This is a genomic window from Advenella incenata, assembly GCF_004217095.1.
Taxonomy (GTDB): domain Bacteria; phylum Pseudomonadota; class Gammaproteobacteria; order Burkholderiales; family Burkholderiaceae_B; genus Advenella; species Advenella incenata.
In genome coordinates this window covers 2,424,944-2,482,614 of the sequence record NZ_SHKO01000001.1, presented here as the reverse complement: position 1 = coordinate 2,482,614, position 57,671 = coordinate 2,424,944, and the positions used below count along the sequence as shown (strand labels likewise).

Annotated in this window: 50 protein-coding genes (1 of these 50 cut by a window edge); 26 read left to right on the top strand and 24 right to left on the bottom strand. The window is 54.4% G+C overall.

From position 1 onward, the window contains the following. Positions 1-111: 111 nt before the first annotated feature. Both EV681_RS22540 and EV681_RS11205 read right to left on the bottom strand, forming a co-directional pair. Complete coding sequence (locus EV681_RS22540; protein WP_165393008.1) at positions 112-249, bottom strand: hypothetical protein; 138 nt, start codon at positions 247-249, stop codon at positions 112-114. Positions 250-684: 435 nt separating this feature from the next. Further along, positions 685-966 carry a hypothetical protein gene (locus tag EV681_RS11205; RefSeq protein ID WP_128394020.1) on the bottom strand — a complete coding sequence of 94 codons (282 nt, stop codon included), beginning with the start codon at positions 964-966 and terminating at the stop codon, positions 685-687. A 320-nt stretch (positions 967-1,286) separates the two neighbouring features. On the opposite strand from EV681_RS11205, the gene EV681_RS11200 reads away from it, so the two are divergent. The 8 genes from EV681_RS11200 to EV681_RS11165 all read left to right on the top strand — a co-directional run bounded on the left by EV681_RS11200 (position 1,287) and on the right by EV681_RS11165 (position 10,169). Continuing rightward, positions 1,287-2,372 carry a metallophosphoesterase gene (locus EV681_RS11200; protein WP_130303957.1) on the top strand — a complete coding sequence of 362 codons (1,086 nt, stop codon included), beginning with the start codon at positions 1,287-1,289 and terminating at the stop codon, positions 2,370-2,372. A 249-nt stretch (positions 2,373-2,621) separates the two neighbouring features. Next, positions 2,622-3,653, top strand: a complete 1,032-nt coding sequence (locus tag EV681_RS11195; protein WP_130303956.1) for a TRAP transporter substrate-binding protein — start codon at positions 2,622-2,624, stop codon at positions 3,651-3,653. Positions 3,654-3,694: 41 nt separating this feature from the next. Next, on the top strand, positions 3,695-5,533 hold the full coding sequence (locus EV681_RS11190; protein ID WP_130304075.1) for a TRAP transporter large permease: 1,839 nt from the start codon (positions 3,695-3,697) through the stop codon (positions 5,531-5,533). 41 nt (positions 5,534-5,574) lie between these two features. Further along, a complete protein-coding gene (locus EV681_RS11185) occupies positions 5,575-6,348 on the top strand; it encodes an SDR family NAD(P)-dependent oxidoreductase (protein ID WP_130303955.1) in 774 nt (257 codons plus the stop codon). 59 nt (positions 6,349-6,407) lie between these two features. After that, positions 6,408-7,574: an acetyl-CoA acetyltransferase gene (locus EV681_RS11180; protein ID WP_130303954.1), complete on the top strand. Its 1,167-nt coding sequence runs from the start codon at positions 6,408-6,410 to the stop codon at positions 7,572-7,574. A gap of 29 nt (positions 7,575-7,603) precedes the next feature. Further along, positions 7,604-9,214, top strand: a complete 1,611-nt coding sequence (locus EV681_RS11175) for an acyl-CoA synthetase (protein ID WP_130303953.1) — start codon at positions 7,604-7,606, stop codon at positions 9,212-9,214. Next, a complete protein-coding gene (locus EV681_RS11170; protein WP_165393007.1) occupies positions 9,198-9,743 on the top strand; it encodes a PPC domain-containing DNA-binding protein in 546 nt (181 codons plus the stop codon). The genes EV681_RS11175 and EV681_RS11170 overlap by 17 nt, the downstream gene beginning before the upstream one ends. Before the next feature lie 33 nt (positions 9,744-9,776). Then, a complete protein-coding gene (locus EV681_RS11165; RefSeq protein ID WP_128394027.1) occupies positions 9,777-10,169 on the top strand; it encodes a PPC domain-containing DNA-binding protein in 393 nt (130 codons plus the stop codon). 277 nt (positions 10,170-10,446) lie between these two features. On the opposite strand, the gene EV681_RS11160 is transcribed toward EV681_RS11165, so the two are convergent. After that, complete coding sequence (locus EV681_RS11160; protein ID WP_130303951.1) at positions 10,447-11,964, bottom strand: UxaA family hydrolase; 1,518 nt, start codon at positions 11,962-11,964, stop codon at positions 10,447-10,449. A gap of 40 nt (positions 11,965-12,004) precedes the next feature. Continuing rightward, the gene (locus tag EV681_RS11155; protein ID WP_128394029.1) at positions 12,005-12,913 is read right to left on the bottom strand and encodes a FadR/GntR family transcriptional regulator; all 909 of its coding nucleotides are present in this window, start codon (positions 12,911-12,913) and stop codon (positions 12,005-12,007) included. A gap of 145 nt (positions 12,914-13,058) precedes the next feature. Between EV681_RS11155 and EV681_RS11150 the strand changes: the two genes are divergently transcribed. The 4 genes from EV681_RS11150 to EV681_RS11135 all read left to right on the top strand — a co-directional run bounded on the left by EV681_RS11150 (position 13,059) and on the right by EV681_RS11135 (position 16,205). Further along, positions 13,059-13,742: an amino acid ABC transporter permease gene (locus tag EV681_RS11150; RefSeq protein WP_128394030.1), complete on the top strand. Its 684-nt coding sequence runs from the start codon at positions 13,059-13,061 to the stop codon at positions 13,740-13,742. Positions 13,743-13,758: 16 nt separating this feature from the next. Next, positions 13,759-14,406, top strand: a complete 648-nt coding sequence (locus EV681_RS11145) for an amino acid ABC transporter permease (protein ID WP_128394031.1) — start codon at positions 13,759-13,761, stop codon at positions 14,404-14,406. Positions 14,407-14,433: 27 nt separating this feature from the next. Further along, a complete protein-coding gene (locus EV681_RS11140) occupies positions 14,434-15,282 on the top strand; it encodes an amino acid ABC transporter ATP-binding protein (RefSeq protein ID WP_242612198.1) in 849 nt (282 codons plus the stop codon). A gap of 116 nt (positions 15,283-15,398) precedes the next feature. Then, positions 15,399-16,205, top strand: a complete 807-nt coding sequence (locus EV681_RS11135; protein ID WP_128394032.1) for a transporter substrate-binding domain-containing protein — start codon at positions 15,399-15,401, stop codon at positions 16,203-16,205. Between the two features lie 30 nt (positions 16,206-16,235). On the opposite strand, the gene EV681_RS11130 is transcribed toward EV681_RS11135, so the two are convergent. The 3 genes from EV681_RS11130 to EV681_RS11120 form a co-directional block, all read right to left on the bottom strand. Continuing rightward, positions 16,236-17,171 carry a LysR family transcriptional regulator gene (locus EV681_RS11130; protein WP_130303949.1) on the bottom strand — a complete coding sequence of 312 codons (936 nt, stop codon included), beginning with the start codon at positions 17,169-17,171 and terminating at the stop codon, positions 16,236-16,238. Between the two features lie 73 nt (positions 17,172-17,244). Next, the gene (locus EV681_RS11125; protein WP_128394034.1) at positions 17,245-18,030 is read right to left on the bottom strand and encodes an NRDE family protein; all 786 of its coding nucleotides are present in this window, start codon (positions 18,028-18,030) and stop codon (positions 17,245-17,247) included. Positions 18,031-18,071: 41 nt separating this feature from the next. Next, positions 18,072-18,716 carry a PIN domain-containing protein gene (locus tag EV681_RS11120; protein WP_130303948.1) on the bottom strand — a complete coding sequence of 215 codons (645 nt, stop codon included), beginning with the start codon at positions 18,714-18,716 and terminating at the stop codon, positions 18,072-18,074. Between the two features lie 184 nt (positions 18,717-18,900). Between EV681_RS11120 and clpB the strand changes: the two genes are divergently transcribed. The 5 genes from clpB to EV681_RS11090 all read left to right on the top strand — a co-directional run bounded on the left by clpB (position 18,901) and on the right by EV681_RS11090 (position 24,647). Further along, on the top strand, positions 18,901-21,498 hold the full coding sequence (gene clpB, locus EV681_RS11115) for an ATP-dependent chaperone ClpB (protein ID WP_128394036.1): 2,598 nt from the start codon (positions 18,901-18,903) through the stop codon (positions 21,496-21,498). A gap of 288 nt (positions 21,499-21,786) precedes the next feature. Beyond that, complete coding sequence (locus tag EV681_RS11110; protein WP_014750808.1) at positions 21,787-21,996, top strand: cold-shock protein; 210 nt, start codon at positions 21,787-21,789, stop codon at positions 21,994-21,996. A gap of 438 nt (positions 21,997-22,434) precedes the next feature. Continuing rightward, positions 22,435-23,292 (top strand): energy transducer TonB, encoded by an 858-nt coding sequence (locus EV681_RS22535; protein ID WP_165393006.1) that lies wholly within the window; start codon positions 22,435-22,437, stop codon positions 23,290-23,292. A gap of 15 nt (positions 23,293-23,307) precedes the next feature. After that, the gene (locus EV681_RS11095) at positions 23,308-24,099 is read left to right on the top strand and encodes a MotA/TolQ/ExbB proton channel family protein (protein ID WP_128394039.1); all 792 of its coding nucleotides are present in this window, start codon (positions 23,308-23,310) and stop codon (positions 24,097-24,099) included. 17 nt (positions 24,100-24,116) lie between these two features. Continuing rightward, positions 24,117-24,647: an ExbD/TolR family protein gene (locus EV681_RS11090; RefSeq protein WP_130303946.1), complete on the top strand. Its 531-nt coding sequence runs from the start codon at positions 24,117-24,119 to the stop codon at positions 24,645-24,647. 241 nt (positions 24,648-24,888) lie between these two features. Here EV681_RS11090 and EV681_RS11085 read toward each other — a convergent pair whose 3' ends face one another. Together EV681_RS11085 and glnE are read right to left on the bottom strand one after the other, a co-directional pair. Further along, positions 24,889-25,560: an epoxyqueuosine reductase QueH gene (locus EV681_RS11085; protein WP_128394041.1), complete on the bottom strand. Its 672-nt coding sequence runs from the start codon at positions 25,558-25,560 to the stop codon at positions 24,889-24,891. A gap of 88 nt (positions 25,561-25,648) precedes the next feature. Further along, positions 25,649-28,456: a bifunctional [glutamate--ammonia ligase]-adenylyl-L-tyrosine phosphorylase/[glutamate--ammonia-ligase] adenylyltransferase gene (gene glnE, locus EV681_RS11080; RefSeq protein WP_130303945.1), complete on the bottom strand. Its 2,808-nt coding sequence runs from the start codon at positions 28,454-28,456 to the stop codon at positions 25,649-25,651. A 92-nt stretch (positions 28,457-28,548) separates the two neighbouring features. On the opposite strand from glnE, the gene EV681_RS11075 reads away from it, so the two are divergent. The 3 genes from EV681_RS11075 to EV681_RS11065 all read left to right on the top strand — a co-directional run bounded on the left by EV681_RS11075 (position 28,549) and on the right by EV681_RS11065 (position 35,599). After that, entirely contained in the window at positions 28,549-32,262 is a 3,714-nt protein-coding gene (locus EV681_RS11075; protein ID WP_130303944.1) for a YhdP family phospholipid transporter, read from the top strand. Between the two features lie 29 nt (positions 32,263-32,291). After that, the gene (locus EV681_RS11070) at positions 32,292-33,665 is read left to right on the top strand and encodes an L-serine ammonia-lyase (RefSeq protein WP_130303943.1); all 1,374 of its coding nucleotides are present in this window, start codon (positions 32,292-32,294) and stop codon (positions 33,663-33,665) included. Positions 33,666-33,913: 248 nt separating this feature from the next. Continuing rightward, positions 33,914-35,599 carry an ArnT family glycosyltransferase gene (locus EV681_RS11065; protein ID WP_130303942.1) on the top strand — a complete coding sequence of 562 codons (1,686 nt, stop codon included), beginning with the start codon at positions 33,914-33,916 and terminating at the stop codon, positions 35,597-35,599. Between the two features lie 55 nt (positions 35,600-35,654). Here EV681_RS11065 and ureG read toward each other — a convergent pair whose 3' ends face one another. The 13 genes from ureG to urtA all read right to left on the bottom strand — a co-directional run bounded on the left by ureG (position 35,655) and on the right by urtA (position 47,478). Beyond that, complete coding sequence (ureG, locus tag EV681_RS11060) at positions 35,655-36,284, bottom strand: urease accessory protein UreG (protein ID WP_130304074.1); 630 nt, start codon at positions 36,282-36,284, stop codon at positions 35,655-35,657. A 114-nt stretch (positions 36,285-36,398) separates the two neighbouring features. Continuing rightward, on the bottom strand, positions 36,399-37,118 hold the full coding sequence (locus tag EV681_RS11055; RefSeq protein ID WP_242612197.1) for an urease accessory protein UreF: 720 nt from the start codon (positions 37,116-37,118) through the stop codon (positions 36,399-36,401). Between the two features lie 9 nt (positions 37,119-37,127). After that, complete coding sequence (gene ureE / locus EV681_RS11050; RefSeq protein ID WP_130303941.1) at positions 37,128-37,817, bottom strand: urease accessory protein UreE; 690 nt, start codon at positions 37,815-37,817, stop codon at positions 37,128-37,130. A gap of 26 nt (positions 37,818-37,843) precedes the next feature. Further along, positions 37,844-39,559: an urease subunit alpha gene (gene ureC / locus EV681_RS11045; RefSeq protein WP_130303940.1), complete on the bottom strand. Its 1,716-nt coding sequence runs from the start codon at positions 39,557-39,559 to the stop codon at positions 37,844-37,846. Beyond that, positions 39,556-39,864 (bottom strand): urease subunit beta, encoded by a 309-nt coding sequence (locus EV681_RS11040; RefSeq protein WP_130303939.1) that lies wholly within the window; start codon positions 39,862-39,864, stop codon positions 39,556-39,558. The genes ureC and EV681_RS11040 overlap by 4 nt, the downstream gene beginning before the upstream one ends. Positions 39,865-39,873: 9 nt before the next feature. After that, entirely contained in the window at positions 39,874-40,491 is a 618-nt protein-coding gene (locus tag EV681_RS11035; protein ID WP_130303938.1) for a HupE/UreJ family protein, read from the bottom strand. Between the two features lie 59 nt (positions 40,492-40,550). After that, entirely contained in the window at positions 40,551-40,853 is a 303-nt protein-coding gene (locus EV681_RS11030) for an urease subunit gamma (RefSeq protein WP_130303937.1), read from the bottom strand. Positions 40,854-40,908: 55 nt separating this feature from the next. Then, complete coding sequence (locus tag EV681_RS11025; protein ID WP_242612196.1) at positions 40,909-41,769, bottom strand: urease accessory protein UreD; 861 nt, start codon at positions 41,767-41,769, stop codon at positions 40,909-40,911. A gap of 6 nt (positions 41,770-41,775) precedes the next feature. After that, positions 41,776-42,471 (bottom strand): urea ABC transporter ATP-binding subunit UrtE, encoded by a 696-nt coding sequence (gene urtE / locus EV681_RS11020; RefSeq protein ID WP_130303936.1) that lies wholly within the window; start codon positions 42,469-42,471, stop codon positions 41,776-41,778. Positions 42,472-42,487: 16 nt separating this feature from the next. Continuing rightward, entirely contained in the window at positions 42,488-43,336 is an 849-nt protein-coding gene (gene urtD / locus EV681_RS11015; RefSeq protein ID WP_128394053.1) for an urea ABC transporter ATP-binding protein UrtD, read from the bottom strand. Then, positions 43,333-44,481 (bottom strand): urea ABC transporter permease subunit UrtC, encoded by a 1,149-nt coding sequence (gene urtC / locus EV681_RS11010; protein WP_130303935.1) that lies wholly within the window; start codon positions 44,479-44,481, stop codon positions 43,333-43,335. The genes urtD and urtC overlap by 4 nt, the downstream gene beginning before the upstream one ends. A 5-nt stretch (positions 44,482-44,486) precedes the next feature. Then, positions 44,487-46,133 (bottom strand): urea ABC transporter permease subunit UrtB, encoded by a 1,647-nt coding sequence (gene urtB, locus EV681_RS11005; RefSeq protein WP_130303934.1) that lies wholly within the window; start codon positions 46,131-46,133, stop codon positions 44,487-44,489. 67 nt (positions 46,134-46,200) lie between these two features. After that, positions 46,201-47,478, bottom strand: coding sequence for an urea ABC transporter substrate-binding protein (urtA, locus tag EV681_RS11000; protein WP_130303933.1), 1,278 nt, complete (start codon positions 47,476-47,478; stop codon positions 46,201-46,203). A gap of 481 nt (positions 47,479-47,959) precedes the next feature. Here urtA and EV681_RS10995 point away from each other — a divergent pair, with 481 nt between their 5' ends. Next, a complete protein-coding gene (locus tag EV681_RS10995; RefSeq protein WP_130303932.1) occupies positions 47,960-48,694 on the top strand; it encodes a c-type cytochrome in 735 nt (244 codons plus the stop codon). Continuing rightward, on the top strand, positions 48,694-49,719 hold the full coding sequence (locus EV681_RS10990) for a c-type cytochrome (protein WP_242612195.1): 1,026 nt from the start codon (positions 48,694-48,696) through the stop codon (positions 49,717-49,719). Before EV681_RS10995 ends, EV681_RS10990 begins: the two co-directional genes overlap by 1 nt. A 195-nt stretch (positions 49,720-49,914) precedes the next feature. Here the strand turns inward: EV681_RS10990 and EV681_RS10985 are convergent, their stop codons facing one another. Then, positions 49,915-50,400: a hypothetical protein gene (locus EV681_RS10985; protein ID WP_130303931.1), complete on the bottom strand. Its 486-nt coding sequence runs from the start codon at positions 50,398-50,400 to the stop codon at positions 49,915-49,917. Positions 50,401-50,661: 261 nt separating this feature from the next. On the opposite strand from EV681_RS10985, the gene tig reads away from it, so the two are divergent. The 4 genes from tig (at position 50,662) to lon (ending at position 56,684) form a co-directional block, all read left to right on the top strand. Next, positions 50,662-51,972 (top strand): trigger factor, encoded by a 1,311-nt coding sequence (gene tig / locus EV681_RS10980; RefSeq protein ID WP_128394059.1) that lies wholly within the window; start codon positions 50,662-50,664, stop codon positions 51,970-51,972. Further along, positions 51,972-52,628, top strand: coding sequence for an ATP-dependent Clp endopeptidase proteolytic subunit ClpP (gene clpP / locus EV681_RS10975; RefSeq protein ID WP_128394060.1), 657 nt, complete (start codon positions 51,972-51,974; stop codon positions 52,626-52,628). The genes tig and clpP overlap by 1 nt, the downstream gene beginning before the upstream one ends. A gap of 89 nt (positions 52,629-52,717) precedes the next feature. Beyond that, on the top strand, positions 52,718-54,025 hold the full coding sequence (clpX, locus tag EV681_RS10970; protein WP_128394061.1) for an ATP-dependent Clp protease ATP-binding subunit ClpX: 1,308 nt from the start codon (positions 52,718-52,720) through the stop codon (positions 54,023-54,025). A 190-nt stretch (positions 54,026-54,215) separates the two neighbouring features. After that, positions 54,216-56,684: an endopeptidase La gene (lon, locus tag EV681_RS10965; protein WP_128394062.1), complete on the top strand. Its 2,469-nt coding sequence runs from the start codon at positions 54,216-54,218 to the stop codon at positions 56,682-56,684. A gap of 202 nt (positions 56,685-56,886) precedes the next feature. On the opposite strand, the gene EV681_RS10960 is transcribed toward lon, so the two are convergent. Continuing rightward, on the bottom strand, positions 56,887-57,671 hold the 3' portion of the coding sequence (locus EV681_RS10960; protein ID WP_130303930.1) for a hypothetical protein. The gene runs 10 nt beyond the window's last position; 785 of the gene's 795 nt are visible here — the last part of the coding sequence; its start codon lies beyond the right edge, outside the window; the stop codon is at positions 56,887-56,889.

The window sequence follows — 57,671 nt, the reverse complement described above, 5'->3', positions numbered from 1 at the left end:
CCCCGAGCATTTCATTGTCATGGAACCGATGCCGGTTGGGAGCGATTGCGGTGCACTTTCTTGGCCCGTGCCACAAGCTATTGGTCGTGCCACCAGGCCAGTGCCATCCAGCTAACGCGGCAGGCTGGATGCGCACGGACTGCCGCTATTACCAGCGGTGATGGCCCCGGCCGCGATATCCACGGTCTCGATAGCCACGGTCTCGATGGTCATAATGGGAAGAACGGTCAGAATAGCCGTCCCGGTCATACCAACGTCCGCTTCGACCGTGATCGTGAACGATACAGCCCGACAGCAGGATGAGTGATAAAAAAATTGCGGTTGTGCTTAGCAGTTTCATTTTTGTACCCCCGAACACAGGTTATTACCGCTTTGATCATAAATCCAAGTGGCGGGCAAGGGCATTTCTAAACCGTTAACGGCATTTCAACCTGTTACCTGCTGACGCTGCCAAGCGTTTGCATGCTTCAGGGTGTTTGCTGGAATTGGCTGCTATTGCGGTTGTGACCGGGCGAACGCGCATACCTGTGACCATTTCACAGGTATGTGGTGAAGATCGCTAGATTTATAGCGCTGAATTTACTGCCCAGGGACCGTTGCATAAAGGTTTATTACTGACGATCTGTGGCTCAGTTTTGCCAATCGGGGCTATCACTCGGCGGCTGATCACTCCGGACCTGCCACTCAGGATCTATTACGGTTATTCCAGTCGCTGTTATTGCGGTCACCGCTATTTCGGTCGCGATTATGCCAGTCGCGAGTGGCTTTGTCGCTGCTATTCCAGTTGCCGTCGCGGCGGCTATCGGTACCCTGTCCATAATTACCGTCTGTTCTGTTGTACCGAGAATCGTCCTGCCCGGATGCAGAGCGGTCATGATGACGGTATCGGTCGTCTGAACCATGCATGGCGCACCCGGTGATGGCGGCCAGAGAAAGAATTACAGCACCTGTTGTGATGGCTTTCATTGACTTTCCTTGTTGATGGAGATGGAGTTTTCAGTTAAACACAGGAAAGAGGACCGCTGCAGTTCGCATGGGTTACACCCGGTATCGGGATGTTACCCGGAGCGCAGGCAGTGTCGGCTTTGTTCTAGCGCTGTCGATAAGCGATATGAAATCGGTAAAATAGGCAGGTCGGGGAGGAGGGGGTCAACACCGCGAACTGCAAATTTTTGGCATGTCCAGCCTCGCTCCCAGTTGGGTCATGCCCATTGGCCACCGGGAATATGCGCAATCGGATGTAGATTTCGGCAAGCACCCTCTTATTTACAGGCAGTAAAACCACAATGAACTTGCTTCAAACCTACCAACCTATCGTGACGCTCCCGTCTACGTCCCTGGATATTATTGGCGACGTTCATGGTGAATATGATGCGCTTCGGCAAATGCTGCTTCACCTGGGTTATGACAGCCTTGGCCGCCATGCGTCGGGGCGCACACTGGTCTTTATTGGCGACTTGTGTGATCGCGGACCCGACAGCCCGGCGGTGGTCAGGCTGGTGCAGGGCATGGTCAATGCCGGGTATGCCATTTGTGTTTTGGGCAATCATGAACTGAATATCCTGCGAGGGTTGCGCAAGGACGGCAACAGCTGGTTCTGGGATGAATCGGCTGATGGTGACGAGAAATTCGGCAAAATGCACGTCCTTCCCAAGGCCGAGCGGCAGCCAATGTTGGACTTTTTTGCGAGCCTGCCCATTGTTGCCTGCAACAGCCAATTGCGGGTGGTGCATGCGGCCTGGCATACGCCTTCTGTCAACGATATCGGCTCGCAGGCTCTGACATCCATTGTTAAATACTTCGATGATCGTGAAAGGCAAACCAACGATGTTATCCGCAGCGATAGCCAGTTTCAGTATTATGTTGCGGAGCAGAAGCAATGGCGCGTGCATATTCCTGATGCGGCGCAACCCGTTCCTTTCCTGGGGGCAACGGCTTATATGCGCGAACTCCGGCAAATGGCCAATCCAATTCGGGTATTGACTTCCGGCGTGGAAACGGCAGATAGCGAAACCTTTTTCAGCGGGGGAGAATGGCGTTTCGTGCAACGGGCGCGCTGGTGGGACACCTATACGGAAGCGGTGCCCGTCTTGATCGGGCACTACTGGCGCAACCCGCAGGACAAACCGGTGAGTGCGCTGTCTCGTGGTCGCGACCTGTTTGCAGGCGTGGCGCCCTACGACTGGCACGGCGCACGCGGTAATGTGTTTTGTGTGGATTATTGTGCCGGCGCTCGGTTCCTGGAACGATCAGGCGTGATGGCGCAGGGACAAACGCGACTTGCCGCCATGCGCTGGCCCGAACGCACGCTCATGTTTGATTCGGGCGAGCAGGTTGCCAGCGGCAATTTCGGCAGGGTGGCTCGGGAGTAACCGGCAAAAAGCTTCCTATTTACCTTGGAGCAATTCGGGCATACCCCTGTTGAAAATTCATCAAAATAAATGCAATATCTGTACTATAAAAGATGTGATCACACAACAGACAAGATGGCGAGGCCCGCTTATGAGGTAAGCGGGGTAACCCACATGTGTGCCGCAACTACGTAAAAAATTGAATACAAGTAATTTAAGACAACAAGTATTTTGAGATAACAAGCGTATTTAGTCCTGGAGGAGGGAATAATGGCTGCTGTAAAACGTAGGAGTTTTCTGAAGTCGATATCTGCTGTCACAGCGGCATCGGCTTTCGGATTGAGCTATTCAGATGTGATTCTGGCGCGTCGCGCCGATTTTCGGCTCAAATTTGCCAATAACCTGCCGGTGTCTCACCCCATGAATATCCGCGCCAAGGAGATGGTTGAGGCCATCAAGAAAGAAACAGATGGCGCAGTAGATATTCGTGTATATCCAAGCAGCCAGCTGGGAAATGATACCGATACGCTCTCTCAGATCCGTGCCGGGGCTGTAGACTTTTTCACGCTGTCCCCCATTATCATGGGTACCCTTATTTCCAAAACGCAGATTTCCGGTATCGGCTTTGGCTTTAAGGACTACGACCAGGTCTGGAAGGCTATGGACGGTGAGTTGGGCGTCGCCGTGCGCGAAGAAATCGAGAAAGGGTCAAACCTGACCGCTTTCGATAAGATCTGGGACAATGGTTTCCGGATTATTACTACCAGCTCCAAACCGGTCAAAACGCCTGACGATCTGACCAGTGTGAAACTGCGTGTGCCGCCAAGCCCGCTGTGGACGTCCATGTTCAAAAGCCTGGGTGCGTCGCCAACCACCATCAATTTTGCCGAAACCTATTCTGCCTTGCAGACCCATATCGCCGACGGTCAGGAAAATCCAATTACGCTCATAGAGACAGCCAAGCTGTATGAGGTACAGAAATATGCCTCGCTTACCAATCACATGTGGGATGGATTCTGGTTCCTGGCCAATCGGGACAATCTGGCCAAAGTGCCCAAGGATATTCAGGAAGTGATTCGCAAGCACGTGATGGAAGCGAGCCTTAAAGAGCGGGACGATCTTGCCAAATTGAGCCTGACCGTTAAACAGACGCTGGAAGGCAAGGGTATGGCCTTTAATGAAGTAGATACCAACGCTTTCCGTGGCAAATTAAAAGATGCCGGTTTTTACGAACAATGGAAGAAATCCTTTGGTGATCCGCTTTGGTCAAAACTGGAGCAATTTACTGGGGCGCTGTCTTGAGTGTAAGCATTGCCAGTCAATCGGCTGGCGTCAATACCCATATGCTTTCCAGAAGTGTCATCGCCGTCAAGACCGCAGTGATGCGGTTGGTCGGTTTGCTGGCCGTCGCAATGCTGGTGTTCGAATCGGCATTGCTTTTTACCGGCGTGGTGTTCCGCTATTTCCTGCATAAACCCATCATCTGGTCGGACGAACTGGCGCAGTCTGTCTTTATCTGGTTGTGCATGTTTGGCGCTGCGCTGGCGCTGGACCGGCACGAACATATGCGGCTGACTGCCGTGGTGGCACGCTTTTCCAGGCGCGCTCAGAACTGGTTTGAAACGCTGGGGCTGGTGATTATTCTGTTGTTTGCCGCGTATTTGATCGGGCCGGGGTTTCATCATGCCGGCGGCCAGATGGTGGTGACCTCACCTGCGCTTAACATTCCCGATGGTTATCGGGCACTGGCGATTCCGGTGGGCATGTGCCTGTTTGCCTTTATTGCCCTGAGTCATTTGCTGGCGCACTCACGCTGGCAGGACATTCTGTCTGCGGCGGCCGTTGTCGCGGTGGTGGGCTATGCGCTCTGGTATTTTGCCGATTTTATGTATGACATCGGTAATCTTAACCTGATCGTATTCTTTGTGCTGGTGCTGGGCGCGTGTGTCATGAGTGGCGTGCCGATTGCCTTTTGTTTCGGCATTGCCACGCTGGCCTATATCGTCAATATTGCCGAAGTGCCGCCGTCCATTGTCGTGACGCGCATTGATGAAGGCGCCTCGCATCTCGTGTTGCTGGCCGTGCCGCTGTTCGTGGTATTGGGCGTATTACTGCAAATCAGTGGCATGGCGCGCAAGTTGATTGATTTTATGTCGTCTGTCTTGGGCCATATCCGAGGCGGACTCAATTATGTATTGCTGGGCGCCATGTTCCTGGTCTCGGGTATTTCCGGCTCCAAGGTGGCCGACATGGCCGCGGTTGCACCGGCATTATTCCCGGAAATGAAACGCAAGGGCGCCGACGAGAATGACCTGGCGGCGCTGTTATCGGCCACTGGGGCGATGACCGAAACCATTCCGCCCAGCCTGGTGCTGATAACGATTGGCGCCGTATGCGGTGTATCCATCAGTGCACTTTTTATCGGCGGGCTGGTGCCTGCGCTGGTATGCACGCTGGCCATTGCCTTTGTGTGTTATCTGAAATCGCGCAAAGCCGCGCAGGACACCCGTGAACGCGCCAATGCTGCCGAGATTGGCCGCACTTTTGTGTGGGCGTTGCCAGTGTTGATCCTGCCGATCATTATCCGCGTGTGCGTGGTCGAAGGCGTTGCCACGGCAACCGAGGTGGCCTCTATTGGTATTGTATATGTCATTATTTATGCAATTATTGTGCAACTGGCCATTGGTGGTGTAGACAAATCACGCATTTATCCAATGCTGATCGAGGCCACGTCGCTCTCGGGCGCCATCCTGCTGATTATTGGGGTTGCCACTGCGATGGCCTGGGCGTTGACCCAATCAGGATTTTCCACCACGCTCGTTGAGTTCATGACGCATATTCCAGGTGGGGTATTCGGCTTCATGACGGTGAGTATTGTGCTTTTCGTTTTGCTGGGCAGCATCCTGGAAGGCATTCCCGCCATTGTACTGTTCGGCCCGTTGATCTTCCCGGCCGCTCAAGCCATGCACATTCACGAGGTGCATTACGCGATTGTGATCATTCTTGCCATGGGTATTGGGCTCTTTGCTCCGCCGCTGGGCGTGGGATTTTATTCAGCCAGCGCGATCAGCAAGGTCAACCCGGACAAGGTCATTCCGAAGATGTGGCTGTATCTGGCTGTTCTGCTGGTAACGACATTTGTCATTGCGTTTGTACCCTGGTTTTCCATCGGGTTCCTCTGATGAATCCGCGTTGATCCTTTGTTTCACATAGGTGGTGCAGTATGAGTGATGGTTCATTAAGTAATGCGCGCGTTGCGGTGGTCACCGGTGGTGGTAATGGTATCGGCCGGGCAATTGTCGAGGCTTTTGCGCACGCCGGCTATCGGACCATGATCGCCGACGTCAATGGGGCGGATTCGCAGGCACTGGAGACATCGCTCAACGAGCAATCGCTACAGGCACGTTATCTTAGGCTGGACGTGGCTGATGCCGACAGCATTGCACAGTTTTTTACCACTGTAGAACGCGATTATGGTCGCTGCGATGTTCTGGTGAACAATGCCGGCATTGCCAAAACCGTGGCCTATCTGGATTATCCGAAGGACCATTGGGATAAGGTCATGCAAGTGAACGTAACCGGACCCTTTCTGATGTCGCAGCATGCAGGACGGCTGATGCAAAAAAGACAGTCTGGGCGAATCATTAATATTGCATCTGTGAGCGGCGAGCGTGCCAGCTGGGGTCGGGCAGCCTATGGGACATCGAAGGCCGCTGTTTTCGGACTGACGCGCCAGATGGCCCTGGAGCTGGCCGAATTCGGTATCACGACCAACGGGATTGCGCCAGGTCCGGTCGATACGCCGCTTACCCAGCAACTGCATACACAGGCTACCCGGGACGAGTTCATTGGGTCAATCCCCATGGGGCGCTACGGTACACCGCAGGAAATTGCCCAGGTGTGCTTGTTCTTGGCGTCCGAGGCTGCATCGTATATCAACGGTCATGTGATTCCCGTAGATGGCGGTTTTCTGGCTGCAGGCATTACCGGACATTGACTGTTTATTTCAGTTGTCATGGTTTCAATAGTTGTCATAGTTTAAGGGAGTCGATTGCAATGCGTGTGTCAATGACGGGCTGGGCCCATTCGAAATTCGGAAAAATGGATGGCGTTGATCCGGAACAGATGATCGGCGACGTGGCGCTGCAGGCGATTGCCCACGCCGGACTGGCGCATAGTGATATAGATTCGCTGCACGTTGGCCATTACAACGGTGGATTTCTGTATCAGGATTTTCCGTCCTCTCTGTTATTCAACGCGATTCCGGCGTTGCGATTCATTCCGGCCGTACGGCTGGAAAATGCCTGCGCTACCGGTTCGGCAGCGTTGCATTCTGCGCTCAACGCGGTTGCCAGCGGACGCAGTCGCTATGCGCTGGTGCTTGGTTTTGAGAAAATGTCGGAACTATCTACTCCGGAAATTGGTGATGTTTTGCTCAAATGCTCCTATGCCAGGGAAGAGGCGGCGGTCGCCGGTGGTTTTGCTGGTCTGTTTGGCAATGTCATCGCCAAAACCTATTTCGATCGCTTCGGAGACCAGTCTGACGCGCTGGCGATGATTGCCGCCAAGAACCACCATAACGGCATGTCCAATCCATATGCGCATATGCGAAAAGATTTCGGCTTCGAGTTCTGTCGCATGGAATCGGAAAAAAATCCTTTCGTGGCCGGCCCGCTCAAGCGCACCGATTGCTCACTGGTCTCTGACGGCGCGGCCGCCATCATTATCTGCAGGGATGATGATGTTTGCAATAGCGACAATCACGTGCGTTTTCTTGCAGCGTCACAGGTCAATGATTATCTGCCCATGAGCCGTCGCGACCCTATTGCCTTCGAAGGCGCGACGCGCGCCTGGCAGCGGGCGCTGGCCGACAGTAGCCTGAGCCTGGACGAATTGTCGTTCGTGGAAACCCATGATTGCTTTACCATTGCCGAGCTGATTGAATACGAGGCCATGGGCCTGGCGCGCCCGGGCGAAGGCGCACGCGTCATTCTGGACGGCATCAGCGCCCGAGACGGACGCTTGCCCGTGAATCCTTCGGGAGGCCTGAAGTCCAAAGGGCACCCAATTGGGGCGACCGGCGTGTCCATGCACGTCATGGCCGCCATGCAGCTGAGCGGGCAGGCAGCAGACATGCAATTGCCGGTAGCAGATAGGGCCGGTGTCTTTAACATGGGTGGCTCTGCAGTCGCCAATTATGTAAGTATTCTTGAGCGCGTCTAAAGCGCGCGTGATAGACCTGTAATCGCGCAATGAGCGCAGATATCGGGCTAATCGGAAATGATGTCATGCTCAAGCCGGTAAAAAATATTGGTAACTTTCTGACCGATGTCAGTTTACGTTTTGCGGACCTGCCTGGACTAATTCATGGTGACCGTACCTATAGCTGGGGTGAACTAAATGCCCGGGTCGATTCGCTTGCCCGTGCCTTAAGCAAACTTGGCATTGGCAAGGGCGACCGCATTCTGATTCATTCTTCCAATAATGTGCAGTTGTTCGAAAGCTGCTGGGCAACCTTCAAGCTCGGTGCTATCTGGGTGCCCACCAACGTGCGAATTACAGAGTCGGAGATCGCCTATCTTGCCTCGGCGAGCACGGCTTCGATCGTCATCTATGATGATGGGTACGCGGGTCACGCCAACAGTTGCTGCCACGCTGCGGACTCTGTCAGGCACGTGATCGCCATAGGCGAGCCGCAGCAGGACGAGCACAACTACGAAGCGTTGCTGGCGCTGCATAGAAGCGATGGACGCTTCGAAGCGGTCGATGTGGATTATGAAGACCCCTTATGGTTCTTTTTTACCTCCGGTACTACCGGGTTTCCCAAGGCTGGCGTGCTGTCGCACGGGCAAATGGCGTTTGTGATTACCAATCATCTGGCTGATCTGCTGCCGGGTATTGACCAGCATTCGCGCTCCCTGGTGGTGGCGCCGCTATCGCACGGCGCTGGAATACATGCCATTGCCAATACAGCCCGTGGCGCCGCCAGTATCTTGCCTGCTTCGGCGCGGCTCGATTGTGCCGAAGCATGGCAACTGGTACAGCAATATCGCGTTGACAACATGTTCACTGTGCCCACGATTGTAAAACGGCTGACTGAAGACCCAGCGGTGGATCAGTTTGATCATTCGTCATTGAAATACGTGATTTATGCAGGTGCCCCGATGTATCGCCAAGACCAGAAACACGCATTGCGAAAATTGGGCAAGGTGCTGGTGCAATATTACGGGCTGGGCGAAGTGACAGGCAATATCACGGTGCTGCCTGCGCATATGCACCAGCAAGATGATACTGCCGATGACGCCAGGATTGGCACCTGCGGTTACGCCAGAACAGGCATGGAAATAGCGATCCTGGATGAAGATGGCCAGCGCTGCAATGCTGGCATGATAGGTGAAATATGCGTGCGCGGCCCGGCGGTATGCATGGGGTATGACAATAATGCTGCGGCCAATGAAAAAGCATTCCGTTATGGCTGGTTTCACACTGGTGATCTGGGCTATCTGGATGAGCAGGGCTTCCTGTACATTACCGGACGCCAGTCAGACATGTATATTTCCGGTGGCTCCAATGTGTATCCGAGGGAAGTTGAAGAGGCTTTGCTGGCGCACACCGCGGTTTCTGAAGTGGCCGTGTTTGGCGTGCCAGATGAAAAATGGGGAGAGACAGGTGTCGCGGTAGTGGTTTGCAAAAACGGTTGCAGGACCGATGCCGTGGCATTAAACCGTCACCTGAATGGCAAAGTGGCGCGCTACAAGTATCCGTCGAGATATTACTTCTGGGATTCCATGCCAAAATCGGGCTATGGGAAAATCGTCAAAAAAGACTTGCGACGCATGGTGCAAGATGATGCAACGGCTTAACTCAAGAGTGCTCTCTCTGGCTCGCCTTGGCCAAAGCAACTGGATGCTTGATGTGCCCGACGGCGCCTCGATCTGGGAGCGGGTATCGGCCGCCTTCGCGCAGCACGACATTCAAAGTGCGCATCTGGATTTGATGGGCGGGCATCTTCGTTCGGCCATTTTTTATACCGGATATCCTGATCCGGCCGGCAAGCGTATTGCGCAATATGGCGCGCCAAACCACACCGGCAATGCAACATTGATCTCGGCCATGGGCATATACGGAAAGGACAGGGAAGGCAAGCCCCTGTTGCATTGTCATGGTTGTCTTGTGACCGGCAATGGCCAGACGCAGGGCGGTCATCTGGACACGCAGCAATGCATCGTGGGGCAGACCGGGATACGCATTTATGTGACGGCGACAAACGAAATCGAATTTGTCGCCAGACTGGATGCTACCTCTGGTATGTATGTATTTCATCCGCAATTAGCAGAACATATTGATGACACTGCCCAGCGTGCTGCAGTGTCCGCTGCGCACGAGCGCTGAGGTTTTAGCCCTGAACGGCAAAGGAACAGATGTATGGAATCCAGTATCAGGCACTGTCGGGTAGGGCGTGTGGTCAATGCGCGGTTTTTCTGCAATGACGATCTTATCACCGGCATGGAAGACATCTGCCGCGAACACGATATTGCTCAGGGCGTGATCAAAGGCGGGCTTGGCAGTCTGTTCAAGTCCAGCCTGCAAATCATGACCGACGAAGGCGTGCCGCGCAATATCAATGTGGAAGGATTCGCGGTGGAAATTCTGAGCATGAACGGTCACGTGCGCCGTGATCGTGAAGGAAAAACCGAAGTGGAACTCTATGGCATTGTGGCCAACAATGCGGGCGAAGTATTTGCCGGCAGATTTATTAAGGGTGGTTCACCCGTGTGTATCACGATCGAGGTCATGGTACAGGAGTGGCTGGATTAAACCGGACGACTTCACTGTCGACGGGGTCTCATCCGCAAGCAAGAACGCAGCCACGCTGCGCGCCACGGACGGCCGGATTGGAAAGAATCATACCTGCCTGCGCCATCGGCCGCACAGAATGCCCCTGACAATGGTGTCGTACAGCGGACACCTTTCACTCCTTTAGGTCAATCCATGGAGGCAGGTTCAATGCCAGCCGCCATGGATTGGCCGAAGTCTTTATTGCTGAGATCTTTATCGCTAAAACCTTTATTACTGAGGTCTTTAGGGCTTGTAGCTACATTGTTACACCCAACGGCCACGGTGCAAACTCATTTTGTCCATAGCCGTGCAGTTCGCTCTTGGTTTTTTTGCCTGATGCCGCGTCCAGTATCATGTGATAGATTTTTTCTCCCAGGCTGTCTACCGTTTCTTCACCGCTGATGATCGTGCCACAGTTGATATCGATATCTTCTTCCTGACGTTGCCACAACGCATTGTTGGTACTCAGCTTGAGCGACGGAGAGGGGGTACAGCCGTAAGCCGAGCCGCGGCCGGTTGTAAAACAAATCAGATTGGCGCCCGAGGCAACCTGTCCGGTGGCCGATACCGGATCGAAACCGGGTGAGTCCATGAATACCATGCCTTTTGCCGTAACAGGCTGCGCATATTCGTAAACGTCATTCAGGTTGGTGGTGCCGGCCTTGGCGACCGCGCCCAGTGATTTTTCCAGAATGGTTGTCAGCCCGCCAGCCTTGTTGCCGGCAGACGGATTGTTATTCATTTCGGCAAAATTGCGTTCGCAATAATCTTCCCACCATTTGATGCGGGCTACCAATTTTTCGCCAACTTCACGACTGACGGCGCGCTGAGTCAGCAAATGTTCTGCACCATAAATCTCAGGTGTTTCCGACAGAATGGCGGTGCCACCGGCGCGTACCAGACGATCAACGGCTGCACCCAGCGCCGGGTTTGCGGTAATGCCGGAATAACCGTCAGAACCGCCGCATTGCAGGCCCACGGTAAGATGTGAGGCAGACACCGGCTCACGCTGGACTTGGTTGGCGGCAGGCAGCATGGACTTGACCACTGCGATGCCTTTGGCGACGGTTTTCGCGGTGCCGCCGGTATCCTGAATGGTAAAGGTTTGCAGGTTAACGCTTTCTTTCATATTGCCGGACGCAAGAATGGCTGAGATCTGATTGGACTCACAGCCCAGGCCGACCATCAGTACCGAATGAAAGTTGGGGTGTTTTGCGTAGCCGACCAGGGTGCGCCTGAGCGTTTCCACAAACAGGCCCTCGGCTGCGTGGCCACAGCCGGTGGCATGGGGCAGGGCAACTACACCATCAACGTTGGGAAAGTCTGCCAGCGCTGCGGGATTGATATCGCGACGGAAATGATCGGCAATGGCTTTGGCAGCGGTCGCCGAACAGTTCACAGAGGTGAGGATCCCGATGAAGTTGCGCGTTGCAACCCGGCCATCTGGCCTGACGTAGCCCATGAACTGGTCAGTATTTTCGTTGACTGGCACATTCTTTGTGTGAGAGCCGAAGTCGTAATCACGTTCGAAATCCATCATGGTCATATTGTGCGTATGAACATGCTGGCCGGCGCGGATGTCGCGGGTCGCCTTACCAATGATTTGGTTGTAGCGGCGTACCGGGCTGTCTTTTGCGATGTCCACGGTGGCGATCTTGTGTCCGGCGGGAACCAGTCCGAGGATGGCGATTCCGTCCTCTGTATTGCCCTGCATCAGCTGTTCAGTCGCAATAATGACATTATCATTGGCATGCAGTCGTATGGTCTTCTTCATTGAGGTCCTCTGGATTTCACTTTGAAATAATGATGGTGTGTTAGCCGATGATGGCCATCAGGCGCTGATGGGCGCGGGTCAAATGGCGCTGCATGGCGGCCTGCGCCTGCAACGGATCGCGCTCTTCGATGGCCTGGCAGATTTGTTCATGCTCCTGCATGGCAGCCAGCCAGGCCTGCTGATCGTCAAAATGACGGTGCATGGTGCGGGCAATCGGCCGGTAGCGCTGGTCGAATAAGCCGGTTATGGTCTGTATGACCAGTTGATTGTCGGTGCTCTGCGCCAGCGTCATATGAAAAAGCCGGTCTGCATCGGCCATGCGGGCATTGGTCGATAAATCGCTTTGCGCCATGGCCGCTTGCATGTCCGTCAGGCTTTTCCTGAGTTTTTTACGCAGGCCGGGCGACATGAAACGGGCCGCTTCGGCAGCCACCGCAGATTCCAGAAAATAGCGCATCTGGTTTACCTCTTTCGGGCTGTCTTCGGCAATGCTGTGCAGCCTTAAGGCGGCGTGGGCAAGAAGGGGAGCGCTATCCGGATCATCGCCGGACATAGCTTGTGCAGCGGCTTGTTGACTGCCGGCAGCCTCATCTGTTTGAGCCTGAGCGTCACGCTGGGGTGCGCTAGGCGGCACTTTGTTGGCGCCGGCATGATCTGCCTGCGCCGTTGACTCGGTTTGTGCGGTGCTGCTTTTTACGTAGATGCCCGAGCCGATTCGGATTTCAACTTCATCCTGCAGTTCCAGAACGATCAGCGCCTCGCGCAGCGTCGGCCGCGACACCCCTAACTGTTGTGCAAGCTCTCTTTCCGAAGGCAGGCGGGCGCCTGCACCGATGTGCAGGTTCGCAATAACCGTGCGCAATTGCGCAGCGGTCTGCAGATAGGCTCTTGCCGCCATTTTGCGAGATGGGGACGGTGCGTCGGAAGTCATATTTTCAATTGAAATCAAATTAAATCCAATATAGGGGATTCAACTTAAGTGGTCAAACCAATTATGGTGTAAATATGCATTTTATAGGGTTTTCTATAAGTGGTTTTACCAATTAGTCCGTGTAGGATGTCTTACTTTTATCACAGTCAAAAGCGGGTCAGACATGACTTATGAGTTCGATTTCAGCTCTGTCTTTGCCTACTGGCAGTTCTTCTTGGAAGGGGCACGTACGACGGTTGTCATGTCGTTCTGGTCCACGCTGGCCGGGTTTATTCTTGGCGTCATGTGCGCGGTCGCTCGCAGCTCGTCCATTTCGTGGTTAAGCAAAACGGTCGGCGCCTATGTCGAGGTGATTCGCAATACGCCGCTGATCATCCAAAGCTACTTTCTGATTTTCGGCATGTCCAGCGTGGGGCTGACCATGCCGATTCTGGTCGGCGCCATTCTTGCACTTGTCATCAATATCACGGCTTATACCTGTGAGATTGTGCGGGCCGGGATCGAATCTGTGCCGCGCAGCCAGCGGGAAGCAGGCGAGTGCCTGGGGTTATCTCCCTTGCAGGTGTACTGGCACATTATTCTGGTGCCGGCCCTGGAGCGTGTATACCCGGCGCTTACCAGCCAGTTCATTTTGCTCATGCTGGTTACCAGTGTGCTCTCAGCGGTGGGGACCGAAGATTTGTTCGGCGTTTCGGGTCAGGTGCAATCCATGACGTTCCGCAATTTCGAAGTCTTTATCATTCTCTGGGGAATCTATCTGGCCATGTCGCTGATGGTTCGGGCTATTTTCTGGATGTTGGCCAAGTTGCTTTTTGTACGCAGGCGTCGCCTGGGCACGTTGCTTTGAACCGGAGCGCTGAAATATGAATCAAGAACAGCTGGTTTTTCTGTTGCAGGGCGCCTGGGGCACCTTTGTGCTGTCCGTGCTTACCTTTGTGTTTGCCAGTGCCGTGGGGCTGATGATCGCACTGATGCGCGTTTCTGCCAATCCCATTGTCCGTGGCGCAGCCTTTACCTATATTCAGGCCATTCAGGGTACACCGCTGCTGGTGCTCATGGGGGTGTGTTTTTATGGCCCGACCATTTTGGGCTTTACCTCAGTGCCTGCGCTGACGGCAGCGGTGCTGGCGCTAACCATTCAGTCCTCGGCATTTTTGGGTGAAATCTGGCGAGGCTGTATTCAATCTGTGCCGAGAAACCAGTGGGAAGCGGCCGAGTGCCTGGGTTTGAGCCGTATTCAGCGCATGTTCCAGGTTATTTTGCCGCAGGCATTGCGCATCGCCGTGCCGCCGACCGTGGGTTTTATGGTGCAGATTGTCAAGAATACCTCGATCGCCTCGTTGGTAATCGGTTTTGCCGAGCTGTCCTATAACGCGAAAATACTCAATAACGCGACCTTCCAGCCATTTCTGTACTTTGGGCTTGCCGCGGTCTTGTATTTCATTATTTGTTATCCACTGTCGCGACTGAGCCTGAAGCTTGAACGCAAGCTGAACGTATCTCGCGGCTGATATGCAAAATTACACAAAGGAGCCAATATGAATTCAGTGCCTACGCAGCAACCGGTAGCCGATCTGCCTGTCGGCGCACCCGTCTCGCCAGGCAACGTGTCGGCTGGCGCGCAGCCCTTGTCGCACGATGCTCAGGTGATAGCAGGCGACATCGTGCGCCTGGACAATGTACATAAATGGTTCGGCGACAATCATGTACTCAAAGGAATCGATCTGAGCGTCAAGCCCGGTGAAATTATTGCCATTATCGGCCAGAGCGGATCGGGCAAGAGTACGGCGCTGCGCTGCATGGATCATCTGGAGCAGATCGATAAGGGGTCGGTGACGGTATGCGGGCATACCTTTGGTGCGGATATCCCCAAGTCTGACCTGAAGATGCTGCGCCAGGATGTCGGCATTGTTTTCCAGAGCTACAACCTGTTCCCGCATTTGACCGTAGAGCGCAATATCACACTTGCGCTAACGTCGGTCAAGAAGATGGGCAAGAGCCAGGCCAAGGAAATCGCGCAAACCGTATTGGCGCAGGTTGGCCTGTCGGAGAAAAGTCAGATGTACCCGGAGCAGCTCTCGGGCGGACAGCAGCAACGCGTTGCGATTGCTCGTTCATTGGCGATGGGGCCCAAACTCATGCTGTTTGATGAGGTGACTTCTGCGCTGGATCCCCAGCTAACCGGAGAGGTACTGCGTGTCATTGAAAAACTGGCGCGTGAAGGTATGACGATGGTGCTGGTGACGCACGAAATGGCATTTGCCATGAAGGTCGCACATCGCATTGTTTATATGTATCAGGGCAAAATCCATGAACAGGGTGGGCCGGATATGCTGCGCAATCCGCAGACCCCTGAATTGAAGCACTTCCTGGATAACGGCCTGTAATCCGGCGTGCGGCAAAGCAAGCTGAACGTATCTTTTATTAAACGTACTTTTTATTAAAACGCATCCTTTATTTTTGTTGATTCGTTAGAAAACAATATTCCACACAGGAGACAATAATGACTTATTCGCTCAAACCCGCGCTTGCGGCAATTACTCTGGCCACGGCACTGCTGGGCACAGCGGCCCCCGCCTGTGCCAATACCCTGGAACAGATCATGCAGCAAAAAGTGCTGCGGGTTGCCATCGATCTGAGTGCGCCCCCTTATGGCATGAAAAGCGAAACCATGAAGGAAGTGGGTTCGGACGTTGAAACGGCCAATCTGTTGGCAAAGGACCTGGGCGTGACGCTGCAAATTGTCCCAACTACCCAGGCCAATCGCATTCCGTTTCTGCTTACCAACAAGGCCGACATTGTGATTTCAAGTTTGTCGATCACGCCAGAGCGCGCAAAGGTAATTGATTTCTCAATACCTTACGCAGTGATTCAGTCTGTGATAGGAGCGCCCAAGGATGCGCCCATCAAGCAGATGGAGGATCTGGCAGGAAAAACAGTGGTCACAGCCAGGGGCACCACCAATGATCAGAACGTCACCAAGCTGGCACCACCAGGAACCAACATTGTTCGTTTTGAAAACGATGCGACAGCCATTACCGCGATAACCAGCGGACAGGCAAATATTTTTTCGACCGCGCCTTCCATTATTGCCGCGCTCAATAAAAAGGATCCGGCCAAGGCTCTGGATATCAAGGTTGTGATGTCGACCTCGAAAATGGGTATCGGCATCGCCCGCAACAACCAGCAATTGAAAGAAAAAATCAATGAACTGATCCGCCAGAATTTGAAAAACGGCCAGTTAAATACCATCTTCAAAAAATATCACGCGACCGATTTGCCACAGGACGTATTGGCTGAAGGTAAATAACAAACGGGCGCATTGTGTGCGCTCGCTTCTTCACAGTATTGCCGCCGCGGGCGGGGTGTGTATTGCATCCCAGTAGCCCTCTGAAGCGTAGTGCTGCTTGAGCATATCGATAAAGCTGCGGGTGCGCTGGGGCAGGTGCTTGCGGTTTGGCAATACGGCATAGATCCCGTTGGGCGAGGTTGCATAATCGTCCAGAACCGTGACCAGGCGACCGGCATTCAGGTCGGCCTGCACTTCCCACAAGGACCGCCACGACAGGCCAAAGCCATGCAATGCCCATTCGTGCAGGACACTGCCATCAGAGCAGGCCAGCCGGCCGGCAGGTTTGAAGGCGCGGTTGCTGCCTTTTTCTCGGAACAGCCACCCCTTGCTCTGACTGCCTTGCGGGCCGAACGACAGACATTCGTGTTTGACCAGATCCGCCGGTGTCTTGGGTGTGCCGTGCCGTTTCAAATAGGCAGGCGAGGCGACCACCACCCGTCGGTTTTCGGCCAGCTTTAATGCGATCAACTGGGAATCTGGCAGATCACCGATGCGGATGGCGCAGTCATATTGCTCTTCGAACATATCGATGATTCTGTCGGTCAGATCCAGTGTGACTCGGATGTCGGGATGGCGGTGGCAAAAATCCGGTATGTGCGGCGCTACGTGCTGTCGCCCGAAGCCGGCAGGCGCGGTCAGGCGCAAGGGGCCGGCAATTTTTACCTTGCCCTGTGTAATCTGGCTCTCGGTTTCTGCCAGATCCTTCAGGATGCGCTGGGCTTCTTCAACAAAGGCGTGGCCTTCAGGCGTAAGGGTCAGCTTGCGGGTGGAGCGAATCAGCAATTTCACCCCAAGGCGCTCTTCCAGCGCATCGATGCGCCGTCCCATCATGGCAGGGGCGATGCCATGCTGCTTGGCGGCAGCCGACAGGGTGCCAAGCGTGGCAACTGCGACAAAACTTTCCAGTTGGGTGAAGCGATCCATGGCTTGTGCGTCTTGAGTCTGGTTGAATGAACAATCCGTTCATTGTACCTTCGAATGGTCACGCACTGCGCAATCAGTAGCGGTAGGGGGTGTGCATGGAGAAGGTCCAGTCACGACGTCCGGTTTCGCGGGCATCCGGCGCGTAGGTCAGTTCGCTGAAGGTGGCCTGTCCGCTGCGATTGACCGCAATAATGGAGGAGCAGCGGGTGCCGTAGTTCTCGCTGATGATAAAAGGACTGCTCAGCAGCCGTTCGCGGTCTAACGGAATGCCGGTGTCGGGTAAGGCGTCGTCGGGCGCAGGGGTCGTGTCCTTAAGCAGCGCAAATACCTGTTGCAAGGCATCGGGACAGCAGTCGGGCGTGAGCGCATCCAGGCCGCGACGCAGGCGTTCGGCCTTGGGCCAGGGCGTGTCCAGCAGATGATTGGATAGAATATAGCTGCCATGCGCCAGCTTTTGCGGTGGCGCGTCCTGTCTATTACCGGTGTAGTAAACCTCGCTCACATCGCCCACGATCAGATTGAAGCCATTATAGCTATCGCCGGTTTTCCACACCTGCGCGGCGTATTCGCCGGCGGTTGTATCCCCGTCTACAAAATTGCTTACCAGCAGGCCGCGTGTGGGGGCCTGGGGGATAAAGCCGGAAGGATCACGAAAATTGGTCAGCATCGCAAAGCGGCCATTTCTGTTGATCGCCAGCCATGTGCCGCCACCGCTCAGATCCAGTCCCGAGAAAATATCAGGATTGGCATCCCACGGCGCGGCCGGCAGGGCTGGCCTGGCATGAAATTCGTCACGATTGGCGGCGATATAAAGTGGCCAGTCGGGATCTTTGGCAATGGACAGATAAATAATGCACATGGAAAGCGTCCTTCATGAAACAATGGTCTGGGGCTGTTTGATCAGGCAGCCGCGCTGACGTCCTGGGCAATAAGGCTATTCAGGCGAAACAGGCGCTCGCGCTTCAGGACCGTCTCCAGGGGCTCGCGGGGTCGGCCGATCATTACGGCATCGTCGGGAATCAGCGCCAGCAGTTGCGTCAGCAAATCAGGGTCCAATTCGTAGCATTTGACCAGAAACTGGTCAGGGTCAAATAGTGACAAACCCAGCAGGCGCAGTTCGCTGCGGTTGAAGTCCCGCAGGTTTCGGGTCAGAATACAGACAGATTGGCCGGGGTACAGTGCCAGCGCGGCGCGGCCTGCCGCAATGACATGCCAATCCTTGGGGTCGCTTTTGGATAGCCCCGTTTCGAATTGACTGACAATTCCCATATCGGCCCGCGGAAAGGCAGATTGCATATCCTGCCAATGGATGGCGATGTCCTGCTCGGACACCGTCCAGACGCGGCTGGCGTTGCGGCGCCATTCCTGGCCGATATAGTCGCCCCAGACAGGTTCGAACATGCCCGATTGCGCCAGACGCAGCAGCAAATTCTTCAGAATGGTGGACATGAGCACACAGGTATCGAGCACGACACGCTGAGGCAACAGGTTACTGGCGACAAGGGGGTCGCACTTGGCAGCAGTGTCGGGAAAGCCTGAATTCATTGAAAGGTCAATCGGAGCAGTTAAAATTTGATTGTACTGGCTGGGTTACCTTTCTTTGGCTAACAGTCTTTATCTTGAGTCAAAAACTGTCTTGTCTTACATCTTGAAATGTAGGTAGTTGCCATTATGTATTAAGCAACCTGGCCAGATATGTCTGGCCGTAATGAATGACATGGGAAGAATCATGAGATTTGACAAATTAACTACAAAATTTCAACAGGCGCTAGCTGACGCCCAAAGTATTGCCGGCCGTAATGATAATCAGTACATTGAGCCGGTTCACGTTCTTTCTGCCTTGCTGGGTGACACCGATAGCGGCGCCGGCAGTCTGCTGGCGCGTGCCGGCGTTGCGGTCAATCGCGTCGGCCCGGCACTGGATAGTGCTATCAAGTCTCTGCCACAGGTGCAGGGAGCCGAAGGCAATGTGCAGATCAGTCGCGAACTGAATGCGCTGCTGACCGCAACAGACAAGGAAGCGGCCCGGCGGGGTGATGCTTTTATTGCAAGTGAATTGTTTTTGCTGGCATTGGCCGAAGATAAAGGCGAGGCCGGCCGCATCTTGCGCGACTCCGGCCTGCAGAAAAAAGCGCTCGAAGCGGCCATTGAAGCTGTTCGGGGCGGCGCAGCCGTGCAAGACCAGGAAGGCGAAAGCAATCGTCAGGCGTTGAAGAAATACACCACGGACCTGACTGAACGAGCCCGCATGGGCAAGCTGGATCCGGTCATTGGCCGCGATGACGAAATCCGACGGGCCATCCAGATTCTGCAGCGGCGCACCAAAAACAACCCGGTACTCATCGGCGAGCCTGGCGTGGGTAAAACAGCCATCGTGGAAGGCCTGGCGCAGCGCATTGTCAATGATGAAGTGCCCGAAACCTTGCGCGGAAAACGCGTGCTGTCACTGGATCTAGCCGCATTGCTGGCCGGAGCCAAATATCGCGGTGAGTTCGAGGAACGCCTCAAGGCAGTGCTCAAGGAACTGGCACAGGATGACGGTAGTAATATCGTTTTCATCGACGAAATCCATACAATGGTAGGCGCAGGCAAGGCCGAAGGGGCGATGGACGCCGGCAATATGCTCAAGCCAGCGCTTTCGCGCGGCGAATTGCATTGTATCGGCGCCACCACGCTTGATGAATACCGTAAGTACATTGAGAAGGACGCCGCACTGGAGCGGCGCTTCCAGAAAGTGCTGATCAACGAACCCGACGTTGAAAGCACAATTGCCATATTGCGCGGTCTTCAGGAGCGATATGAGTTGCACCACGGTGTCGATATTACTGACCCGGCCATTGTGGCGGCAGCCGAGCTGTCCAATCGCTATATCACAGACCGTTTTTTGCCGGACAAGGCGATTGACCTGATCGACGAGGCTGCGGCGCGTATCCGCATGGAAATCGATTCGAAACCTGAAGTCATGGATCGCCTGGATCGCCGGATCATCCAGCTGAAAATTGAACGCGAGGCGGTGCGTAAGGAAACCGACGATGCATCTGCCCGCCGCCTGAAAGCGATTGAGGACGAGCTGGAAAAGCTGCAACGCGAGTACAACGACTACGAAGAGATCTGGAAAGCCGAAAAAGCGGCGGTGCAGGGTGCGCAGTCGATCAAGGAAGAAATTGAGAAGGTCAGGGCGCAAATGGCTGAGTTTCAGCGCAAGGGCCAGTACGAGCAACTGGCCGAGTTGCAATACAGCCGCCTGCCCGAACTGGAAGGCCGCCTGAAGGCTGCCGAATCGGAAGAGTCCAGCAAGGGCAAGCCACGCCTGCTGCGCACCGAAGTTGGGGCCGAAGAAATTGCAGAAGTGGTTTCCCGCGCTACCGGCATCCCTGTATCCAAAATGATGCAGGGAGAGCGTGAAAAACTGCTTGGCATGGAAGATTTCCTGCATAAACGTGTGGTAGGGCAAGATGAGGCGGTGACGCTGGTTTCCGACGCGATCCGGCGCTCGCGCGCAGGTCTGTCCGATCCGTCACGGCCGTATGGATCCTTCCTGTTTCTGGGCCCGACCGGTGTTGGTAAAACCGAACTGACCAAGGCCCTGGCCGGGTTCCTGTTCGATTCGGAAGATCACCTGGTGCGTATCGATATGAGCGAGTTCATGGAGAAGCATTCGGTGGCACGCCTGATCGGGGCGCCCCCGGGTTATGTCGGCTATGAAGAGGGCGGTTACCTGACCGAAGCGGTGCGGCGCAAGCCTTATAGCGTCATTTTGCTGGACGAGGTGGAGAAGGCCCATCCGGATGTGTTCAATATCCTGTTGCAGGTGCTGGATGATGGCCGTTTGACAGACGGGCAGGGGCGCACGGTAGATTTTCGCAATACGGTGATTGTGATGACCTCGAATCTGGGTTCGCATCACATTCAGAATATGGTTGGCGAGTCTTATGAAGCGATCAAGCAAGTGGTCTGGGAGGACGTGAAACAGGCATTCCGGCCTGAATTTCTGAACCGCATTGACGAGGTGGTGGTATTTCATTCGCTGGACAGCGCGCAGATCTCCTCTATTGCCCGGATTCAGCTGGATCGTCTGGCAGCCCGGCTGGCTGGTCAGGATATGCATTTGCATGTTTCAGATGCGGCACTGGCTTTGCTGGCAAAAAGCGGCTTCGATCCGGTATTCGGGGCAAGGCCGTTGAAACGTGCAATTCAGCAACACGTGGAAAACGGCATGGCAAGAAAAATTCTCGAGGGAGAATTCGGCCCTGGAGACACTGTCTTGGTCGATATAAAAGACGGCGTTTTTTTGTTCAGCCGCGAAAACAGTGATATTGCGGGCTAAAGCCGCTACGTTTCTGTATAAAAGCCCGGGTATTTCCCGGGCTTTTTTTTGTATAAATTAAAGTTTAATGACAGTTGTATTGACGTCAGTTCATAAATATTCATTGACACAGGTTCTTTTTACCGACATAGTGTCACACATAAGATATTCAAGTTAAAGGAAGCCGTGCTTCGGTTATACGAAATAGGCTTCTGGTTACAGCGGTACTGTTTGCATGTGTCGTCTCCTTGAAGTCTTGTCCCAGAGATAGGATTTTATCTCAGTTTATTTATACATCAGGAAATCGACATGTCGACAGAATCAGGAATTGTAAAGTGGTTTAATAACGAGAAAGGCTTTGGTTTCATCAAGCCCGCCTCAGGTGGTAAAGATCTGTTTGTGCACCACACAGACATCATCGGTACAGGCTACAAATCACTGCAAGAAAACCAGGAAGTAACATTCGTGGTTGCTGAAGGCCCTAAAGGTCCTCAAGCTAAAGAAGTTTCAGCCAAGTAATTTATTTGCGCTGTGCTGAAAATACCGCCTACGGGCGGTATTTTTTCGTCTGTACTCAATGAAGTGTGAACGGATGACAACAAATTGCGTTCGAAATATTGCCGAGTGCGCCTTTATTACATAAAGATACAAAAAAAGGACGCGAGACTGCGCTCGCTTGGTGGGTGTGCCAACTTGAAAAAATAGTGTGCACTTTTGCAGACGCGGCGATAGAACGATTCGGCCATACTGTAAAACCATTGTTACGTATTGGGCATCATTACATGCACATAATTCAAGAAATTTATTGAAAATGAGAATAGTTATTATTACAATAATAGGCTGACCTGCAGATCAACATTGGTTTCATTCATATTATCTAATGTATTTTCGCTGGGTGCGGTTCCCGCGCCAAGCGCTGTCTGCTGTAATTGCCTGCACAAGGCACGTATGTTGAGCATGTTTAACGGATCAAATTCTCCCGCGGCGGTTCCCCTGAGCTTTCGGCTCACTGGCCTGGCTGCAGCGCTGGCATTAATGTCAGGTGCTGCCTGGCTTGGCACACTGGATCTGACGCCACCCATTGTCAAAGCGATCGATGCCCCGGTAATGGTAACGATTATCGACGAACCGGTACGTCCGCCTCCGAAAGGCGAGGAACTGGCGCCGGCCCCCGAGCCAGAGGTGCAACCTGAGCCGGAACCAGAACCAGAACCAGAACCCCAGCCTGAACCTGAGCCGGAACCGGTTCAGGAAGAAATTATTCCACCTCCCGAGCCTGTGCCGGAGCCGGTGTACGAGCTCAAGCCCGAACCCAAGCCTGTGGTTGAACCAAAACCGGAGCCAAAACCGGAACCCAAACCTAAGCCGAAGCCAAAACCCAAACCGAAGCCCAAGCCGAAACCAAAGCCTGAACCGAAACCGCCGGTCAAGCCAGCGCCCAATCTGTCCAATATCAAGATTGATCGGAATATTTCGCTCAAGCCGGTGGGCGTTAGCAATGGCGCGAACGCCAAGCCTTCGGGTGGCCAAACCAATCAGGCCCCCAAGGTCGTGTCATCGGTCAGTTATCTGGTCAAGCCAAAGCCAACCTATCCGCGCGCAGCAAAAATGCGTGGTGAATCGGGAACTGTCATTGTCCGGGTGCATATTTCAACGGCTGGCACGGTCAAAAGCGCGACACTGCGCCAGGCGCTGCCCTATGACTCGCTCAATGATGCTGCCCTGAGTGCGGTACGGCGCGCCCGTTTTAAACCCTATTCAGAAAATGGCGTTCCCCGGGACTCCATCGCCGATATACCTATTGTTTTTCAATAAAGGAATTTATTCATCATGACTACCCCCTGGCTGTCATCCACATTGGTCGCCCTAGCTCAGGCGACAACGGAAACTACGCCGCAGAATCCCGGCATTATGGATTTTCTTATGCAGAGCGATATTGTCGGCAAATCCCTGTTCGGTATTCTTGTTCTGATGGCGCTGGTTACCTGGTACCTGATCGTGGTCAAGGTACTAATGAATATCAGCGGAACCCGCAAGGGAAACCGGTTCCTGCAGCGCTTCTGGAGTTCGCAGTCTCTGGAGCAAGTTGATCAGGATTTGCACAAATTTGGCGCGCACGATCCGTTCTCGCGTCTTGCCGACCAGGCGCTGCATGCGCGTGATCATCACAGTCGTTATGGCGCGAGCAATCTGGCCGAACTGGGTACCAATGCGGAGTTTGTCGCTCGCCGTATGAAAAAAGTGATTGATGAGGAAACGGCCCAGGCCGAGAACGGGCTGTCTGTTCTGGGTTCCATTGGCTCGACTGCGCCGTTTGTCGGGTTGTTCGGAACCGTGTGGGGTGTTTATCACGCCCTGATCGGTATTGGCATGGCCGAAGCGGGCGTTACCATCAATAAAATTGCAGGCCCGGTCGGCGAGGCGCTGATCATGACCGGCCTTGGCCTGGCTGTTGCCATTCCGGCAGTGCTGGCCTATAACGCCTTTGTTCGTCGCAACCGTGTCATGCTTGCCCGTCTGGATGCATTCGCCCACGACCTGTACGCATTTGTGACAACCGGCCAGCAGTTTGAAAGCCAGAACCCCAAAGTGCGCAGTTTGCGTGGCGGCGGCGGTCGTTAGTCACACAGGAGATAACCATGGCTTTTGGAAGCTTTGATCAAAAAAACGGTTCGGCCAGCCCCATGACCGAAATCAATATGGTGCCGTTGATTGACGTGATGCTGGTGCTGCTGGTGATCTTTATCATTACAGCGCCACTAATGGCGCATTCGATCAAGATCGATCTGCCCCAGGTCAGCAGCAAGCCGGTAGAGCAGGAACCAGTCATTATTGATCTGGCGATGGACAAGTCCGGCACTATTTACTGGAATGATGCTCCGGTAGAGCAGAGTGACCTGAGGGAAATGTTTGTCAACGAAGGCAAGCAAGACCCGCAACCAGAGCTGAGAATCCGCGCTGATGCCGATACGCGTTACGAGGCGCTGGCGCAGGTACTTTCCATGGCAAAAGGGTCCGGGTTGAAAAAACTGGGCTTTATTACCCAACCTGGCAGCGAGAGTGCTGCTGGCGGTTCGGAAAACGCTAGAGATAGCGGCGCCGGCAAGCCTCAAGCAGGAGCACCGGCGACGTCTGCCGGCGCTGGCGCTGCGGCAACACCAGCCCAATAAAGGTCTGCTTCGGCAGGCTGTGTCTAGCAGGCGCTATCAGATGGCGTTCCAGGGTAAAAAAAGGACCGAAACCTGTGTGATACGGGGTTCAGTCCTTTTTTGTATGATGACAGCGCTGGTTTTGGTGGCGGCAACACGCATTGGCTTGGCCAATGCCGGAAAACCAGGCGGTTGGTTTTGTTGTCAGTCCTGGGCCGCAGCTTTCTGCACCACCGACCGTGTCTAGCAGGCAATGCCTGTTTTAAAGCGTTTCTTCCTGCTTGCCGTAGAATTTTACCCCGATCGTGATGCGATCACGTCCCTGAGCACGGCGATGCCGGTTGGTGTCGCGCAATGAATACACACAACCACAGTATTCCTGTTGATAGAATTCTTCGCGCTTGCTGATCTCGATCATGCGGGCCGAACCGCCGCCTTTGCGCCAGTTGTAGGTCCAGTACACCAACTCAGGATAGCGCGCGGCTGCACGTTCGCCACTGCCGTTAATCTGGTTCATGTCCTTCCAGCGTGAAATGCCAAGCGAACTGGTAATCGTATCGAATCCATGTTCGTGTGCATACAACGCAGTGCGCTCAAAACGCATATCGAAGCAGGCGGTACAGCGAATGCCTCGTTCGGGCTCATTTTCCATGCCTTTGACCCGGTCGAACCAATTGTCTACGTCGTAATCGGCATCAATAAATTCAATGCCGTGTTGTTGCGCAAAGCGTATGTTCTCGTCCTTGCGGATTTCATACTCACGGACCGGATGAATGTTTGGATTGTAAAAAAAGATGGAGTAGTTGATGCCCGATGCCAGCATGGCTTCCATGACTTCGCCCGAACACGGGGCACAGCATGAATGCAGCAGCACTTTGCCGTGTCCTTCGGGCAAGGCAAGGGTGGGGCGTTCAATATCGGTAACAGTAATCATGGCGATCAGAGATAAGTCGTTTCCTAATTCATCATTTTAGGATATTTCCCGGGCAGATTGACGGTTTTTTTAAAAAATCTCTTTATTTTCAAGTGTTTTCCCCGAAAACATCATCCCAAAGCGTACATACCGCGGCTCGTTCTTCAGTCAGCAGCGACTGATTAATCCTGGCCTTTTCGTCACCCTTGAGCCTGACGGCGTGCTGCATGCGTCGCAGAATACGATAGCTGTCCGCCGTTTTGCGGGCATGCTCGGCATTCAGAATGCCAACCTCGCCGGCAATATTGAGCAGGGCAATATTTCCAAGGTTTTCCAGAAGTTGCTTGTGCTGGTTTGCGTAGGCCAGGACGCAATACTGGGTAATGAACTCGATATCCACCATCCCGCCATGGTCGTGCTTCACATCGAATAATTCGGTTTTGTTTGGGTGCCCGGCACGAATTCTGGCACGCATTTCAATCACTTCCTGTTTGAGCTTGTCCGGGTCGCGCTGCAGCAGAAGAATATCACGGCGGATACGCTCGAAGGTTTTGCCGATCTCGGGGTCGCCAGCTGAAAAGCGTGCACGCGTAAGCGCCTGATGTTCCCAGACCCAGGCATGTTCCCGCTGATATTTTTCAAAGGTATCCACCGATACCGCCAGCAAACCGGCGTCGCCGTCAGGGCGCAGGCGCAAATCGATCTCGTACAGCCGGCCAGACGAGGTCATGCTGGACAGCCACGTACTTAAGCGACGACCAAGCTTGGCATACACTTCCAGGGCATAGTCGCCCGGGTCGTCAAACAGCAGGACCAGGTCCAGATCGGACGCATAGCCCAGTTCCTTGCCACCCAGCTTGCCGTAGGCGATCACTGCAAATCTCGGCATATGATAAAGCGGGTCGTCCGGTTGTATCTGTTTTGGCCGCACCAGCGGCCAGACGCGCTCCAGGCTTTCCTGCAGCAGTACATCGGCCAGGCCCGAGAGCTGGTCAGCCAGTTTTTCCACTGTCAGTTCGCCTTCCAGGTCCTGTGCCAGCAACTGAAAACTGACCTGGCGCTGCACATCACGCATGACGTTCATTTGCTGCTCCACGTCCGGGGTGCCGTCATGCAGGACGCAGGCATCCAGTTCCTTGTCCAGCTGTTCGGCGGTCTGTGCGATGTTGACCGGTTCCATCAGGCTGTTCCACTCAATCAGACTATCGAGCAGAATCGGATTGGCGGTCAGATAGCTGGCGGCCCAGGGACTGGACGCCATGATTCGCGCTACGCGGGCCAGGGTGTCAGGAAACTCGGCGAGCAGGGCAATGTAAGAACTGCGTTGCGCAATGGTTTCAATCAAATCGAACAGCCGCGCGCAGGCAGTATTGGGCAAGGGCGTGCGTGAGGCTGCCTGGATGACGGCCGGCAGCAGTTTTTCCAGACGTGCGCGACTGCTGTTGGACAAACTGCGAATACGGGAGCTGCCCAGCAACGCTTCCAGCCGGTGCTCGACATCGTTTGAATCATGTTCGGCAAAATGCTGCTTGATGATATCTTCCAGGTTTCTGTCGTCGCGGTGCTCCGTATCGCATGCTTGCGGTTGCTGGCCGTTGCTCTGGTCGTCGTTCAGGCCGGCAATGCGAAAGGCATCGCGAAAAGTATCTGCCACAAACTGCCGATGAGCAGCCAGCCTGGCGGTGAAATCGGTTGGGGTCAAACCCAGCACGGTGGCCAGTGCCGCCATGCGCTCCTGATCGTTGGGCAGCAGGTGGGTCTGTTCATCTTCCCGGTATTGCAGAAAATGTTCGACCCGGCGTAAAAAGCGGTATGCCTCTTCGAGCTTGTTGCCTGTTTCCGGCGCGATCAGCCCGGCGCTGACTTCAGCGTGCAGCGCCTTGATCAGGCAGGGTTCCTGGATGGTGGGCAGGCGACCGCCCTTGATCAATTGCGACAGCTGCACCACAAACTCGATTTCGCGAATGCCGCCTTCCCCAAGCTTGATATTGTGAACCGTGTCGACGCCATTTTTTGACAGGGCGCGTCGCTGCCAGTCCTGGCGGATCCGCTCACGCAACTGGCGCAGCGAGGCCAGCGTATCGAAGTCGAAATATTTGCGATAAATGAAGGGAAGCCGCAGGCTTTCCAATTGCTGGGCGTAGGGCGCTGGCGCGCTACCCTCGAGCGCCTGTGCCTGAATGATGCGCGCCTTGAGCCAGGCGTAGCGTTCCCATTCACGTCCCTGGGCGATCAGGTAGTTTTCCAGCGCGTCCAGGCTCCAGGCCAGGGGACCGGCGTCGCCATCCGGACGCAGGCGCAGATCTGTGCGGAAAACCTGGCCGTTGGCATCCTGATCGGACAGGATCGGCATCATGCGCCGGGTCAGGCGGCCATAGAATTCGTGATGGCTCAGTGGGCGCCGTCCGGTGGTTTCGCCTTCCTCGGGGTACAGCATGATCAGGTCAATGTCCGATGAGACATTCAGTTCATATCCGCCCAGCTTGCCCATCCCCAGAATGATCATTTCCATGGGTTTGCCTGTTGCCGGATCCATGGGTGCGCCATGGACCTGAACCATATCGGTCATCACGCTGCGGTACGCCTGGGCAACGGCGAAGTCAGCCAGAAAGGACATGGCGTGGGTCACTTCTTCCAGCGTTGCCTCGCCGCCTGTATCTCGCACGACCAGTGTGTCGAACAGACGGCTGCGCAGCTTGCGCAGGATGATCCGGCAGTGCTCGATTTCCCAGACCTGGGTGGCGGGAGCGCCTACGCCGGCAGCCAGCTCGTGCGACCATTGCTCGATACGCGCAGACGTGATGGGTTCAGCCGAGTCTGCCAGTATTTGCTGCTGGATCTCGGGTCGCGCATCAAGGCGGCGGCGCAGATAGCCGGACCAGGATAGAGCGCTTTGCAGGGATTGGATACAATTCATGAGTTGCCGATGTGATGACGGGATGCTGTATATAATAATACCCGAACCCCGACCGCCCCATGAATTGACCGATGTCCAACGAGAATCACTGAGTGAATTTGCCGTACCGACTGCTGAAATCCGCCGGCACCCTCCTGATAGCGCTTATAGTCCTGGCCATGGCGGCGGTACTGGCTGTCCGCTTCCTGCTTGCTCCCAATATCGATCAATTCCGCGAGCAGGTTGAGCAACGGCTGAGCGCGGCGACAGGCCAGCATGTCACGATCGAGAAACTGGCGATTGACTGGACGGGGATTGTTCCCCGGTTGCGACTACAGGCGCTGCAGATTGCCGATCAGACCGATACGCCGATGTTGACTGTCGGCGAGGCGGTCGCCAGCCTGGACTGGCGGCGTGCCGTGCAACTGCAACTGGAGCCAGCCGCGGTGGAAATCCAGCAGATTCACCTGAACATGATCCGTGATCGGCAGAATCGGATCTGGCTGCTTGGCAGGCGTCTGGACAGTGACAACGTACATTCGGCGCCCGAGGCCGTTGATGCCGGTAACGTGACGCTAGCGCCGCTGGCCGATCTGCTGCAAGCCTTGCCCGAAATAACCGTACTCAATGGCAGCTTCAGCTGGACTGATCAGACGCGGCCACAGGCGGGCCCGTTTACGCTTTCCGATTTCACATTGCAGTTGACAAAAAATGGGCCAAAGCGGGTGCTTAGCGCCAGCGCCCGTATGCCGGCGAAGGTGGGTCATTCCATTCAGTTACTGAGCAGCTTGCAGCAGGATGGCGTTGCCGGCAAACAAACGTCGCCCTGGTCGGGCAATTTGCGGGTCTCCGTGCTCAACCTGGACGTACTGGCCGCCAGGCCCTGGTTCGATATACCGCAAAAAGTAAAATCCGGCATCGTCTCGCACGCGGTGGTCGATCTTCAGATTGACAGCAATGTGCCCCAGAACATGATGGTGGCCTATGGACTGGAAAAGGTCCGGGTTGAAGATCACATCCGCAATCACGAGTTTATTATCGCGGCAGACAGCCTGACCTCCCGCCTAAGCTCGTCATTCACAAGTGTGATCAATGAGTTCAATCGCTGGCGTTTGTCTATGCATGAGTCCGGCGTAGCGGACGGGATCAGCTACCCTCCGGTACAGTTCGAGTCCAGTGTCAAGGGCTTCTATTATAAGGATCCGGTAATTTTCGAGAATCCGCTGTCGATTGACCAAGCAAGTGTCCGGGGTGATTTCAGTCGCAATTCTGTACAAGAGCCGCGAGTCAAGTTTACCCAGGCTACGGTTCATAACCGTGATTTACAGATGGAAGGCACCGGGACCTGGCGTTCCGATGTCAACAGCGACAACGGTATTGTGGATTTGAGTGGATCCTTGCGGGCAGTATCATTGCCGCATCTGCATAATTACCTGCCCAATGTGATGGATCCGGATGCGCGTGAGTGGCTCAAGGATGCATTCAAGAATGGGCAATTGTCTGCAGCCGAATTCGAGCTCAAGGGCGTTGTCGACGATTTTCCCTTCGGTCTGGCGCCGGACGCGGGCAGCTTCCTGCTGCGCGGCACCTATGCAAACCTGCTGCTCAATTATCACCAGAAGGATATTCGGGGCAAACGCTGGCCGGTTGTCAATTCCGATAGCGGCACGATTCACTTTCAGAATGATCAGATTATTATTGATTCGATTCAGGCATTCTATGCCATGCCTGAAGGGCAGCGGCTGGACCTGGATGCGTTTCATGGTGTTGTATCCAGTCTGGAGAAGAACACCACCGTTGATTTGCAGGCAAAGGCAAGGGGACGTGCCGAGGATTTTCTGACTTTCACGAAAATCAGTCCGCTGGGCAATTTGATCAATAATGTGCTGGATGAAGCACAGGGCAGCGGCCAGTGGACCATTCCCATTGATCTGCACATTCCGGTGCTTGACGCGGACAATTCACGAATCTCCGGTTCGATTCATCTGGATGACGGCCGTTTTCGGCTCACACCGGATTTTCCATGGGCCGAGCACCTCGAAGGGCAAATGCCGTTTACCGAGACGCAATTGCAGGCCAATGCTGTCAAGGGGGTCATGCTGGGGGGTAAAGTTGTGCTCGACGGCCCCATCGGCACCGTGGGCAAGCCACTGTCCATTAACGGCACCCTGACCGCAGCCGGCCTGCGTCAATTGATACCGGTGCAGGGCATGCGGCGCATCAGCGGCAGCACCAATTACACGAGCCTGGTCCACTTTTCGTCCGGCGGCAGGGTAAAGGTTCAATTCCAATCTGATCTGGCGGGCCTGGCAACGCAATTTCCCGATGGCCTAGCCAAGCCCAAGTCGGCACAGTGGCCGGCAACCATTGTCTGGCGCGCAAACGACGGCGCCACCGATAACGGCAAGCGCTACCTGGATATTCGCATTGACGGCACTCGTACGCAGGCGATTTTTGAGCACGACATTAACAGCAGCAAGGGACCGTATTTCAGTCGTGGCACCGTTGGTGTCAATAGGGCCGCACAATTGGGCCCGCCGGGTTTGACCGTTCTGGCGCAGAATCCGACGCTGGATGCCCAGGCTTGGGATGATATTGTCGATGAGTTTTCCGATAGCGCCGGGACAGGTCACGGGCGGCAGATATTGCCGGATGTGTCACACGTGGCCCTACAAACCCAGGCATTCCTGGTGAAGAACCAGACGCTGACAGGCGCTACGCTTGCAGCCACCCGGGCAGGCAAGCAATGGAACCTGCAACTGAATTCCGATCAGGCGCAGGGAAACGGTATCTGGATTCCCGGAGCACGCCCGCGGGATTCGGGCAACCTGACTGTCAGGCTCGATACCCTGAACATTATTGAACCGGCCGATGACCTGGCCGACACGCGCACCCCGTTACAAAAAGAAAGGGATGCGGCAAAGGCGCGTGCCGGCGCAACGCAGCCTTTGCCGCGTCTTGACCTGTCAGTGAAGAATATGACTGTCTATGGCAAGCAAATGGGACAGATGATACTCAAAGGTTACCAGTTACCTGGCTCGGACGACTGGAAGGTGGATTATTTCAGCCTGGTCAATGAGGGCGGCTCATTGGCGGCGCAGGGATCGATTCATCAGCAGGGCACCGCAAAGGACCTGCAACTGCAAGGAAAAATTGTAGTGTCTGACCTGGGCCGGTTTCTTGAAACTTATCAGTTGGGCGGCGTCATCAAAAATGGAAACGGCCAAATTGACGCGCAAATTAATTGGAAAAACGTCCAGGATCTGGATTTGGCCATGCTCAATGGTTCGCTCAGCGGCAGCCTCCAGCAGGGGCGTCTGGAAAGCGTACAGTCGTCTGCGGTCAAGGCGCTGGAGCTGTTGTCGCTGCAGTCGTTTCGCCGGCTGCCCAAGTTTGGAGAGACACTAGGCAATTCGGTGCAGTCGGGGCTCACATTTGACACAGTCCGCAGCCGCATGCGTCTGGATGCCGGGCGCCTGTTTGTTGAGGATTTCCGTTTGAATGGCCCTTCATCGGCTATCGTAGCCTCCGGAATGACTGACCTGAAATCCGAAAGCCTGGACTTTCAGACTGTGGTTGTGCCCAAGCTGGATGTTAGCGGCGCCTCTGTATTGGCGGGAACGATCGTTAATCCGGCAGTCGGCGTAGGCGCTTTCCTGACGCAATGGCTGCTGCAGGCGCCATTGCAGCGTGCCCTGACTGTAAAATATCATGTTACTGGAAACTGGACCAAACCGTTGCTCAACGACATGGCGCTGCCCAGCGAAGCTGAATTGAAAAGTCGTGAATCCGAAAAGAAAATGGATGAGCTGTATCGGACTCATTAAGTGGTCCATCAACATTGTCGAGGAAAAAAATGGCCTTGAGCGTATTTGACATTTTCAAGGTGGGTATCGGACCGTCCAGTTCCCACACTGTCGGCCCCATGATTGCCGCGCTGCGTTTTGTGAACCGTCTGGACCAAGCCAGCCAGCTTGAGAGCGTGCAACGTCTTCATATAGAGATGTTCGGCTCGCTGGGTGCGACCGGCAAGGGTCACAAAAGTGATATGGCGGTTGTCATCGGGCTGCATGGCTACCAGCCCGAGACGCTGGATCCGGACATGGTGCCGGCACTGATCGAGCAGGTGCGCAGCAGTGGCATGGTCAGGCTGCTCAATCGCCACGACATTGTCTTTGACGAGAGCGTCCATATCAAGTTCAACCGAAGGGAAACATTACCCCAGCATTCAAATGGAATGCGCTTCAAGGCCTTCGACGCTTCTGATCAATTGCTCATGAAGAAGGAATATTATTCCATTGGCGGCGGCTTTGTGATGAATTGCGATCGGGTCCGAGTGAATCTGACCCCGGATATTGACATTCCTTATCCCTTCAATTCTGGCCAGCAATTGCTCGATCTGTGCCAGCGGCACCAGTTGACGATCGCACAGTTGATGATGGAAAACGAAAGGCATTACCGGCCGCAGCAGGAAGTCAGGCAGAAAATACTGGACTTGTGGGCAGTGATGCAAGCCTGTGTGACGCGCGGCTGTTCGGCCACCGGCAGCCTGCCCGGTTTTCTTCATGTCAAGCGTCGCGCCCGACAACTGCATGAACAGCTGTGCAGCCGGCCCGATGAGTCGCTGAAAGATCCGCTTTCCATGCTCGATTGGGTGAATCTGTATGCGCTGGCAGTCAATGAGGAGAACGCGGCCAGCGGCAAGGTGGTGACGGCGCCGACCAACGGGGCGGCAGGAGTCATTCCCGCAGTCCTGCATTATTACGTGAATTTTGTGCCCGGCGCCAATGAACAGGGCGTGATCGATTTTCTGCTGACGGCGGCAGCCATTGGCATTCTTTACAAGGAAAACGCATCCATCTCGGGGGCCGAGGTTGGCTGTCAGGGAGAAGTGGGTGTTGCCTGTTCAATGGCAGCTGGCGCCCTGGCCGCAGTATTGGGAGGCACTGTCCCACAAGCGGAGAATGCCGCCGAAATCGGCATGGAGCACAACCTGGGCATGACTTGTGATCCTGTCGGGGGCATGGTGCAGATTCCGTGTATCGAACGCAATGCGATGGGAGCAGTCAAGGCCATCAACGCCGCGCGCATGGCCTTGCGGGGGGATGGTACGCACTACGTGTCGCTGGATAAAGTAATCCGGACCATGATGCAGACCGGGGCAGATATGCAATCGAAATATAAGGAAACATCGCGCGGCGGATTGGCCGTCAATATTATCGAGTGCTGATGCATGTGCCTGCGTGGCTGGCGCAGGTTCGAGCGTACACAAAAATATCGTGGATACAAATGGGTAAAGCATGTAGCTCGGCCAGCTCAGGAATTTGTGGGTCGATCGCAGCGCAGCCCCGACTGGAAGGTCATAACGGCATTGTCGGGGCTACGCTAACCGCAGCATGACATACCTCCTGGTTATTTGACGAATATTTGATATCTCTATCGCTAAGATGGTGATAATTCATTTTTACGTTCCAATTCATGCTTTCTTCTACTGCCATTGCATCTGATCCCTTGTCACGTATTGGCACGTCTGATTGGTTGTCCCGTCTGGCGGTCAGTCCTTTTGTCTTTCCGTTACTCTTGCTTGTCACGACTGCCTGGTTTGTGCTGGGTAACTGGCTTTGGCCGCTGCTCAATCCTGACGAAGGACGTTACGTTGGGGTTGCGCTGGAAATGCTGCATGCTCGTGAGTGGGGAACGCCGCTACTGAACGGGATGCCATATTTTCATAAGCCGCCGTTGTTTTACTGGCTGACAGCGGCCAGTCTTGCCATTTTTGGTGAAAATGAATTTGCGGCCAGACTGACACCTGCGTTGGCAGGCCTGCTGATGATCGGCGGCCTGTTTGCCTTTTTGCGGCGTTTTGTCCTGTCGTCACGTGCGCTGGCGGCAGGCATCATGTTGGCGGCGACACCACTCATGTTCGGCGCAACCCACTATGCCAATCTTGATTTGCTGGTGGCGGCCATGATCAGCACCACTATCCTGTGTGGCGCCACCGCTGTGCTGCTGCAACAGCAAGGCGAGCCCGCAGCGCGATGGATAATGGCAATGTATCTGTTTGCAGGACTGGGTTTTTTGGCCAAGGGACTGATCGGATTCGTTCTGCCCGGTGGGGTGCTGCTTGTCTGGCTTCTTGCCGAACGCAGGTATTTGGCCATTCCGATGCTCTTGCGTATTTCCGGTATTCTGCTATTTCTGGTCGTTGTTCTGCCATGGCTGTTGTTAATGCAGAGCAGGTACCCCGGGTTTTTTCATTATTATCTGGTGTATCAGCAGTTTGAGCGTTTTTCCCAGGGCGGCTTCAACAATACAATGCCTGTCTGGTTCTATGTGGCGGTATTGCTGGCGACCATGCTCCCTTGGTGTCGAAGCGGGCTGTCGACCATCTTTACACGCAATTACTGGGTACAAGCGCGTGATGCCAGCGTTCGCCGGCTGATGTGGATCTGGCTATTGCTTGTTCTGGTCTTCTTTTCTATCCCGCAGTCCAAGCTGGTGGGCTATATCCTGCCGGTGCTGCCTCCTCTGGCCTTTCTGTTTGCCGAGTTCTTTCGCGGTATCTTTGTGGCAGAAGGTGTGCTCTCGGCGCCGGAAAATGCCGATCGGGCCCGAAACGCTGCTGCAAGCAGGGCATTGCAGCGCAATTTTCTGGCTCGCGTGCTGGTGTGTATTGCCCTGGGGGTTGCCGGGCTGATCTATCTGTCTTGGGCCCGTCTGCCAGGCAGCAGTCGCGCAGCGTCGGCCATTGCCGCAGCACCGCGGGCTGTGGGCATGTACGATCGATATTACAGTCTTGATTATTACCCATTCGATTTTCGATTTTATATGGGAAATAAACCTGAGCTGCTCGTGGTCAGCAACTGGGATGACAATGCGCTGCCGACGAAGGACAACTGGCAAAAAGAACTCTGGGATGCACACAATTTCGGTGCGCCCGATAGCGCCAGCCGCTTTGTACGACCTGCTAGTTTTTTGCGTTCCGTTTGTGTTTCGCAGGATTACCGTCGCTGGATTCTGGCTGACGCAAAACAAATGGACGCTTTTCCTGAACTGCAAAACGTGACACCTTATTTTGCCGATGGCAGGCGGAGAGTTTATCTGTTGCCTGTGGGGCAAGTCATGCCATTTTGCCGGTTACGCCCTGATCTGACGTCAAAGTAGGCAATAGATGCCACCTGGCGGCGCAGGGATAGCGCCATGCCAGTATCGCGGGCGGTCAGACCAGCATGCCGGCTTTTTCAATGAATTGAACGACGGCATCAATGCCGTCGCCGGCTTTCATATTGCACATCACAAATGGCCGATTCTGACGCATGCGCTCAGTGTCCTGGCGCATGATATCCAGCGAAGCGCCGACATACGGAGCCAGATCGGTTTTGTTGATAATCAGCAGATCTGATTTGGTGATGCCAGGGCCGCCTTTGCGGGGAATTTTTTCACCGCCAGCGACATCGATGACATAGATAGTCAGATCAGACAGCTCAGGGCTGAAAGTTGCTGCCAGATTGTCGCCGCCTGATTCAATAAACACAATATCGGCCTGCGGAAAACGCTCCAGCATCTGGTCAATTGCGCGCAAGTTAATGGACGCGTCTTCACGGATTGCTGTATGCGGGCAGCCGCCAGTTTCCACTCCCATGATACGCTCCGGCGGCAGTGCACCGGACACAGTAAGCAGACGCTGGTCTTCTTTCGTGTAGATGTCATTTGTGATAGCAACCAGATCATATCTGGCTGCCATTTTCTTGCATAGAACTTCAAGCAAGGAAGTTTTTCCAGAGCCGACGGGGCCGCCGATACCTACTCGTAGCGGAGGCAATGGCTTGGTTCGGTTAGTGGCGTTCATCATGGTATATGCCTTTGGTTCAATGAATAATTTACAGAAATGCCGGTGGTTTTGAGCCGGGACCCAGTGTGTGGACTGTTTTTCTGCAAGACTGAAAAATGAAAATCGGACTCATCAGGAACGAAACAGCCTGGAGAACTGGCTTTCGTGTCGAGCAGCAATAATTGAATATTGCGGCGCTAGCGTCATGATTGCGGGGGGTGAGCATGAGGTCGCTGTTCGGGTGGCGAGTACTACGCGATCCAACTGAGGCACCAGTGTTGAGAGCAGCCGCTGCCCGGCAGTTTGTCCAAGTGGCACCGTTTTGATGGCAGCCATTACCTGGTTTTCGAGCCAGCTATAGAGAAAGGCCGTGATTCCGGCGTCTGACGGTAGATCAAGAGCCTGAACACAGAATGCGTGAACCGTGGGAAAGCAGGGCGGGGAAAGGTCATTGAGCTTGCTGCGTTTAGCATCGTCTCCCCAATTGAGTGCGTGCGCCAGGTTGATCAATGAGACGGCCATCTGGGTGGTCTCGGCCCTTGCCTCCGCCGTTTCACGACTTGCGTAATACCATTGATTCCACTGGCAGATGGTGTCGATATCCAGCTCACGCCATGCCCGGTAGGCTAACAGCCATATTGCAGCATCGCATTGGGCCATGACCGTATGCAACGTATCCTCGATCCATCGACCGGCAGTGGCTTCATCGGACACAATGCCGAGTTCGACTGCCGATTCGAATCCCTGGGAATAGCTGAACCCGCCAACCGGCAAGGCCGGCGAGGACAGGCGCATCAGTTGTGCGTAGCGTTGGGCAGTGATGAAGTCCGACTCATTTTTACTGGTGTCCATGGCGACAGGTTACTCGGTCGGGCGATGAAGATGATCGTGACCAGGATGGTTATGATCCGTATGCTGCGGTTTTTCCGCATCCGCAAAAGCGTTATGCTGGTGTTGGTGATCACGAATGCTGTTGTGAAGGTGATCGTGATCGTGGGAATGCGTGTGGTTATGGTCGTGCCGGGAGTGCGCGTCTTCATGGGCTCGATAGGCGGCCTGTGCCAGCGCGTAATCTTCGTCGTACGTTTCATCGTGACCGTGCTTATGGCCGCCGCCATAGGCGCCGTGTTCAGGGTTGAAAGCCTGATTGACGGTCGAGGTATGGACCCCGAGCCGGTTCAACATTTCCACCAGCACGGGATCGTATTCCAGGTGAAGATAACCATCTCCAACTTCGACCGTGACATGACGGTTACCCAGATGGTAGGCAGCCCGTGCCAGATCGGTGGCCGTATTCGCGGTGACGCGAACCAGCAATTCGCTCTTTGCCTGTACGACAATCAGGCCGCCGTCATCGGCCACCAGCACATCATCAGGGATAAGAACCACGCCTCTGTCGATGATCAGGTTGATGGTTTCACCATTATCAAGGGCCACTTTCTGGCGGCTGCGACGGCGCTGTTCAAAAGTCATTTGCGCGGCCGGGGCATGTTGCAACAACGTGGCAGACAGGCTGCTATTACGTAGATATTTGCGGACGATACGTGTCATGTCTGAGCGTTCCTGATATATCGACATCAAAATAGAAAATACCGCTGGGCCATCGGCAGGATCTTGGCCGGTTCGCAGCTCAGTAATTGCCCGTCTGCAAAAACCTGGTAGGTTTGCGGATCTACCCGGATATCCGGCAACCAGTCGTTCAGAACCATGTCGCGCTTGCCAATATTGCGGCAGCCGTTGACTGCGCAAAGCGTTTTGGTCAGGTTTAAATTTTGCACGGCGGGGTTGTTGAATCCTGCCTGCGAGACAAAGGCCAGCGACGTTTTCAATGCGCGACCGTACGAACCGAACATTTTTCGGTAATGCACCGGCTGTGGGGTGGGGATGGACCCGTTCGGATCGCCCATCACTGCATGAGCGATCATTCCGCCTTTAATAATCAGACTGGGCTTGACGCCAAAAAATGCCGGCCGCCATAGAACCAGATCGGCGAGTTTTCCGGGCTCTATGGAGCCTACCTTGTGAGCAATGCCATGTGCGATGGCGGGGTTGATTGTGTATTTGGCAATAAAGCGTTTGACCCGATGATTGTCGGAAGCGGAAGAATCGCCAGCCAGGCTGCCGCGTTGCTGCTTCATTTTGTCAGCCGTTTGCCATGTTCGAAGAATTACTTCGCCAACACGTCCCATTGCCTGTGAGTCGGAACTCATGATTGAAAATGCGCCAAGGTCATGCAGAATGTCTTCGGCAGCGATGGTTTCCCGACGGATGCGGCTCTCGGCGAAGGCGAGGTCTTCGGCGATGGCCGGGTCCAGATGGTGGCAAACCATCAGCATATCCAAGTGCTCATCAATCGTATTATGCGTAAAAGGCATGGTCGGGTTGGTAGAGGCGGGCAGGACATTGGGCATACCTGCGGCGCGAATGATATCGGGCGCATGACCGCCGCCTGCGCCTTCGGTATGGAAGGTATGGATGGTACGTCCCTTGAACGCGGCCAGCGTGGCCTCGACAAACCCAGATTCATTCAGGGTATCGCTGTGGATGGCGACCTGTGTATCGGTCTGTTCGGCAACGCTCAGGCAGGTATCAATGGCTTGAGGTGTTGTACCCCAATCCTCATGCAGCTTCAGGCCCAGTGCTCCGGCCTGTATCTGTTCCAATAGCGGGGCGGGATCGCTGGCACTGCCTTTGCCCAACAGACCAATATTCATGGGAAAGGCATCGGTCGCGCCAAGCATGGCATGGATATGCCAAGGGCCTGGCGTGCATGTGGTGGCGAAAGTGCCCGTTGCCGGACCCGTACCACCGCCAATCATGGTGGTGACGCCAGAGGATAGCGCTTCTTCAATCTGCTGCGGACAAATGAAATGAATATGTGTATCGATTCCGCCTGCGGTAACAATAAAGCCTTCTCCGGCAATAATCTCGGTGCCGGGTCCGATCACGATGGTGACACCGGGCTGGATGTCCGGATTGCCTGCTTTGCCAATGGCATCGATATGGCCGTTTTTGATCGCGATATCGGCTTTGACTATCCCGGTCATTGCGTCGACGATCAGAGCATTGGTAATGACTGTGTCGGCGCAGTCTGCCGAGCAGCGCTGGCTCTGGCCCATCCCGTCACGAATGACCTTGCCGCCGCCAAATTTGACCTCTTCGCCAAATATGGTGAAATCTTTCTCGACTTCGATGAACAATCCAGTGTCTGCCAGGCGGACACGATCCGCGCGACCGTTTGCAATAGTCGGGCCGAATATTTCGGCGTAAGCCTGTCTTGATATGCTTGTCATTCCAGTGCCCCCATGACGTTTCCAGTAAACCCGAATACGCGCCGGTCACCTGCCAGCGCCACCAGTTCTACTGTACGTATTTGTCCCGGCTCAAAGCGTATTGCAGTTCCTGCGACAATATTCAATCGATGACCGCGAGCCTGTTGCCGGTCAAACAGCAGCGCGGCATTGGTTTCTGCAAAATGATAATGTGATCCGACCTGAATGGGACGATCGCCCGTATTGGTCACTTCAATGACCATGGTGCTTCTTCCGGTATTGATGTCGATTGCACCTTCGGCGGCAATGATTTCACCTGGAATCATGCTGGCTCCTTATTGTCCGGTTAATAACAGCACTGCGCCATATGAGGCAATACCGGCACCCGTTAACCGGGCAACCCAGGTTTTGTGGCGTGTCATGATGGCACCCGCTACCATTCCGGCGCAGTGGATAAACAGCGTGGAAAGCATGAATCCCACGATAAACAGGCTTGCGGCGCCTCCTTCAGGCAGTTCCATGCCATGGGCCGCACCATGGAAAAAAGCAAAGAATGCAACCAGTGCTGAACCGGTTATCAGAGACAAGCGTGCCATGCCTGCCAGCATTAGACCGAGCACCAGCAGTGAGGCCATGATCAGTGGTTCTACCAACGGAACTTGCATTCCGGCGATGCCCATCAGGGCGCCGAAAAGAAGAATGCTGGAAAAAGAAAGTGGGATATAAACGGCTCTTTTTAACGAGGGGTATGCCATGGCACTCCAGATACCCACGGCCAGCATGGCCAGCAGATGGTCTGGGCCCGTAAGTGGATGAAGCAGCCCTTGATTGAACATGGACATGGCATCGATGTGCTCAAAATGACCGGGATGCGCAAGTGCGGTCAGAGGCAGGCCGGTGAGGACAAGCACCGCCAGGCAATAACGTAATCGGTTGGGAAAAGTATGGAACATGATATTTTCCTTTGTGAATCTATAAATGAATGGAGGGTGATTTGGCGTTGGGTGTGGATTCAAACGATGGGGTGGTGAACCGTTACCAGTTTGGTGCCATCCGGAAAAGTGGCCTCGACCTGGATATCCGGAATCATTTCCGGTACGCCCTCCATGACATCATCGCGGGTAAGCACTTGCGTACCAGCATGCATGAGCTCGGCCACCGTTTTGCCGTCCCGTGCACCTTCCAGGAGCGTTGCGGTGATCAGTGCCACAGACTCAGGGTGGTTCAGTTTCAGCCCTCGGTTACGACGCCTTTCTGCGAGTAGTGCAGCGGTAAATATCAGCAGTTTGTCTTTTTCTCGTGGTGTCAGGTCCATGGTAGTCTCGGAATGTTTAGTTAAATGTTTAAAATAGGTCGCAAGCGCAACGTCATCACGTGAACCAAAGCCGCAAGGGCGTCGCGGGGACGCCCAGATGCAGGGGGCGCAAGTGTTGCCAGCAATCGACCATCAGTTGCCTGATTTGCTCGGCACGCGTGCCCAGCAGGCGTACCAGGATCAGGCTGCTGGACGAATCCAGCTCAATCTGGCTGACGCCCGCCCTCAGGTTTTCTGTCCATGGCAGGCTGGCAGTCATGTGCTCCATCTGTTCGGCGGCGATGATCGGTCCGATGCTCCAGACGGTTGCCATGACCGGAAAGCTCCCCAGCCCGGCGCTGCTCTGCCTGAGAGACTGTTCTGCGTCGACCAGGCCGGCTTCAGCCCACACCAGTTGTTCGTCATAGTAAAGGGCGGAATCAATGGCAAGCGTGCCTTCATGCCAATACCCCTGTGTTGCCACGCTGCCCAACTGGTAACAGTCCCAGCCGATTCCCCGGGCACCTGCAGCGAGCCTGATCACGCTGGTGTTTCTGGCCCGGGCCTGTTCAAACAACAGGTTTTCCAAGGGAAGCCAGTCAAGTCTTGCATTCTGGGCAATGCAAAGCTCAACGCTCTGGGTTGCTGTCCTGCCATTGGCCTTATACCAGCGAGTTGCGCCAGGCGTGGTCAGTACTGCATGGGCATTTTCATGAACCGTCGCGGCAATGCTCAGTTCGTCGCCGCCTGCAATGCCAGATGGCGGGTGCAGTATTGTGGCGTGACAGATGGCCGGTCCTTCTGGATATAGCGACTTCTGCACCAGCAATGGCCCAGTATGGGCATTGTGGGTCAGGGCACTACGCCCGGACGGTTGGCAAGAAAATGCCAATGAGAGACTCGCAGTCCAGCCTTCGGTTTGCATGACAGCAGACATTTGCGGTTACACACTAATGTGACGTTCAATACCGTCTGTAACAATATTTATGCCTTTTCCCTGGGCAATAATGACGCCGCGGTTCATGACAAGATAGTCATCGGCAATAAGTTTGACGAAATCCAGATATTGTTCAACAAGAAGTACTGTCATTCCATGATCTTCAACAAGAATTTTGAGCGTTCTGCCGATATGCTGAATGATATTTGGCTGAATGCCCTCGGTAGGTTCGTCCAGAATCAGCAGTCGTGGCTCGCTCATGAGGGCACGGGCAATCGCCAATTGCTGCTGTTGCCCACCAGACAAATCTCCGCCGTTGCGATGTTCCATTTCCTTGAGAACAGGGAAGAGTTGGTAAATGAATGCCGGAATGCCCTTGGGCATCTTGCGAGTAGCGGCGCCCACCAACAGGTTTTCCTTTACGCTCAGTCGTGGAAAAATATCGCGGCCCTGGGGCACATAACCAATGCCCTGGGCAATACGGCTGGCCGTCCCCATTCGACTGATGTCCTTGCCTGCATAGTTGATCTGCCCGTCACGAATGGGTACGACGCCAAGCAGGCTGCGCAGCAGGGTGGTTTTGCCCGCGCCGTTGCGACCAAGCAAGGCGGTCAGGGCATTTGCTTCTATCTCAAATGAAATATCGCGAAGAATATGGCTGCCGCCATAATACTGATTGACGTTTTGTACGCTGAGCTGCATGGTACGTATTCCTTGATTAGCGGCCGAGATAGGATTCAATCACTTGCGGATCCTGCTGTACGTGTTGCATGGTTCCCTGCGCCAGTACGGTTCCGGCAGCCAGGACGGTGACGGTACCCTGATCGCCGGCCAGGTTTGAGACAAAGCCCATATCGTGCTCTACCACGACAATGGAGCAGGTGCCGCGAATGCGATGGAGTATTTCAGCCAGCTCGGCCGTTTCGCGGTCGGTCATCCCGGCTACCGGTTCGTCCAGCAGCAGCAATGCAGGCTTTTGCATTAGCAGCATACCGATCTCCAGACGCTGTTTCTGCCCGTGCGACAGTTCACCGGCGGCCCGATAGGCAACACTTTCCAGCTTCATGATGCTTAGCGTGCTTTCAATGCGGTGGCGCACGTCTGCGGTGATACGCGCGTTTAATGCGGCGTGCCAGCGACGATCTCCGGCGTCGGCCAGATAGAGGTTTTCCCAAACCGGTTGGCTCTCGAATACCGACGGCTTCTGAAATTTCCTGCCGATACCCAGTTGCGCGATCTGGGGTTCCTGCATGGTCAGCAAATCCAGCGTCTGGCCCAGATACACCTGGCCTTCGATAGTGGCATTACGATGGCCGGTCTTTCCGGTAATGACGTCCATCAGGGTCGTTTTGCCGGCGCCATTGGGGCCGATAATGCAGCGCAGTTCGCCTTCTTTGATGTACAGGGACAAGTCATTGATCGCGCGGAAAGCATCGAATTTAACGGTCAGGTTTTCGACATACAGGACGATGCCGTGCGTCGTATCGATTTTTCCTGATTCAGCAAAATGGGCCAGATGGGTGATTGTGCCGCCAGCACCGGCAGTGTCAGCATGGATATGAGTCATACCGCCTCCGAGGCAGGGGCCGCGTTCGTGTCGGCCTTGAGTGGTTGTGGACGACGCCGTGAAAACAGGCCGATCAACCCTTTGGGCATGAACAGGGTCACCACAACAAACAGGCCACCGAGGACGTACAGCCAGTATTCCGGCATGAATGCAGTGAAAAACGTTTTTGCACCATTGACCGTAAATACGCCCAGGATGCTGCCGACCAGTGATCCGCGACCGCCAACGGCGACCCAGATCACCATTTCAATTGAATTGACAGGCGACATTTCACCTGGGTTGATGATACCCACCAGCGGCGCATACAAAGCGCCTGCAATTCCGCAAAGCACGGCCGACAGCGTCCAGATTGCCAGTTTGTATTGCAATGGATTGAATCCGATGAACATGACGCGGCTTTCACTGTCGCGGATCGCAGTGATCACCTTGCCAAACCTGGATTTCATGATCCATTGGACCAGTACAAACACCAGAACGAGCACCACAAAGCTGATCAGAAAAAGCACCGTACGGGTGTCGGTAGCGCTGATGGAATAACCGGCGATGGACTTGAAATCGGTAAAGCCGTTGTTGCCGCCGAATCCGGTCTCGTTGCGAAAGAACAGGAGCATGGCCGCGTAGGTCACTGCCTGCGTCATGATGGACAGATACACGCCCTTGATGCGCGAACGAAAGGCGAAATAACCGAAGACGAATGCCACAATTGCCGGCACCAGCGCTGCCAGAATAAGTACCCAGGCCAAGGTCTGGGTACCGACCCAGTACCATGGCAATTCGGTCCAGTTAAGCAGGAAGGTAAATGCCGGCAGCCCCGCCGATTCCTGGCCGGGCGCAGGCGCCTGCACCAGATACATGCCCATGGCATAGCCTCCCAGGGCAAAATACAGGCCATGTCCGAGACTCAAGATGCCGCAGTAGCCCCACACGAGATTGAGCGACATGGCCACGATGGCATAGCAAAGCATCTTGCCGACAAGCGTGAGTGTGTAGTCGCTGATATGCAGCACGCTATCGGGAGCGGCCCACTGTGTACCCAGCAGGGTCATCAGAAATACGCCGATTACCACGACGCATAATGTCAGCCAGCCGCTACGTGAGAACAGCGGGGCCCGTTCAGGAATATTCAGTTTGAATGGTGTGGTCATGAGTGTTAAGCCTCCGCCGCGCTGCGGCCTTTCTGGGCAAACAGGCCCTGGGGACGTTTCTGAATAAAGGCCACGATCAGCAGCAGGATAACAATCTTCACCAGTACCGCGCCAAGCAACGGTTCGCCAAGCTTGCTGAGCACGCCCAGGCCGAAAGCGCCAAGCACGGTACCGATAAGCTGACCGACGCCGCCGAGCACCACGGCCATGAATGAATCAATCAGATAGGCCTGGCCCAGGTCCGGGCCGACATTGCCGATCTGCGACAGTGCGACACCGCCAAGACCGGCAATGCCCGTTCCCAGTGCAAAGGCGTAAGCATCCACCTTGCGGGTCCGGATGCCTACGCAGGCTGCCATCGTGCGATTCTGGGTACACGCGCGGATGAAAAGCCCCAGGCGAGTGCGGTTCAGGACCAGATACAGGCCGATCACAACTGCAATAGAAAAGGCGAGAATAATGAGTCGGTTGTAGGGAACCACGAAAGCCGGAAGCCATGCCGCAAGAGGTGCAAAGGAGCCGCTCATCCAGATGGGATTGGACACGTCCACATTTTGCGCGCCAAAGATCAGTCGTACCGTCTGCATCATCAGCAGGCTCACGCCAAAAGTGGCCAGCAGGCTTTCCAGGGGGCGACCGTACAGGTGGCGAATAATCAGCCATTCGATCACGATACCCACGGTAGCCGCTGTCAGAAAAGCCACGGGCAGTGCCGCAAGCAGGTAGTAGTCGAACCACTCGGGCATCCAGGTCTGAAAGGCGCGTTGCGTCAGATAAGTGGCGTAGGCGCCCAACATGAGAAATTCGCCATGCGCCATGTTGATCACACCGATCAGGCCGTAAATCACCGCCAGACCCAATGCAGCCAGCACCAGTACACTGCCCAGGCTCAGACCGGTGAAGGCGTTGTTGGCAAGCGCAGAATTGCGTTGCCTTGCATCAATATGGGAAAGCGATTCGGCGGCAGCAACAGAGATCGCACTCTGGGGACGATTTTCTTCGGAAATAACGTTGTTCAATACGGTGCGTGCATACGGCAGATTGACCGACGCCAGCGATTGCACGGCCTGCAGACGCTGCTCGGGCGCTGTGCTAGGATCGGCTGCCGCCGCGAAGGCATGCAGGGTATCGAGCTTTTGTTTCAGCGCAGGATCGGTTTCTGCCTTGAGTGCCTGGTCCAACTGCTGCGCCGACAGGCTGTCCGGGCGACTCAGCATATTGTCAATGGCCATGCGACGGGTTGCCTTGTCCTGGGCGAACAGACTCATTGAGGCCAGCGCATTCTGGATCAGTCGGCGCAGTGCATTGTTCAGTACTGGCTGGCGCGTTGGCTCTGTTGGCGGTGCGACGCTTTTACCCGTCAATGGATCAGTGTAGTTTTGATCGGACTTAATCAGGACACGACCATCAGGCAGGCCCAACAGGGTGCCTTGCGATAAGCTTTGCAGTAGCGGGCGGGCAAGCGCAGGATCGGCATTCACCAGTTTCTCTATGGCCGCTTTGCGCTCCCCATAGGCACCCGAAACAAGTGCGCTCAAATCAGCAGGCATCAACGTGCTGGCATATGCCGAAGTGACAGACACAAGCAGAACGCCGACAACCATGGCCAGTTTGCCAATCCAGTCGCGGACGAGGGAAGGGGTGAGTTTCATGCGGATCTTTCCATTTTTTTGCTGTCGGTTGCATGACCGGCCCATCGGGCCGGTTCATTGCTCGCATTTATTTCACTTCATCAGGTTTTTTTTCATTGCCTGCAATGAATGGGCTCCACGGCTGGGCACGCACCGGCTTCTCTGTTTGCCAGACAATGTCGAATTGCCCATCAGGACGGATTTCTCCAACCATGACTGGTTTGTATAAATGATGGTTGCTGCCCATTTCAACTTCGAAGCCATCCGGGGCCGACACTTTCTGGCCTATCATGGCCGCGCGCACGGCATCCACGTCAGTCTTGCCCGCTTTCTCAACGGCGGCTTTCCACATTTTTAATCCGACAACGGTCGCTTCCATCGGATCATTGGTCAGTGGTTTGTCTGCGCCCGGCAGCTTTTGCGCAGTGGCATAGTCTGCCCATTGTTTTTTAAAGGCCGAGTTTGTTGGATTGTCCACGGACATAAAGTAATTCCACGCGGCCAGGTGACCGACCAACGGTTTGGTGTCGATGCCGCGCAGTTCCTCTTCGCCTACAGAGAACGCGACGACAGGCGTATCAATCGCTTTGACGCCGGCGTTACCAAGTTCCTTATAGAACGGCACATTGGAGTCGCCATTGATGGTGGAGATTACCGCGGCTTTTCCACCCGCAGCAAAACGCTTGATATCATTCACGATGGTTTGATAATCGCTGTGACCGAAGGGGGTGTAGACCTCCTGTATGTCACTATCGGCAACACCCTTGCTATGCAGGAAGCCGCGCAAAATTTTGTTGGTTGTGCGTGGATAGACGTAGTCTGTTCCGAGCAGGAAGAAGCGCTTGTAATCGCCGCCTTCTTCGCTCATCAGATATTCAACGGCAGGAATGGCCTGTTGGTTGGGCGCCGCGCCGGTATAGAAAATATTGCGCGACATTTCTTCGCCTTCATACTGAACCGGGTAGAACAGCAGGCCATTGAGTTCCTCAAAGACCGGCAGCACTGACTTACGCGAGACCGATGTCCAGCAACCGAAAACCGCTGCCACTTTTTCCTGGCTAAGCAATTCCCGTGCTTTTTCTGCGAACAGGGGCCAGTTGGAAGCGGGGTCCACGATGACGGCCTCTACCTTGCGGCCAAGAATGCCGCCTTCTTTATTGATTGCGTCAATTTGCATCAGCGCGACATTTTTCAGCACAGTTTCGGAAATGGCCATCGTGCCGGACAGTGAGTGCAATATGCCGACCTTGATCGGCGGTTTGGATGGATCAATCTGACCCTGGGCCCAGCTGCTGCTGAGTGCGCCAGAGCCAAATGCAAGAGCAAGACTGCACACCATGGTTTTAAGAACATTGCGACGTTTCATTTATTAGCTCCGGAATGAGTAAAGGCAAATTGCATTTGTGAGTAAGCGATAGAGCTAAAGCAATAGTCGTGCCAGCACCCGGATTGCGTTACTGTGGCGGGCCGCGCAAATCAATAAACAGGAACCAGCCTAACTCAATTACGCGCAGCGACAGGCGCACTTATGAGCGGGACAGTGCGGAAACATTGAGCGCGCGTTCAAAGCGCATTGACGGGAACAAAAAGGTGCAGAAGGCTATATCGCCCAGGCGATCGTGAGTTGAATTGGCTTGCGGTTATTCGATATTGGTGCGTAAAAGACCCAAGGTGGCCTTCGGTGCATGATGTCGGTGCGTCAATGCGCTGGATTGGCTCGTTCTAATTTTCAATCGCCGAGCCTGACTGCTTTACCCCGATCAACCAATTCTATAAAATTACTTATAGATATATATTAATAAATAATTGTTATATAACTTCGGTAGCATTACGATCAGGAGTTGAAGATGAACAGAAATCGAAAAAAGCGTAGCGGTATATTTATGCTGGCTATCGTTGGCGCCGGTAGCCTGTTTTGGCTGTCGATAGGTATTGCGACCGCCGATGATGTCACGCAAGGTAAAAGTATCGCAGCCAAAGGCATTACCGGACAGGCGCCCTGTATGGCCTGTCACGGCGCAAATGGCGAGGGTATAGCGGCGGCTGGATTTCCCTTTCTTGCGGGTTTGCCGGCTGCATATCTTGAAGCCCAGCTTGTGGACTTTGCACAAGGCAGACGCAAGCAGGCTGTCATGGAGCCGATCGCCAAGGCGTTGAGCGCCGAGCAGAAAAAGGCCATTGCTGCCTGGTATGCGTCCCTGTCGCCGGTAATCGATCCCGGTCACGCTGTGCAACTGCAGGACAGCTATCCCAAAGGCAAGAAGGGCGCCTGGCTTGCCCAGCGCGGCGACTGGTTGCGCGGGCTGCCAGCCTGTGTGCAGTGTCATGGCCCGGGTGGCATCGGTGTTGCGCCCACTTTCCCTGCGTTGGCGGGTCAGTCTGCCCTGTATATTAAAAATCAATTGCTCGCCTGGAAAACGGGGACACGCGCAGATGACCCGCATGGTCTGATGGCGCATCTGGCGCGCAAGCTGACTGATGAGGAAATCGACGGCGTCAGTACCTATTTTGGAAGCGATATCGGCGCTGTGGCCGCCAGCACGACAACAACACAAAAGCCAGCAAAAGCAGGAGGGCAATAATGAACCGTCTTTTACTCATTCGTACCGCGCATCTTGCGGTTATCACGACAGCGGTGTGCCTGCTCATGCCAATTGGTTCCGTGGCTGCGCCTGCCGTTTCCGGCCAGCCTGCAGATGAACATGCCGCGATTGCCGTTGCGCCTGTGCAAGCCAGCGCACCCGCGTCAACTGGTGCCACCGGGTTTTCGCCACCGACGGCCGATGCGATTCCTGATAACGAGTTTGGAGAGGTTGTTAGAAAAGGGCAGGACTATTTTTTACATACCTCCCGTTTATTGCCGCAGTACACGGGCAATTCACTCAATTGTGTCAATTGTCATATAGATGCAGGACGACGTGCCGACTCGGCGCCCATGTGGGGCGCCTATGTCTTGTATCCTGCGTATCGCCAGAAAAACGGCCGTGTCAATACGCTCGCGGAAAGGCTGCAGGGTTGCTTTCAGTACAGCATGAATGGCAAGGCACCCGCGGCCGACTCCGAGGCGCTTGTCGCGATCTCATCCTATATGTACTGGCTTGCCAGCAAAGCGCCAACCGGCGTCAAACTTGCCGGACAAGGCTATAGGCGTCTGTCTGAACCTGCACAGAAAATGGATTTTGAACGAGGCAAAGCGGTATACGTAGCGCAGTGTGCAGTTTGTCATGGTGCCAACGGAGAAGGGCGCAAGGCGGCCGGCGTGACCGTGTTTCCTGCTTTGTGGGGTGATGACTCGTTTAACTGGGGGGCAGGCATGCATCAGATGCCCAATGCAGCTGCATTTATAAAAGCCAATATGCCGCTTGGAAAAGATAATACCCTGACCGATCAGCAGGCATGGGACGTAGCCTATTTTATGAATTCGCACGAGCGGCCACAGGATCCACGGTTTGCCGGCGACGTGCAGGAAACGCGTGAGCGGTTCCACGCGGCCGATGACAACCTGTATGGCCGAACAATCAATGGCGTGGTACTGGGCGCCCAATCAGTGCCGTCTGGCGGACGGCTACGTGGCCAGGGCTCGGCGGCAGATGTAACTGCCAAGTAAGGCAGCGTGAAGCAGGGACGCGAAATGCTGGAGCGAAAAAGGTGAGTTCGCCAGCCGGCTGCGTGCCCTGTTTTTGGACTGAATCATAACTACACAAACATAAAAAAGGTTCACGGCTTAAGCCGTGAACCTCTGCTGTGCTGCCGTGGTTTTGTGAGCGGGCCCATTGCTGAGCGCCTATACCAGCCAGGCAGATTATTTCCGGGATTTGCCGTGTTTGAAGAGCAGGTAATCGAAGACAAAACCGGAAAATGCAGCAACGGTTGCCACCGCTGCCCAGGATGTATTGCTTAGCACACTCTGGAAGGCAAAAACATAGGCTGCGGTACCAAAAATCATGCCGAACACCGCACGGATGACCAGATAAGCCCAGTTTTCATCGTCGAGCTTGCAATTGCGCTCGGCGCGGGCAAAACGAATATGTTCGTGGTCCAGAAAGCAGGTGGCCACAGATAGCATCGAGCCGATAGCGCCAAAAAACATGGCCGAAAAACTGACAGACCAGGTAATTAACGCGGTGAAAAGCCCGAAAATAATCAGACCGATGACAAAGCCGCCATTGCTGAACAATGATTTGCCAGGTGGTTTGCCAGCAGGCGTCTCGTCAGGGGCGACCTGCGCAGACTCGGACGGATGGGTGCCATAACGGTCAGTGTCAGGCTCATGAATAGGGTCGGACATCGTAAACTCCTTCGATATACTGAAATAACAGACCAAATGCAGATGTAGCAGTTGCGCTCGTCTTACCAAAGCTTACTAAATTACACCAGTTTGGTTTTGCATTCGGACAAACTGGTAATCGGCTAAAATAAAAATATACCAAAAAAGCGTGGCTCATGCCGTCCATAATTTTTTCAAACGCTGGCCGCAAAGCATGTTTTTTTCGATTTTTGGGTAGAATACGAGGTTATTCTTAAATTATTTCATAAGTAAGGTCCACGAATGCAGCCAACGGTTGAAACTCTAGAAGGTCTGGAACGTAAGGTTAATCTGGTAATTTCCATTGACGACGTTGAAAAAGAAGTCAAAACCCAACTCGCCCGCGTTGCCCGCACCGCCAAAGTGCAGGGTTTTCGTCCCGGGAAAGCACCCGTTTCCGTTATTGAGCGCAGTCACGGCCCTGGTGTTCGTTATGACGTGATCAATCAGAAAGTGGGTCAGTTGTTTGACGAAGCCATTCGTGAAGCCAAACTGCGTGTTGCCGGTGCGCCTTCCATTGAGCCCACAGAAGAAAATTCCGCAGAAGGCCAGTTAAGCTTTGCTGCAAAATTCGAAGTTTATCCGGAAGTGTCCGTTCCCGATCTGGCTGCGCTCGAAGTTACGCGCTTTAATGCAGAGGTTGGCGAGCAGGAAGTGAACAATACCATCGATATTCTGCGCAAGCAGCGCGCCACGTTCAGCGCCGACGCCGAACGCGCCGCCGAAAAAGACGACCGTGTAACGGTTGATTTCGTCGGCAAGATCGACGGTGTAGAGTTCGAAGGCGGCAAGGCAGAAGACTTCCCTTTCCAATTGGGCCAGGGCCGTATGCTGCCCGAGTTCGAAGAGGCTGCAAGTGGTCTGAAAGCGGGCGAGAGCAAAACTTTCTCACTGACTTTCCCAGAAGACTATCCTGGTAAAGAAGTGGCAGGCAAGACAGCCGAATTCACGATCACTGTAAAAGAAGTGGCCGTACCGGTCCTGCCTGAAGTCGATAGCGAATTTGCCAAATCACTGGGTCAGCCAGAAGGCGATACCGAAAAACTGCTGTCTGAAGTTCGCAGCAACATTGAGCGCGAAGTTAAAAACCGCACTCAGGCGCGTACCAAAAACAGCGTCATGGACGCACTGGCAAAAGCTGCCAGCTTCGATGTACCCAAATCATTGGTAGACAATGATGTGCAAAGTCGCATTGCAGCCGCCCGTGAAGATCTCAAGCAACGTGGTATGCCCAACGCCGACACGATGGATATTCCAGCCGACGCGTTCAAGTCCGACTCCGAACGCCGTGTTCGCCTGGGTCTGATTGTTGCTGAATTGGTCGACAGCGCCAACCTGCAAGTGACGCCGGAGCAGATTCGTACGCGTATTGAAGAGTTTGCGCAGAACTACGAAAAACCCGAACAGGTCGTTACATATTATCTGACCGATCGTCAGCGCCGTGCAGAAATTGAATCGGTAGTCCTTGAAGATAACGTAGTTGACCATATCTTATCAAAAGCCAAGGTCACTGAAGAAAAAGTGCCGTTTGAAGAATTAATGGGAACTGTATAATGAACCGTTTTACCGACTTTTACGCGTCTGTCCACGGAGATGAGTCTGTGCGCCCCTCGGCGCTGGGCTATATTCCTATGGTTATTGAACAATCCGGGCGCGGAGAGCGGTCTTACGACATATACTCGCGCCTGCTCAAGGAGCGGGTTGTCTTTCTGGTCGGGCAGGTAAACGACCAGACAGCCAATCTTATTGTGGCGCAGATGTTGTTCCTTGAATCGGAGAATCCGGACAAGGACATTTCCCTGTATATTAATTCACCAGGTGGCGCGGTCTATGCTGGGTTGGGAATTTACGACACCATGCAGTTTATCAAACCCGACGTATCAACGATGTGTACCGGGTTTGCTGCCAGCATGGGCGCCTTCCTGCTCAGTTCAGGCGCCAAGGGCAAACGCTTCAGCCTGCCCAATTCACGCATTATGATTCATCAGCCGCTGGGCGGCGCGCAAGGCCAGGCTTCCGATATTGAAATCCAGGCCAAGGAAATCCTGAGTTTGCGCGAGCGGCTCAATCAGATTCTTGCGAAGAACACCGGCCAGCCTATTGAACGGATCCGCGAGCATACTGAGCGCGATAATTATATGGCAGCCGAAGATGCCCAGACTTATGGATTAATTGATAAAGTTCTGGCTACGCGGGCAGACGTTGCATAGTATTTGATATACTGTTTTCAAAGGTTTCGTACGGGTCGACCTTTTAACTAGGGTCGACCTGTTTTTATCGGATTAATCAAATTACAGATATGGCAGATAAACCAAGTTCTACCGACGGCAAAAACCTGCATTGCTCGTTCTGCAACAAGCACCAGAACGAGGTCAAAAAGCTGATCTCGGGTCCTGGGAATATATTCATTTGTGATGAATGTATCGAGCTGTGCAACGAAATCATTCATGATAGTGCGCAGGATGAAGCTCGTGAGGCCATTAAGACAGAGTTGCCTTCGCCTGCCGAAATCAAGTCCTTTCTTGATCAGTATGTTATTGGTCAGAATCAGCCCAAGCGTAATCTGGCAGTAGCGGTGTATAACCACTACAAGCGCATACGCCACAGCGACCTGAACAAGAAAGATGATATCGAACTTGCCAAAAGCAATATCTTGCTGATCGGTCCTACCGGCTCGGGCAAGACGCTGCTCGCACAGACATTGGCCCGCATGCTGGACGTCCCATTCGTCATGGCCGATGCCACGACATTGACCGAAGCCGGTTATGTTGGCGAGGACGTTGAAAACATCGTGCAAAAGCTGCTGCAAAATTGTAATTACGATGTCGACAAGGCACAACGCGCTATTGTTTATATTGACGAAATCGACAAAATTTCGCGCAAGTCCGATAACCCGTCCATTACGCGGGATGTATCAGGAGAGGGCGTACAGCAGGCTTTGCTCAAGCTGATTGAGGGCACGGTTGCTTCAGTGCCGCCACAAGGCGGACGCAAACACCCGAACCAGGATTTCGTTCAGGTTGATACCACCAATATCCTGTTTATTGTTGGCGGTGCATTTGATGGGCTGGATAAGGTTATTCGCAATCGTACCGAAAAATCCGGTATCGGCTTTGGTGCGTCAGTGCAGGGCAAATCTGCGAAGGGCATCGGTGAAGTCTTTGCCGAAGTTGAGCCTGAAGACATCATCAAGTTCGGCTTGATTCCAGAACTGGTAGGACGCCTGCCGGTTGTAGCTACTCTGGAAGAGCTGGATGAAGCTGCGCTTATTACGATTCTGACTGAACCGAAGAACGCGCTGGTCAAGCAATACCAGAAGCTGTTTGCCATGGAAGACGTGGAGCTCGAGGTGCGTCCCGCCGCATTGTCAGCCATTGCCTACAGGGCACTGAAACGCAAAACGGGTGCGCGCGGCCTTCGTTCCATTCTCGAGGCGTCGCTCATGGATACCATGTTTGATTTGCCGTCCCAGAGCAATGTCGTCAAAGTGGTGCTGGACGAATCTGCCATTGAAGGATCGGGTTCCCCGATGCTGGTTTTCGCTGAAGACAAGGAAAACACAGCATCGGAGACGAAAGAGAAAAAGCTCAAAGATGCTGCTGCCTGACGGGGTCAGGTTAGCCTGGGCAGGTCGCGCCAGGGTGCAAGCAGGGGGATCATTTCCCTGCCCAACAATCACAGCGCGACCTGCATAAAAACCGCCGGTATTTAATCCAGGCGACCTTGAAATTGCCCCCAGAGGCTCCATCTACAGCATAATTACTGTAGAAGTACAACGTTTTTCAAGGAATCAGCTTATGTCAGCGAGTCAGATTTTGCCGGCAGAATCAACACAATTGCCATTGTTGCCTCTTCGCGACGTGGTCGTGTTCCCACATATGGTCATTCCGCTATTTGTCGGCAGACACCGGTCCATTCGTGCGCTGGAGCTGGCGATGGAAAATGACAAGCAGATTATGCTTGTTGCGCAAAAATCGGCCAGCAAGGACGAGCCCGGCCCCGATGATATGTATGACATCGGATGTGTGGCGTCAATTTTACAAATGCTCAAACTGCCCGACGGCACTGTCAAGGTGCTGGTCGAGGGGCAGCAGCGCGCGCGCGTAGAAAATATTATCGAAACCGAGTCGCATTTTTCAGCCCAGATTTTGCCCATTGAGCAGAGTGATACGCGCAACTCGGAAGTTGAGGCACTGCGTCGCACCATCATTGCCCAGTTTGATCAGTACGTCAAACTGAACAAGAAAATCCCGCCTGAAATCCTCAGTTCCCTCAATGGTATTGAAGAGATCAGTCGCCTTGCCGATACCATTTCTTCACATTTGCCGCTCAAGCTCGAACAGAAACAGAAGCTGCTCGAGGAGCTGGACGCGTCTGGCCGCCTTGAAGCATTGCTGGCCCAAATCGAAACCGAAATCGATATTCTGCAGGTTGAGAAGCGCATTCGCGGGCGTGTCAAAAAACAGATGGAAAAAAGCCAGCGTGATTACTATCTGAACGAGCAGGTCAAGGCGATTCAGAAAGAACTTGGAGAGGGCGAAGAGGGCGCGGATATTGAAGAGCTCGAAAAGAAAATCGAAGCTGCGCAACTGCCCAAGGAAGCCCGCAAGAAAGTGGACAGCGAGCTGAAAAAACTCAAGCTCATGTCACCTATGTCTGCCGAGGCAACTGTTGTACGCAACTATATTGACACGGTCATCGGGTTGCCCTGGAAGAAAAAAAGCCGTATCAACAATTCGTTGATCAATGCGCAGAAAGTACTGGATAACGACCATTACGGTCTGGAAAAGGTCAAGGAGCGCATTCTTGAGTATCTGGCCGTACAACAGCGGGTGGATAAGGTCAAGGCGCCTATTCTGTGTCTGGTCGGGCCTCCTGGGGTGGGTAAAACCTCGTTGGGGCAATCCATTGCGCGGGCAACCAATCGCAAGTTCACGCGCATGGCGCTGGGCGGCGTGCGTGATGAGGCCGAAATTCGTGGTCACCGACGCACCTATATCGGCGCGCTGCCAGGCAAGATTCTGCAGAATATGAATCGCGTGGGCGTGCGCAATCCCTTGTTCCTGCTTGACGAGATTGACAAGCTGGGCATGGATTTTCGCGGCGATCCAGCCTCGGCTCTGCTTGAGGTGCTTGATCCCGAGCAAAACCATACGTTCCAGGATCACTACGTTGAAGTTGACTACGATTTGTCAGATGTGATGTTCGTGGCCACCAGCAATACACTGAATATCCCGCCGGCGTTGCTCGACAGGATGGAAGTCATTCGCCTGTCGGGTTACACCGAAGACGAAAAAGTGCATATTGCCATGGACCACCTGTTGCCCAAGCTGATGAAGAACAATGGCGTGCGTGATGGTGAGCTGGTTGTCGAAGAATCGGCGCTGCGCGATATCGTGCGTTATTACACGCGTGAAGCCGGGGTGCGGGCGCTGGAGCGCGAAGTCAGCAAGATTTGCCGTAAAGTGATCAAGGAACTGCTTAGCAATACCGTGACTGCCGCCAAGCCGGCTGCCAAGGGTAAAGCAGCTGCCGTGCAAACCATTCATGTGACGGCCGACAATCTGAGCCATTATCTGGGGGTACGCAAGTATTCTTTCGGTATGGCCGAGAAGGACAACCAGATCGGCCAGGTAACCGGGCTGGCCTGGACCGAAGTGGGTGGCGATCTGCTCACCATCGAGGTCGCTGTCGTCTCCGGTAAAGGCAATATCCAGCATACTGGGTTGCTGGGCGATGTGATGAAAGAGTCCATGCAGGCGGCGCGCACGGTGGTGCGCTCACGGGCGCATGCCCTGGGTTTTGCCGATAGTGTCTTTGAGAAAAAGGATATTCATATCCACGTTCCCGAAGGCGCAACACCCAAGGATGGTCCGTCAGCCGGTATCGCCATTACAACGGCACTAGTGTCGGCGCTATCGGGTATTCCGGTAAGGGCAGATGTCGCCATGACGGGTGAAATCACCCTGCGGGGCGAGGTGCTGGCCATTGGTGGGCTGAAGGAAAAGTTGCTTGCAGCTCATCGCGGTGGTATCAAAACCGTGCTGATCCCTGAAGAGAACGTCAAGGATCTCACAGAGATTCCGGATAACGTGAAAAACCATCTGGAAATCATCCCGGTAAAATGGATTGATCGCGTATTGGAAGTAGCTCTGGAGCGACCGCTTACGCCATTGTCCGAGGCAGAAATTGCCAAGCTGGCCGAGGAGGCTGCGGTTTCTGCAGCCAAGCCGCCAGTAGATAATGTCAAATCAGTGAAGCACTGATAACACTGTTGCCTGGCTGAGTTGGTATACCAACCCAGCGACGGCGCCATAAGACAAAAGCCCGGTATATCACCGGGCTTTTGTTCTTGGGCTTACCGTGTGGGTGTAGTGGCAGGATCTGGCAGAATTCCGCACTTATCCGGCTCACTTGCCCAGTCACCGCGGGGCTAGCCAACACCTGGCAACCCCCCGAGATAGGCAATCAGAAACCGAGATCTCTGCGTAACTGCTGTTTCTGGTTGCGCAGCTCCTGAAGACGCTGCTGTTCGTCGTTATTGGCGCCTGGTGCGTTGCCAGTGGCCCCTGGGGTCACCGGTGCAGGAAAGTTCGATACCGGGGCAGGGAAGCTGTCGGAAACATTGCCGTTGTCCATGCCGGAATTGGTCGCGTTGTACATATCCTGGCTTGTTGTGTTTGGCGGCGGCACGCCTTCTGCTCGTGGCGGCGCTGTAGGCACCGGCGGAATGACTGCACGCAGATCGGGATTGCCGCGCGTCGCGGGTCTGGCCAGGCTGGGGGACCTGGCCGGCGCATTGGGCTGACTTGTATTGCTTGGTGCTGTAGTTGTGCTCGTCTCGGGCCTTGGGCTGGCGGGCGCAGGCGTCGGAGCTGGAGCTGGAGCTGGAGCTGCGGTTGGAGCAGCCTGCTGCGGTGTATCGGTTGCAGCTGGTTCATTGCCCGAGGCGGCGGCTGAATTTGCACTATCCTGCGTCGCATTGCTGCGGGTTGGGTCATTGGTCTGGTCGTAGGCTGCCTCTGCCTGCTGTTGATCCTGGGCTACGGGTGGGGCATCGCTGGCCGCTGTGGGTTGCGCAGGCTGGGTCGCATCGGGCGTTGCTGCTTCAATCTGCCCGCTCACGCTGCTGGCGCTGCCGTCGTCTGCGGTGCGATTGACCGGATTGCGAGTGAACGCATCGTACACGGAGGCACCAATGAAGATGAATACGACGATCGCGACAACAGTCAGGATCAGATTGTAGATAAAGG

Bases quoted from the DNA above. Each gene is read 5' to 3' on its own strand.
- EV681_RS11180 (WP_130303954.1), top strand. From the start codon at position 6,408: ATGCGTGTGTCAATGACGGGCTGGGCCCATTCGAAATTCGGAAAAATG.
- EV681_RS10995 (WP_130303932.1), top strand. From the start codon at position 47,960: ATGAACAGAAATCGAAAAAAGCGTAGCGGTATATTTATGCTGGCTATC.
- EV681_RS11035 (WP_130303938.1), bottom strand. From the start codon at position 40,491: ATGTTCCATACTTTTCCCAACCGATTACGTTATTGCCTGGCGGTGCTT.
- EV681_RS11160 (WP_130303951.1), bottom strand. From the start codon at position 11,964: ATGAAGAAGACCATACGACTGCATGCCAATGATAATGTCATTATTGCG.
- EV681_RS11030 (WP_130303937.1), bottom strand. From the start codon at position 40,853: ATGGACCTGACACCACGAGAAAAAGACAAACTGCTGATATTTACCGCT.
- EV681_RS22535 (WP_165393006.1), top strand. From the start codon at position 22,435: ATGTTTAACGGATCAAATTCTCCCGCGGCGGTTCCCCTGAGCTTTCGG.
- EV681_RS11055 (WP_242612197.1), bottom strand. From the start codon at position 37,118: ATGGACACCAGTAAAAATGAGTCGGACTTCATCACTGCCCAACGCTAC.
- EV681_RS11065 (WP_130303942.1), top strand. From the start codon at position 33,914: ATGCTTTCTTCTACTGCCATTGCATCTGATCCCTTGTCACGTATTGGC.
- EV681_RS11135 (WP_128394032.1), top strand. From the start codon at position 15,399: ATGACTTATTCGCTCAAACCCGCGCTTGCGGCAATTACTCTGGCCACG.
- EV681_RS11040 (WP_130303939.1), bottom strand. From the start codon at position 39,864: ATGATTCCAGGTGAAATCATTGCCGCCGAAGGTGCAATCGACATCAAT.
- urtA (WP_130303933.1), bottom strand. From the start codon at position 47,478: ATGAAACGTCGCAATGTTCTTAAAACCATGGTGTGCAGTCTTGCTCTT.
- EV681_RS11200 (WP_130303957.1), top strand. From the start codon at position 1,287: ATGAACTTGCTTCAAACCTACCAACCTATCGTGACGCTCCCGTCTACG.
- EV681_RS11130 (WP_130303949.1), bottom strand. From the start codon at position 17,171: ATGGATCGCTTCACCCAACTGGAAAGTTTTGTCGCAGTTGCCACGCTT.
- EV681_RS11095 (WP_128394039.1), top strand. From the start codon at position 23,308: ATGACTACCCCCTGGCTGTCATCCACATTGGTCGCCCTAGCTCAGGCG.
- EV681_RS11125 (WP_128394034.1), bottom strand. From the start codon at position 18,030: ATGTGCATTATTTATCTGTCCATTGCCAAAGATCCCGACTGGCCACTT.
- EV681_RS11140 (WP_242612198.1), top strand. From the start codon at position 14,434: ATGAATTCAGTGCCTACGCAGCAACCGGTAGCCGATCTGCCTGTCGGC.
- urtE (WP_130303936.1), bottom strand. From the start codon at position 42,471: ATGCAGCTCAGCGTACAAAACGTCAATCAGTATTATGGCGGCAGCCAT.
- EV681_RS11085 (WP_128394041.1), bottom strand. From the start codon at position 25,560: ATGATTACTGTTACCGATATTGAACGCCCCACCCTTGCCTTGCCCGAA.
- tig (WP_128394059.1), top strand. From the start codon at position 50,662: ATGCAGCCAACGGTTGAAACTCTAGAAGGTCTGGAACGTAAGGTTAAT.
- EV681_RS10990 (WP_242612195.1), top strand. From the start codon at position 48,694: ATGAACCGTCTTTTACTCATTCGTACCGCGCATCTTGCGGTTATCACG.
- EV681_RS11175 (WP_130303953.1), top strand. From the start codon at position 7,604: ATGAGCGCAGATATCGGGCTAATCGGAAATGATGTCATGCTCAAGCCG.
- ureG (WP_130304074.1), bottom strand. From the start codon at position 36,284: ATGAACGCCACTAACCGAACCAAGCCATTGCCTCCGCTACGAGTAGGT.
- lon (WP_128394062.1), top strand. From the start codon at position 54,216: ATGTCAGCGAGTCAGATTTTGCCGGCAGAATCAACACAATTGCCATTG.
- ureE (WP_130303941.1), bottom strand. From the start codon at position 37,817: ATGACACGTATCGTCCGCAAATATCTACGTAATAGCAGCCTGTCTGCC.
- ureC (WP_130303940.1), bottom strand. From the start codon at position 39,559: ATGACAAGCATATCAAGACAGGCTTACGCCGAAATATTCGGCCCGACT.
- EV681_RS11185 (WP_130303955.1), top strand. From the start codon at position 5,575: ATGAGTGATGGTTCATTAAGTAATGCGCGCGTTGCGGTGGTCACCGGT.
- EV681_RS11190 (WP_130304075.1), top strand. From the start codon at position 3,695: ATGCTTTCCAGAAGTGTCATCGCCGTCAAGACCGCAGTGATGCGGTTG.
- EV681_RS11170 (WP_165393007.1), top strand. From the start codon at position 9,198: ATGATGCAACGGCTTAACTCAAGAGTGCTCTCTCTGGCTCGCCTTGGC.
- glnE (WP_130303945.1), bottom strand. From the start codon at position 28,456: ATGAATTGTATCCAATCCCTGCAAAGCGCTCTATCCTGGTCCGGCTAT.
- clpP (WP_128394060.1), top strand. From the start codon at position 51,972: ATGAACCGTTTTACCGACTTTTACGCGTCTGTCCACGGAGATGAGTCT.
- EV681_RS22540 (WP_165393008.1), bottom strand. From the start codon at position 249: ATGACCGGGACGGCTATTCTGACCGTTCTTCCCATTATGACCATCGAG.
- EV681_RS11150 (WP_128394030.1), top strand. From the start codon at position 13,059: ATGACTTATGAGTTCGATTTCAGCTCTGTCTTTGCCTACTGGCAGTTC.
- EV681_RS11145 (WP_128394031.1), top strand. From the start codon at position 13,759: ATGAATCAAGAACAGCTGGTTTTTCTGTTGCAGGGCGCCTGGGGCACC.
- urtB (WP_130303934.1), bottom strand. From the start codon at position 46,133: ATGAAACTCACCCCTTCCCTCGTCCGCGACTGGATTGGCAAACTGGCC.
- clpX (WP_128394061.1), top strand. From the start codon at position 52,718: ATGGCAGATAAACCAAGTTCTACCGACGGCAAAAACCTGCATTGCTCG.
- urtD (WP_128394053.1), bottom strand. From the start codon at position 43,336: ATGACTCATATCCATGCTGACACTGCCGGTGCTGGCGGCACAATCACC.
- EV681_RS11110 (WP_014750808.1), top strand. From the start codon at position 21,787: ATGTCGACAGAATCAGGAATTGTAAAGTGGTTTAATAACGAGAAAGGC.
- EV681_RS11090 (WP_130303946.1), top strand. From the start codon at position 24,117: ATGGCTTTTGGAAGCTTTGATCAAAAAAACGGTTCGGCCAGCCCCATG.
- EV681_RS10985 (WP_130303931.1), bottom strand. From the start codon at position 50,400: ATGTCCGACCCTATTCATGAGCCTGACACTGACCGTTATGGCACCCAT.
- EV681_RS11070 (WP_130303943.1), top strand. From the start codon at position 32,292: ATGGCCTTGAGCGTATTTGACATTTTCAAGGTGGGTATCGGACCGTCC.
- EV681_RS11025 (WP_242612196.1), bottom strand. From the start codon at position 41,769: ATGTCTGCTGTCATGCAAACCGAAGGCTGGACTGCGAGTCTCTCATTG.
- clpB (WP_128394036.1), top strand. From the start codon at position 18,901: ATGAGATTTGACAAATTAACTACAAAATTTCAACAGGCGCTAGCTGAC.
- urtC (WP_130303935.1), bottom strand. From the start codon at position 44,481: ATGACCACACCATTCAAACTGAATATTCCTGAACGGGCCCCGCTGTTC.
- EV681_RS11205 (WP_128394020.1), bottom strand. From the start codon at position 966: ATGAAAGCCATCACAACAGGTGCTGTAATTCTTTCTCTGGCCGCCATC.
- EV681_RS11195 (WP_130303956.1), top strand. From the start codon at position 2,622: ATGGCTGCTGTAAAACGTAGGAGTTTTCTGAAGTCGATATCTGCTGTC.
- EV681_RS11165 (WP_128394027.1), top strand. From the start codon at position 9,777: ATGGAATCCAGTATCAGGCACTGTCGGGTAGGGCGTGTGGTCAATGCG.
- EV681_RS11120 (WP_130303948.1), bottom strand. From the start codon at position 18,716: ATGAATTCAGGCTTTCCCGACACTGCTGCCAAGTGCGACCCCCTTGTC.